This window comes from Bacteroidota bacterium, assembly GCA_023957335.1.
In the GTDB taxonomy this organism is placed as follows: domain Bacteria; phylum Bacteroidota; class Bacteroidia; order NS11-12g; family UBA955; genus JALOAG01.
Genome location: JAMLHC010000003.1, coordinates 115,343 through 173,013, shown reverse-complemented (window position 1 = coordinate 173,013; position 57,671 = coordinate 115,343). Strand labels below are relative to the sequence as shown.

At 38.8% G+C, this 57,671-nt stretch carries 53 protein-coding genes (2 of these 53 running past the window's edge); 27 read left to right on the top strand and 26 right to left on the bottom strand.

Translation table 11 applies throughout. The features are described 5' to 3' along the window. From infA to recO, 12 genes are all read left to right on the top strand, one after another. Window positions 1–4, top strand: the end of a protein-coding gene (infA, locus tag M9892_06735; GenBank protein ID MCO5254038.1) for a translation initiation factor IF-1. 215 nt of this gene lie to the left of the window's left edge; only the last 4 of its 219 coding nucleotides appear in the window; its start codon lies beyond the left edge, outside the window; its stop codon occupies window positions 2–4. A gap of 9 nt (window positions 5–13) precedes the next feature. Next, window positions 14–130 (top strand): 50S ribosomal protein L36, encoded by a 117-nt coding sequence (gene rpmJ / locus M9892_06730; GenBank protein MCO5254037.1) that lies wholly within the window; start codon window positions 14–16, stop codon window positions 128–130. Between the two features lie 9 nt (window positions 131–139). Next, entirely contained in the window at window positions 140–517 is a 378-nt protein-coding gene (gene rpsM / locus M9892_06725; GenBank protein ID MCO5254036.1) for a 30S ribosomal protein S13, read from the top strand. A gap of 19 nt (window positions 518–536) precedes the next feature. Next, window positions 537–923, top strand: a complete 387-nt coding sequence (rpsK, locus tag M9892_06720) for a 30S ribosomal protein S11 (protein ID MCO5254035.1) — start codon at window positions 537–539, stop codon at window positions 921–923. A gap of 21 nt (window positions 924–944) precedes the next feature. Then, window positions 945–1,550, top strand: coding sequence for a 30S ribosomal protein S4 (rpsD, locus tag M9892_06715; protein MCO5254034.1), 606 nt, complete (start codon window positions 945–947; stop codon window positions 1,548–1,550). A 31-nt stretch (window positions 1,551–1,581) separates the two neighbouring features. Beyond that, window positions 1,582–2,577 (top strand): DNA-directed RNA polymerase subunit alpha, encoded by a 996-nt coding sequence (locus M9892_06710; protein MCO5254033.1) that lies wholly within the window; start codon window positions 1,582–1,584, stop codon window positions 2,575–2,577. A 21-nt stretch (window positions 2,578–2,598) separates the two neighbouring features. After that, window positions 2,599–3,192, top strand: coding sequence for a 50S ribosomal protein L17 (rplQ, locus tag M9892_06705; protein ID MCO5254032.1), 594 nt, complete (start codon window positions 2,599–2,601; stop codon window positions 3,190–3,192). Window positions 3,193–3,323: 131 nt separating this feature from the next. Then, window positions 3,324–3,689, top strand: coding sequence for a hypothetical protein (locus M9892_06700; GenBank protein ID MCO5254031.1), 366 nt, complete (start codon window positions 3,324–3,326; stop codon window positions 3,687–3,689). Beyond that, a complete protein-coding gene (gene mutL / locus M9892_06695) occupies window positions 3,682–5,475 on the top strand; it encodes a DNA mismatch repair endonuclease MutL (protein ID MCO5254030.1) in 1,794 nt (597 codons plus the stop codon). The genes M9892_06700 and mutL overlap by 8 nt, the downstream gene beginning before the upstream one ends. A gap of 9 nt (window positions 5,476–5,484) precedes the next feature. Then, complete coding sequence (locus tag M9892_06690) at window positions 5,485–6,207, top strand: rhomboid family intramembrane serine protease (protein MCO5254029.1); 723 nt, start codon at window positions 5,485–5,487, stop codon at window positions 6,205–6,207. 21 nt (window positions 6,208–6,228) lie between these two features. Continuing rightward, window positions 6,229–8,526, top strand: coding sequence for a hypothetical protein (locus M9892_06685; GenBank protein MCO5254028.1), 2,298 nt, complete (start codon window positions 6,229–6,231; stop codon window positions 8,524–8,526). Between the two features lie 9 nt (window positions 8,527–8,535). Next, entirely contained in the window at window positions 8,536–9,237 is a 702-nt protein-coding gene (gene recO / locus M9892_06680) for a DNA repair protein RecO (protein MCO5254027.1), read from the top strand. Window positions 9,238–9,295: 58 nt separating this feature from the next. On the opposite strand, the gene M9892_06675 is transcribed toward recO, so the two are convergent. The 6 genes from M9892_06675 to ssb form a co-directional block, all read right to left on the bottom strand. Next, entirely contained in the window at window positions 9,296–13,942 is a 4,647-nt protein-coding gene (locus M9892_06675; protein MCO5254026.1) for a PKD domain-containing protein, read from the bottom strand. Window positions 13,943–14,102: 160 nt separating this feature from the next. Beyond that, window positions 14,103–14,855 carry a hypothetical protein gene (locus M9892_06670; protein ID MCO5254025.1) on the bottom strand — a complete coding sequence of 251 codons (753 nt, stop codon included), beginning with the start codon at window positions 14,853–14,855 and terminating at the stop codon, window positions 14,103–14,105. 21 nt (window positions 14,856–14,876) lie between these two features. Continuing rightward, complete coding sequence (locus M9892_06665) at window positions 14,877–15,800, bottom strand: aspartate carbamoyltransferase catalytic subunit (GenBank protein MCO5254024.1); 924 nt, start codon at window positions 15,798–15,800, stop codon at window positions 14,877–14,879. Further along, window positions 15,797–16,345 carry a bifunctional pyr operon transcriptional regulator/uracil phosphoribosyltransferase PyrR gene (gene pyrR, locus M9892_06660; protein ID MCO5254023.1) on the bottom strand — a complete coding sequence of 183 codons (549 nt, stop codon included), beginning with the start codon at window positions 16,343–16,345 and terminating at the stop codon, window positions 15,797–15,799. Before pyrR ends, M9892_06665 begins: the two co-directional genes overlap by 4 nt. After that, window positions 16,323–16,748 carry an EVE domain-containing protein gene (locus M9892_06655; GenBank protein MCO5254022.1) on the bottom strand — a complete coding sequence of 142 codons (426 nt, stop codon included), beginning with the start codon at window positions 16,746–16,748 and terminating at the stop codon, window positions 16,323–16,325. The genes pyrR and M9892_06655 overlap by 23 nt, the downstream gene beginning before the upstream one ends. A 147-nt stretch (window positions 16,749–16,895) precedes the next feature. After that, complete coding sequence (gene ssb / locus M9892_06650) at window positions 16,896–17,300, bottom strand: single-stranded DNA-binding protein (GenBank protein ID MCO5254021.1); 405 nt, start codon at window positions 17,298–17,300, stop codon at window positions 16,896–16,898. Between the two features lie 182 nt (window positions 17,301–17,482). Here ssb and M9892_06645 point away from each other — a divergent pair, with 182 nt between their 5' ends. Then, complete coding sequence (locus M9892_06645; GenBank protein MCO5254020.1) at window positions 17,483–17,842, top strand: hypothetical protein; 360 nt, start codon at window positions 17,483–17,485, stop codon at window positions 17,840–17,842. Window positions 17,843–17,921: 79 nt separating this feature from the next. Here the strand turns inward: M9892_06645 and M9892_06640 are convergent, their stop codons facing one another. Beyond that, window positions 17,922–19,019: a leucine dehydrogenase gene (locus tag M9892_06640; GenBank protein MCO5254019.1), complete on the bottom strand. Its 1,098-nt coding sequence runs from the start codon at window positions 19,017–19,019 to the stop codon at window positions 17,922–17,924. An 89-nt stretch (window positions 19,020–19,108) separates the two neighbouring features. Here M9892_06640 and M9892_06635 point away from each other — a divergent pair, with 89 nt between their 5' ends. Further along, a complete protein-coding gene (locus tag M9892_06635) occupies window positions 19,109–20,902 on the top strand; it encodes an ABC transporter ATP-binding protein/permease (GenBank protein ID MCO5254018.1) in 1,794 nt (597 codons plus the stop codon). Window positions 20,903–20,975: 73 nt separating this feature from the next. Here M9892_06635 and M9892_06630 read toward each other — a convergent pair whose 3' ends face one another. The 6 genes from M9892_06630 to M9892_06605 all read right to left on the bottom strand — a co-directional run bounded on the left by M9892_06630 (window position 20,976) and on the right by M9892_06605 (window position 25,750). Next, on the bottom strand, window positions 20,976–21,593 hold the full coding sequence (locus M9892_06630) for a hypothetical protein (GenBank protein ID MCO5254017.1): 618 nt from the start codon (window positions 21,591–21,593) through the stop codon (window positions 20,976–20,978). An 87-nt stretch (window positions 21,594–21,680) separates the two neighbouring features. After that, window positions 21,681–22,451, bottom strand: a complete 771-nt coding sequence (locus M9892_06625; GenBank protein MCO5254016.1) for an enoyl-CoA hydratase-related protein — start codon at window positions 22,449–22,451, stop codon at window positions 21,681–21,683. 13 nt (window positions 22,452–22,464) lie between these two features. Beyond that, window positions 22,465–23,259, bottom strand: a complete 795-nt coding sequence (locus M9892_06620; protein ID MCO5254015.1) for a thymidylate synthase — start codon at window positions 23,257–23,259, stop codon at window positions 22,465–22,467. A 139-nt stretch (window positions 23,260–23,398) separates the two neighbouring features. Then, window positions 23,399–23,950, bottom strand: coding sequence for a hypothetical protein (locus tag M9892_06615; protein MCO5254014.1), 552 nt, complete (start codon window positions 23,948–23,950; stop codon window positions 23,399–23,401). Continuing rightward, a complete protein-coding gene (gene gpmI, locus M9892_06610) occupies window positions 23,937–25,460 on the bottom strand; it encodes a 2,3-bisphosphoglycerate-independent phosphoglycerate mutase (protein MCO5254013.1) in 1,524 nt (507 codons plus the stop codon). Before gpmI ends, M9892_06615 begins: the two co-directional genes overlap by 14 nt. 92 nt (window positions 25,461–25,552) lie before the next feature. After that, window positions 25,553–25,750, bottom strand: a complete 198-nt coding sequence (locus M9892_06605) for a hypothetical protein (protein ID MCO5254012.1) — start codon at window positions 25,748–25,750, stop codon at window positions 25,553–25,555. A gap of 148 nt (window positions 25,751–25,898) precedes the next feature. Between M9892_06605 and rocD the strand changes: the two genes are divergently transcribed. Further along, the gene (gene rocD / locus M9892_06600) at window positions 25,899–27,125 is read left to right on the top strand and encodes an ornithine--oxo-acid transaminase (protein ID MCO5254011.1); all 1,227 of its coding nucleotides are present in this window, start codon (window positions 25,899–25,901) and stop codon (window positions 27,123–27,125) included. A 279-nt stretch (window positions 27,126–27,404) separates the two neighbouring features. Here the strand turns inward: rocD and M9892_06595 are convergent, their stop codons facing one another. After that, window positions 27,405–30,047, bottom strand: coding sequence for a BspA family leucine-rich repeat surface protein (locus tag M9892_06595; protein ID MCO5254010.1), 2,643 nt, complete (start codon window positions 30,045–30,047; stop codon window positions 27,405–27,407). Window positions 30,048–30,187: 140 nt separating this feature from the next. Between M9892_06595 and M9892_06590 the strand changes: the two genes are divergently transcribed. Beyond that, on the top strand, window positions 30,188–31,498 hold the full coding sequence (locus M9892_06590) for a serine hydrolase (GenBank protein MCO5254009.1): 1,311 nt from the start codon (window positions 30,188–30,190) through the stop codon (window positions 31,496–31,498). 93 nt (window positions 31,499–31,591) lie between these two features. Continuing rightward, window positions 31,592–32,344: an SDR family NAD(P)-dependent oxidoreductase gene (locus M9892_06585; protein MCO5254008.1), complete on the top strand. Its 753-nt coding sequence runs from the start codon at window positions 31,592–31,594 to the stop codon at window positions 32,342–32,344. A 273-nt stretch (window positions 32,345–32,617) separates the two neighbouring features. On the opposite strand, the gene M9892_06580 is transcribed toward M9892_06585, so the two are convergent. From M9892_06580 to M9892_06550, 7 genes are read right to left on the bottom strand one after another with little or no spacing between them, the layout of a single operon-like run. After that, entirely contained in the window at window positions 32,618–33,250 is a 633-nt protein-coding gene (locus M9892_06580; protein ID MCO5254007.1) for a hypothetical protein, read from the bottom strand. A gap of 40 nt (window positions 33,251–33,290) precedes the next feature. Next, window positions 33,291–33,878, bottom strand: coding sequence for a hypothetical protein (locus tag M9892_06575; GenBank protein MCO5254006.1), 588 nt, complete (start codon window positions 33,876–33,878; stop codon window positions 33,291–33,293). Window positions 33,879–33,890: 12 nt separating this feature from the next. Then, window positions 33,891–34,112: a hypothetical protein gene (locus tag M9892_06570; protein MCO5254005.1), complete on the bottom strand. Its 222-nt coding sequence runs from the start codon at window positions 34,110–34,112 to the stop codon at window positions 33,891–33,893. A gap of 47 nt (window positions 34,113–34,159) precedes the next feature. Further along, the gene (locus tag M9892_06565) at window positions 34,160–34,726 is read right to left on the bottom strand and encodes a hypothetical protein (protein MCO5254004.1); all 567 of its coding nucleotides are present in this window, start codon (window positions 34,724–34,726) and stop codon (window positions 34,160–34,162) included. Between the two features lie 12 nt (window positions 34,727–34,738). Next, window positions 34,739–36,076 carry a family 16 glycosylhydrolase gene (locus M9892_06560; protein ID MCO5254003.1) on the bottom strand — a complete coding sequence of 446 codons (1,338 nt, stop codon included), beginning with the start codon at window positions 36,074–36,076 and terminating at the stop codon, window positions 34,739–34,741. 10 nt (window positions 36,077–36,086) lie between these two features. Beyond that, on the bottom strand, window positions 36,087–36,497 hold the full coding sequence (locus tag M9892_06555; GenBank protein ID MCO5254002.1) for a T9SS type A sorting domain-containing protein: 411 nt from the start codon (window positions 36,495–36,497) through the stop codon (window positions 36,087–36,089). An 18-nt stretch (window positions 36,498–36,515) separates the two neighbouring features. After that, window positions 36,516–37,196 (bottom strand): tail fiber domain-containing protein, encoded by a 681-nt coding sequence (locus M9892_06550; protein ID MCO5254001.1) that lies wholly within the window; start codon window positions 37,194–37,196, stop codon window positions 36,516–36,518. 564 nt (window positions 37,197–37,760) lie between these two features. Here M9892_06550 and M9892_06545 point away from each other — a divergent pair. The 7 genes from M9892_06545 (at window position 37,761) to M9892_06515 (ending at window position 47,003) form a co-directional block, all read left to right on the top strand. Next, on the top strand, window positions 37,761–38,246 hold the full coding sequence (locus M9892_06545) for a hypothetical protein (GenBank protein MCO5254000.1): 486 nt from the start codon (window positions 37,761–37,763) through the stop codon (window positions 38,244–38,246). 12 nt (window positions 38,247–38,258) lie between these two features. Further along, window positions 38,259–39,494 carry a transcription termination factor NusA gene (gene nusA, locus M9892_06540; protein ID MCO5253999.1) on the top strand — a complete coding sequence of 412 codons (1,236 nt, stop codon included), beginning with the start codon at window positions 38,259–38,261 and terminating at the stop codon, window positions 39,492–39,494. 105 nt (window positions 39,495–39,599) lie between these two features. Continuing rightward, on the top strand, window positions 39,600–42,371 hold the full coding sequence (infB, locus tag M9892_06535) for a translation initiation factor IF-2 (GenBank protein MCO5253998.1): 2,772 nt from the start codon (window positions 39,600–39,602) through the stop codon (window positions 42,369–42,371). Beyond that, the gene (locus M9892_06530) at window positions 42,372–43,376 is read left to right on the top strand and encodes an NAD(P)H-dependent glycerol-3-phosphate dehydrogenase (protein ID MCO5253997.1); all 1,005 of its coding nucleotides are present in this window, start codon (window positions 42,372–42,374) and stop codon (window positions 43,374–43,376) included. Between the two features lie 2 nt (window positions 43,377–43,378). Then, the gene (locus M9892_06525; protein MCO5253996.1) at window positions 43,379–44,002 is read left to right on the top strand and encodes a rhomboid family intramembrane serine protease; all 624 of its coding nucleotides are present in this window, start codon (window positions 43,379–43,381) and stop codon (window positions 44,000–44,002) included. Next, window positions 43,999–45,330: an MATE family efflux transporter gene (locus tag M9892_06520; protein ID MCO5253995.1), complete on the top strand. Its 1,332-nt coding sequence runs from the start codon at window positions 43,999–44,001 to the stop codon at window positions 45,328–45,330. The genes M9892_06525 and M9892_06520 overlap by 4 nt, the downstream gene beginning before the upstream one ends. A 32-nt stretch (window positions 45,331–45,362) precedes the next feature. Next, the gene (locus M9892_06515) at window positions 45,363–47,003 is read left to right on the top strand and encodes a S41 family peptidase (protein ID MCO5253994.1); all 1,641 of its coding nucleotides are present in this window, start codon (window positions 45,363–45,365) and stop codon (window positions 47,001–47,003) included. 65 nt (window positions 47,004–47,068) lie between these two features. Here M9892_06515 and rpsT read toward each other — a convergent pair whose 3' ends face one another. Further along, window positions 47,069–47,323 (bottom strand): 30S ribosomal protein S20, encoded by a 255-nt coding sequence (rpsT, locus tag M9892_06510; protein MCO5253993.1) that lies wholly within the window; start codon window positions 47,321–47,323, stop codon window positions 47,069–47,071. A gap of 124 nt (window positions 47,324–47,447) precedes the next feature. On the opposite strand from rpsT, the gene M9892_06505 reads away from it, so the two are divergent. Next, window positions 47,448–48,995, top strand: a complete 1,548-nt coding sequence (locus M9892_06505; protein MCO5253992.1) for a glycine--tRNA ligase — start codon at window positions 47,448–47,450, stop codon at window positions 48,993–48,995. A 53-nt stretch (window positions 48,996–49,048) separates the two neighbouring features. On the opposite strand, the gene M9892_06500 is transcribed toward M9892_06505, so the two are convergent. After that, window positions 49,049–53,152 (bottom strand): Ig-like domain-containing protein, encoded by a 4,104-nt coding sequence (locus tag M9892_06500; protein MCO5253991.1) that lies wholly within the window; start codon window positions 53,150–53,152, stop codon window positions 49,049–49,051. Window positions 53,153–53,303: 151 nt separating this feature from the next. Beyond that, window positions 53,304–53,798 (bottom strand): DUF4293 domain-containing protein, encoded by a 495-nt coding sequence (locus M9892_06495; GenBank protein ID MCO5253990.1) that lies wholly within the window; start codon window positions 53,796–53,798, stop codon window positions 53,304–53,306. Between the two features lie 75 nt (window positions 53,799–53,873). On the opposite strand from M9892_06495, the gene M9892_06490 reads away from it, so the two are divergent. Both M9892_06490 and M9892_06485 read left to right on the top strand, forming a co-directional pair. Next, window positions 53,874–54,266 (top strand): hypothetical protein, encoded by a 393-nt coding sequence (locus tag M9892_06490; protein ID MCO5253989.1) that lies wholly within the window; start codon window positions 53,874–53,876, stop codon window positions 54,264–54,266. Further along, window positions 54,266–55,288: a glycosyltransferase family 2 protein gene (locus M9892_06485; GenBank protein MCO5253988.1), complete on the top strand. Its 1,023-nt coding sequence runs from the start codon at window positions 54,266–54,268 to the stop codon at window positions 55,286–55,288. Before M9892_06490 ends, M9892_06485 begins: the two co-directional genes overlap by 1 nt. Here M9892_06485 and M9892_06480 read toward each other — a convergent pair. Further along, complete coding sequence (locus M9892_06480; GenBank protein MCO5253987.1) at window positions 55,285–57,336, bottom strand: hypothetical protein; 2,052 nt, start codon at window positions 57,334–57,336, stop codon at window positions 55,285–55,287. The genes M9892_06485 and M9892_06480 overlap by 4 nt on opposite strands. Further along, window positions 57,333–57,671, bottom strand: the 3' portion of a protein-coding gene (locus tag M9892_06475; GenBank protein ID MCO5253986.1) for an RNA methyltransferase. 195 nt of this gene lie beyond the right edge of the window; only the last 339 of its 534 coding nucleotides appear in the window; its start codon lies beyond the right edge, outside the window; the stop codon is at window positions 57,333–57,335. Before M9892_06475 ends, M9892_06480 begins: the two co-directional genes overlap by 4 nt.

Below are 57,671 nucleotides of genomic sequence, written 5' to 3'. Positions count from 1 at the left end.
ATAAACTGAAAAAATGAAAGTAAAAACATCAGTAAAGAAACGCAGTGCAGACTGCATCATTGTTAAACGTAAAGGAAGAGTTTACGTGATTAGCAAAAAAAACCCGAAATTTAAACAAAGACAAGGATAATAAAATACTATGGCTAGAATCGCTGGAATAGATTTACCACGTAACAAAAGAGGTGTAATAGGACTTACTTACATCTACGGTATTGGCAGAAACGTATCTGCTACCATTTTAAAATCACTTAACATTTCAGAAGATAAAAAAGTTTCTGAATGGACAGATGATGAAATAACCGGTATTAGAAACTATATCTCCGAAAATATGAAAACTGAAGGTGAGCTCCGCTCTCAAACACAGTTGAATATCAAAAGACTTATGGATATTGGTTGTTACAGAGGAATCAGACATAGAAAAGGATTGCCCGTAAGAGGTCAAACCACTAAGAATAATGCTCGTACCCGAAAAGGTAAGAAGAAAACTGTTGCAAACAAAAAGAAAGTTACTAAATAATTAAGTTACAAGCTATAAAATGAATAGTCCAAAAAAAGTTTCTAAGAGGAAGGTAAAAATTGACGCGCAAGGTCAAGTTCATATCAAAGCCTCATTTAATAATGTTATTGTATCCATTACAAATTCAACAGGACAGGTTATTTCATGGTCTTCTTCCGGGAAAATGGGATTCAGAGGATCAAAGAAAAACACGCCCTATGCAGCTCAAACAGCATCTCAGGATTGTGCTAAAGTTGCATTTGATATGGGACTGAGAAAAGTGGAAGTATTTGTAAAAGGACCAGGTTCAGGAAGAGATTCTGCTATCAGAAGTCTAGCTGCATCCGGATTAGAAGTGATTTCAATTCAAGATGTAACTCCTATGCCTCACAATGGTTGCAGACCCCCTAAGAAAAGAAGAGTATAATAAATATAGAATAGAACAGATATGGCAAGATATACAGGACCGAAAACCAAAATAGCCCGTAAATTCAGAGAACCCATTTTTGGACCGGATAAGTCTTTTGAAAAAAAGAAGTACCCTCCCGGAATGCATGGTAATTCCAGAAAAAGAAAAAAACAATCCGAGTATGCAATTCAGCTTTCTGAAAAACAAAAAGCTAAATATACCTATGGTTTGTTAGAGAAACAGTTTCTTAATTTATTTAAAAAGGCAGCTTCAAAAAGAGGTATTACCGGTGAAACATTCCTTAAGTTTTTGGAAGCAAGATTAGATAATACGGTTTATAGATTGAATATAGCCCCTTCAAGAAGAGCTGCAAGACAATTGGTGTCTCATAAGCACATTCTTGTAAATGACGAAATTGTAAATATCCCTTCATACCAACTAAAACCGGGCGATGTTGTTACCGTGAGAGAGAGATCTAAATCTTTAGAGTTAGTGAGCGATTCTCTTTCAGTTGGAAAAATGAAACATTCATGGTTACAATGGGATGGCAATGCAATGTCAGGTACATTCATGAATTTCCCTGAACGTTCTGAAATTCCCGAAAACATTAACGAAACATTAATTGTTGAGTTATATTCTAAGTAATAATTTTTAAAAGTATAATCTTAAAAAAAAAATGGCAATATTAGATTTTCAAAAACCCGAGAGAGTTATCATGCAGAAAGATACAGACTTTTATGGTCTGTTTGAATTCAGCCCACTTGAAAAAGGGTACGGTACAACTATCGGTAATTCACTTAGAAGAGTGCTTTTATCTTCTCTTCAGGGATTTGCGATTACTTCTGTGAAAATTCACGGTGTTGAACATGAATTTTCAACTATTAAAGGTGTTGTTGAAGATGTTACCGACATTATATTAAACCTTAAACAAGTTAGATTTAAGAAGACGTCTCCAACTGCTGAAAATTCTGAAAAGATTTTTATTTCAATCAAAGGAAAAGAGCAATTCTTAGCCGGTGATATGAGCCGATACAGCAGCAATTTTGAGGTTTTAAACCCAGACTTTGTGATTTGTTCAATGGAACCTTTTGTTCAACTTGAAATAGAATTGAACATTGAAAAAGGACGCGGATATGTTCCTGCTGAAGAAAACAAAACAAAAGATACAACCCTCGGAGTGATTCCTATCGACTCTATTTTTACTCCTATTAAGAATGTAAAATACAATGTTGAAGATTTTAGGGTTGAACAAAGAACTGATTATGAGAAACTTGTTATGGAAGTTTCAACTGACGGATCTATTCATCCCGAAAACGCTCTGAAAGAAGCAGCGAAGATTCTTATTCAGCACTTTTTGTTGTTTTCTGATGACAATATGTTATTAGATACCCAGGTTAAAAAGCCTGTTCAAGAGGTTGACGAAAATATGCTGCAAATGAGAAAGATTCTTAAAACATCACTTGCTGACCTAGATTTGTCTGTTAGAGCTTATAACTGCCTCAAAGCAGCGGAAATTAAAACTTTAGGTGAATTGGTTAGCTATCATATTGATGACTTGCTTAAGTTTAGAAACTTTGGTAAAAAATCTCTATCTGAGTTGGAAGAGTTTGTTAAAGAGAAAGGATTGCACTTTGCAATGGATATTTCAAAGTATAATCTTGTAGAAGAATAATTTTTAGAATAAATAGAAGAGATGAGACACGGAGTAAAAGTAAATCATTTAGGAAGAACAGCACCACATAGAAAAGCTATGCTTTCAAACATGGCTTCTTCCCTTATTAAGCACAAGAAAATCACTACTACTGTTGCTAAAGCTAAAGCATTGAGAGTTTATGTTGAGCCTCTCATTACTAAAGCTAAATCAGATTCAGTTCACAGCAGAAGAACAGTATTTTCTTATCTTAGAGACAAAGAAGCTATTAAGGAACTTTTTGGAGTTGTTGCTTCTAAAGTTGGAGACAGACAAGGAGGATATACACGCATCCTCAAATTGGGCAACCGTATGGGTGATAATGCAGAGATGGCACTAATTGAACTTGTTGATTTTAATGAGTTTATCCAACCTAAACCTGCAAAAGAACAGAAGAAATCTACCAGAAGAAGTCGTTCAACTTCATCAACTACAAAAGCCACTCCTGTTGCTAAAGAAGCAGAAGAAGCAGTAGTAGAACCTGTGCAGGAAGACGTTGTTCAAGAAGTTAAATCAGAGGACGTTGCGGAGAATACCGATACTACCAATGATACACCTGATGCTGACGCTACAGAAGAACAGCCAAAGAAAGACTAAGAAAATAGTTTTTGAAAATACCATAAGCCGTAAAGAGACAATCTTTACGGCTTTTTTATTGATATTGTGTTTGCTCATAAATACAAAAAATATGCTATCTATTTTTTACACACAGATTCCTAACCCTGAGAATGACCCTGCAAAAACTCGTATCTTTGCGACTTATGTTTGGGTTGGGTGCAAAACACAAGAAGATACCATTCAGGTACATTCCACGCTTCTACGATGAAAATAGAGAAGAGTTGCGCAATAGAGTCAATGCAATTAAAGCAGCTATGGGAGAGGGTGGGGGTGATGGACCTAAACCGGGTTCCACCATTCGAGGTGCATTTACATCACATAAACCACGTAAAAGTGTGAAACAAATTAAACTTCGAAATCAGAACCTCAGACTCATTGTTATTCTACTTGTTCTTGCTTATCTCGCATGGCAACTGATGACCTCTGACTTTATTCAACATCTTTTTGACAAGTTTGATACACAGCCCTATGAATGACATCATTAACCTGCTACCGGAAACTATTGCTAATCAAATTGCTGCCGGTGAGGTTGTACAAAGACCTTCTTCCGTTGTTAAGGAGTTGCTTGAAAATGCGGTGGATGCAGGGGCAACTATGATTACGCTTTTGGTCAAAGAAGGTGGCTCGCTATTGATACAAGTAGTGGACAATGGCTCCGGTATGAGTCATACTGATGCCAGAATGTGCTGGGAAAGACACGCAACATCCAAAATAAGAAAAGCGGATGATTTGTATTGTATCAAAACATTTGGCTTTAGAGGAGAGGCATTAGCCTCTATCGCCTCTGTTGCCAGAGTGGAGATGGATACAAAAATTAAAGAAAATGATACCGGCACAAGGATTGTGATTGAAGGCGGGCATATCAAGAAACATGAGTTTACTGCAGCCCCCAATGGAACTAATATTTCTGTCAAAAACCTTTTTTTTAATATCCCTGCAAGACGAAATTTTCTCAAATCACAAACCGTAGAAACACGCCATATCATAGAGGAATTTACACGTCAAGTAGTCGCCCATCCTGATATTGCTTTCAAATTATTTAATAATGATAAGGAAGTTTTTGATTTACCCTCAGCTGACAACAAAAGTAGAATAGTGAGTGTTTTGGGCAAGATGAAGCACGCGGATTTGCTTAGTTTGAATGAAGACACTGATTTGCTCAAAGTATCCGGTTTCGTTGGCAAGCCTGAATTAGCTAAGAAAATCAGAGGGGAGCAGTACTTGTATGTAAACCATCGCTATATCAAGAGCGCTTATTTGCATCATGCCATTCGCTCGGCTTATGACAATTTGATTCCTTCGGATAGTCAACCTACTTATGTTATCTTTTTGCAAATTGACCCATCCAGAATTGATATTAACGTATCACCTTCTAAGACTGAGATTAAGTTTGAGGATGAAAGGGTGTTATATTCCATTGTTCACGCGGCAGTCAAAAAAGCTTTAGGTTCTTTTATGTTGGTTCCTACTCTTGAGTTACCAATTTCTCAAAGCCCGATTAACAATACATCGTTCACGAGTTATAACCCCGATCCGAAGATTAATCCTCGATACAATCCGTTTCAGGGCGAACAAGCTCCACCCAAGAAACAACCTTATGGCTGGGAAAAAATCTATCAGCCTTTGCAAAACGAGTTTGAAACACAAGTGAAACCGCTGCCTACACATGATTTGTTTAGGACTATCTCAACTGCATCTCTTATTGATTCGGTTTTTCAGTTTGAAGATACTTTGGTTGTAAAAGCGCATGGAGAACTATATATCATTAATATTTTGCTTGCCAGAGAAAGAATCTGGTATGAACGCTATTTAACCAGCATCAATCAGCATCAATCAACAACCCAGCAACTGCTTTTCCCAAAAACCCTTGAGTTCAGCACTGCGGATGCGGAACTACTGCTTAGCGTAATAGATGAAGTAAAGTTTATAGGTTTTGATATAGGAGAGTTTGGTAAGAATACATTTATTATCAATGGACTCCCTGCCGATTTACCTAAAGGAAATGAACAACAAATGATTGAAGGGTTGTTAGAAAATTTGAAAGAGAACAGAACAAAATACAAACTCACAGAAAAAGAGAATGTGGCGCGAAGTATGGCAAAAAATGCTGTTATGTTTGCAAACAAAATTCTCAACCCAAATGAACAAAGCCTACTTGCCTCCGAACTGTTTGCCTGTGAATTTCCCCGCTACTGCCCTTTTGGAAGGCAAGTGTATGTTAACCTGCCAAGAGAAGAACTAAACAAACTTTTTAAAATATAAATTACAAACATGGGACTGCTTTATCTGTTTCGCAATATGCCGCCAGCTGTTAAGAATATTTTCTTCATTAACTTGTTGTTCTTTCTCGGTGCCTGGGTTTCTATGGATGTGTTTCAATATAATCTGACCTATACAACTGGGATGAAATACTTTGGTTCTATACTATTCAAACCCTATCAGATTTTTACTCACATGTTTATGCATGGCTCCTTCTCGCATATCCTGTTCAATATGTTTGGATTACTCATGTTTGGGTCGATGATTGAAAGATATATAGGTACAAAACGGTTTTTAATTCTTTATTTGTTGTCAGGCTTAGGTGCTGCGTTCTTAGAGCAATCTTATTGGGCATATAGGGTTTATGAGTGCGTAGGAGAGGTTATTCCGGAGAAAGCATTGCAAAACATGGCACTAAGCGGACTTCAACTCAATAACGTTTGTCAATCATTTGTGAACTGGATTGCAACCCCGATGGTGGGCGCAAGCGGTGCTATTTATGGTTTGTTGGTGGCATACGGAATGTTTTTCCCCAATTCAGAATTAATGTTTATTTTTATTCCTTACCCTATCAAAGCGAAATACATGATTCCGGGTATTATTCTTTTAGATTTGTTTCTCGGATTGAGCAGTTTCAATTGGGATAACGTGGCTCACTTTGCACATTTGGGTGGAGCGTTGACCGGTTTTGTTTTGATTAAGATTTGGAATAGAAATAGGACAAGGTTGTATTGAGTTTTGACTATATTTGGAACAATGCAAATCACGCTTAAACATATATTACTCGTTTTGGGTTTGATGCCAATCATAGTTTCGGCACAAAACACAGGAATAGGAATGGGCGAGTGGCGTGTTCACCTGCCATACAACCGTTGTCATTATATAACAGAAAATAAAGACAAAATCTTTGCTGCTGCAGACAATGGTTTTTTTGCTTATGCTAAATCTGATGGAAGTTTGGAAAAACTCTCTACCATTAATGGCTTTTCCGATGGCGAGGTTAATGTACTGGATTATGACCCGGCAACAGACAAACTATGGATTTGCTATGCAAATTCCAAAATTGATGTGTTGAAGAATAACAAAATTACTGCCTTAGATGATATTTTCAGAAGCACTCTGGTGGGAGATAAGCGTATTCATAACATTATGTTCTTTAATCGCAAGGCTTATGTTTCAACCGGTTTAGGCATTGTGGTGTATAGTGAAGACCGGATGGAAGTAAGCGAAAACTATCTGAATTTGGGCAAAGATTTAAACAACACAACTTTGCCTATATATGGAACCGCAGTACTGGGAGATACTCTATTTGCAGTTACGGGAAACAGCATAATTTTCGGATTGATTAAACCCAATATTAATTTAGCCGACAATAACAACTGGACTGTGATGGATACCTCAATCGGCAGCCGGCATATAAATGCTTTCAACGGAAAATTATATGCTGAGAAGGATAGCGTTTTGCAGGTATGGGATGGAAGTTCATGGACAGTGCGATATGATCAAAGCTTTGGAACTGTGAACTCGCTCAAAGTGCACAATGGCAATCTGGTAATCACTATGGGAAAATTGATTGAGGTTATTCGCCCGGACGGAAATTCAAACAAAATGTCTAAGAATGCTACTGTGATGGGGCTGGTGGATAAGAATGATTTTTATTGGTATGTTACAATGGGATACGGACTTATTCGAGTGAATAAAGACAGCTCAGAAACCTTCTTTACCCCCAATGGACCCAATTCGCTGACATCTTTTCGTATGTTGAACTACAACAATGCATTTTGGGTTACTGCCGGCTCTTATTCGCTTGAATACACTCATACATACAATATGAATGGGTACAATATTATTAAAGATAATCAATGGACGCGCAACCCATACGCTAACAGCGATATTTTTAAAGGCTTGCACGACTTTACTTGTATGACCAAACACCCTTCTGAAAATCGAATGTTTATGGGCACCCAAGGGAAAGGAGTGATAGAGTTTGAAGGGAACACTCCGGTTAGGGTTTATAATGCCAAGAATAGCACTTTAAAGTATTTTACATGGACATCTGGAGGTATGGACAAGGTGGACAGTTTCTACTATACATCCGGAGTGTGTTATGACAAAAACGGAAATCTGTGGGTGAGTAACTATGATGTGGACAGTGCGCTGAGTGTTTATACCGCAGACAAAACATGGAAAGCATTTAAACTGCCGACTCGTTATTTAGGTGAAATGATTCTTGACAACAACGGATACAAATGGTTGATGACTCCGCGACCAAATTTGTCCGGCAATGGTATTTGTGTGTTTGATGACAATGGTACACCCTTGGATGAAAACGATGACCGCAGTGTGTTGCTTAACACCCAGAATGCAGAGTTGCCAACTAACCTGGTTCGCTGCCTTGCCATTATGCCTAACGGTGAAATTTGGGCGGGAACAGATGCCGGATTGGTTGTGTTTAGAAACGCGCAAAATGCTTTTTCAGAGGGGTTCAAAACCGATAGGGTTATTATAGAACAAGGTGGTGTGGGTGGTTATTTATTAGGCTCAGAGGTGGTATATTTTATTGCGGTAGATGGCTCCGGTCGTAGATGGGTTGGCACAAACAAAGGTGCATGGCTGATTGATCGAAACGGAATGGATATTCTCAAGCACTACAATACTGAAAATAGCCCGCTCCCGTCCGATAATGTGTTGAGTGTGGGCATTGACGAAATCACAGGAGAGGTGTTTTTTAATACCGACAAGGGGCTTTTTTCTGTCAAAGAGAATGCAACCAAACCTCAAGAGGAGATGAGCAAGTTGAAAATTTATCCAAACCCTGTCAGAAGTGATTTTGATGGAGAGGTTGCTATCGAAGGACTGGCTTTGGATGCAAGGGTTAAAATCACAGATATTAATGGTAATATTATTTTCGAAACCGTGAGCAACGGAGGTCGTGCCGTTTGGAATTGCCGAACTTTTTCGGGCGAAAGACCTGCAACAGGCGTATATCTTGTTTTTGCCATTGATAGTAAAGGAGAACAAAAAGCGATGGGGAAAGTATTGTTTGTGCGATAATTCAAAACCATGTTAGTCAAGACAGAAGGTGTTATTTTGCATAGATTCAAATACGGAGATTCATCTGTCATTTGCAAAATATTTACCCGTGACTATGGCTTGCAGAGTTTTCTGTTTCAGGGCATATCATCCAATCGCGGCAAAGTTAAAAGTGCACACCTAACCCCACTCAATCTGTTGCAGCTTGACTTCTATCACCACCCGGTAAAAAATCTCAAAAGAGCCAAAGAATTAGTGTGTAGTCCTATTCTGCACAGCTTGCATACAAATCCTGCCAAGCGTGCTTTAGGTGGATTTATTCAAGAAATACTGAGTCGCTGCATCTCTGAAGAAGAAATTAATGCTCCACTTTATGACCTTGTGAATGAAACTATTCTGAAGATTGAAAACAGTGATAATACTCAAGATTGGTTGCCGCATTTATTTATGATTCGCCTATGTCGCTTGCTGGGTCACGGAATTTATGCAGATGATTACAGTGTAGGTAAAGTCTTTAATATTGCTGAAGGCGATTTTAGCTCAGTTTATGATGTAACATACTGCATGTCACCCGATTCGTCCGAACAGTTTGCCTTACTTCTGAGTAACAAACAAGCCAATTTTGATTATAGAAAAGAACTGTTGCACAACCTTGTCCGATTTATGCAATACCATGTCATTGGTGCAAAACCCATACAGTCATTGGATATTTTTGGGGTTGTGATGCGATAAACCCAATAAATGTTGGGGTGCAAGCCTAACAGTGTCAAGTTTTGTTTTGCCAAATAGACTATCTGCGTTTTTCGCGAATGAGCGTGATGACTCCGCTTGTAAATTCAGTCTCTTTGTCTTTTTCAAAACGGTATCGAAACTGATAAATATACGTGCCGTCAGGACATTCGGTATTGCCGTTCTCAACATTCCCATTCCATTGATAATCCTTGTTTTCTGATTGGAAAACAATGTCTCCCCAGCGATTATATATTCTCAATTCGTAGTAATCCTGACCTTCTATGTCAATATAATAAAAATCGTTGTAGGAGTCGCTTCCGGGTGTGAACACGTTAGGGATGAATAACTTTTTCTTTGAATAGTAGCGTATGCGTTTGCAGATGGTGTCTAAGCAACCTACCGGACTTTCTGCCACCAAGCACGCCCAATAATATCCCACAGAGTCTGGATAGTCTAAACAAAATTCAGCCTCATTGATTTCTTTGTTCAAGCGGAAAGCATTGCCGCTTTGGGTAATATCAGATTGATGATAAAATCCCCAATAATTTTTAGCAGAGTTGACAGATGTATTCTTAAAGCAAACACTGGGGATATTGGTGCTATCTACTTCAAAATCAGCTAAAATAGAATCAACATAAACCACCGTTGCAAAGTTGTAACTGCATTGAACCCCCAACAAAGCCGAATCCAACACAGGGTACACAGAAATCGAAAATTGCCCACTTTTCAGGAATGTATAGGTGAACACCGAGTCAAGTGTTATCATTTCAAACGAATCCTCCGCTACTTGCCATCTGTAACCTAATGCAGATTGGAGGTTGCGAGCAGTAAAGGTAACTGAGTCGCCTATGCAAATGGAGTGTTTGTCTTGTGTTAATTCTGCATTGTAAAAGTCTAAGACCAACACCTTGATTTCTTGTTGCATCGGGGTGTCGGGATAGGTGTGGGAACAATAGTGAATAGTACCGCTCAACGAGTCTGACTCTAACAGAAAAACAGAATAGACTCCTGATTTTTTGTATGTATGTGTAACGGTGTCGCTTCCACTGCTGGTAATAAAAGTGCTGTCGCCCATGTTCCAGATAAATTGGGCATATTTTGTTGGGTTGTAACTCTTGTTAACAAAACGAACAGAATCGCCTAAACAGATTACCAGTGTGTCCAAAGGTTCGAAATAAGGTTGAGGTCCCGGAATGTTTAGGTTTAATTCAAAACTATCGGTACACATTGGCTTTCTCCCATTGAGTTCTCCTTTGGTGGCAGCAATCATGGTTACTAAATAATTGCCAAATCCCTTGTATTGATGCCCGATTTGGGGCGGCAGAGTGGGCGAAAACCAGTTTTCGCTTCCATCTCCCCATTGAATAGTCCAACTGTATTTTGAATGACTTGGAGAACCTAATAGCGAATCATATACATCTGTCAAACTACTGGAATCAAAGAGTTCAATAATAGTACGGCAGTTCAGGTCTTGTATGTTGAGTGAAAATTTAGCAGTATTGTCTATTACGTAAACGTTTTGAGTGAGCGTATCTGCACATCCGCTGTTGTCTGTGGTGGTAATACGCATGGTGTATTTGCCGGGTGTCCGGTAATATATTTTTCCTCCATCCTCGCCTCCCATCACATAAGCTGTGTCATAACCTGTGTGACCATAAGGGCCTGTCCCGAAAATAGTGGTAGGATTGGAAATGTCATCATCTTCCAAACTCCAATCAATTTTAGTTTCGCCTTCAAAACCGGGTTTGCCTGCGTTATTCTTGTGTAGCTCCCAATAATCCGTACTGTCTAATGCACCTGCGCTTCCGCCTGATTTGTAGTACCTGAACTGCGGCTTCAAGTAGATGGTTTCGTCCGCACAATTGATAGAATCGGTAGATGAAATCTTGCTCGAAAATCCTACCACAAAAGATTGTAGTGAAGTTGCCGAACAATTCTTGGAATTGCTCACAGTGAGCGCAATGTCATAAGTGCCATTGCGTTTGGGTACAAAGGAGTATGTGTTATTGTAGGTTTTGTTGTTCAGTTGATGATTGAGTAAGGGCAGTATTGAGGTATCGCGGAAATTCAGCGTGCGTTTCCCATTGGGTTTGGGAATTATCTTTATGTCAATGAATTGTGATAAACCTGTGGTATCAATACAACCGATTGCCCCTGTCATTGCATTTCCCATAACTCCAACTCCGTTCCAAAACATTCTGACCACTCGTTCTTTGCTGTATTCTATGGATGGAAGTCCTAAATCAGTCCATTGTTGAAACAACATTCCGTTGGCTGCATCGGTGATTTCCATGCTCAAATCATAATCAAATATTTCGTTCAACATGATGGTGTCGTAAGGTTTGGATGCCATGCTGTTGTATATGTAAAGCATGTCCACAAAAAGATGCGAACTGTCGGGATTGGGATGTTTGAGCCCGTTTTTACGCTGTTCAGAAATAAATCCGAGATTTCCCCTGACGTTCGGGTCGCTTGGCAATGGACCTGAAATACTCCATTCGATGGATTGAGAAGATTCAGCAAAAAGCCGATGGACATTGTTTTCTCCAAATAGAATGGTGTCGCCAACACACACTTTGGTAGGTTTTGTTTGGGGAGCAATAATATTGAAGAAGCTTTGAACACGTTCAACCTTAAAAGGATTTTTGATGTACAGAGTGTCCAAACATACATTGTTACCAATGCCGTTTGCTACAATAAAACCCACAGTCAGTGTGTCGTCTTTTATGTTGTAAACACTGGAGTCGTAAGTGTAAAAAACATTGGGTGTAAAAAATCCGGTGTATTCATAGCCGTTGTTGGGTGGTTCGCTTATAAAAGGTTTCCAATTGGAGGAGTCGCGCGTTACATTCGGATTAAATAAAATCATGTTAAAAGAACATCCGGGTTTGGTTTTGCCAAAAAATGCCCTCAAATTTATGCTTGTGTTTTCCGGAGTAACACATCCCGACCCTTGAACCTCCAAATTAGATATATCGGTGCGTTGAATGGCTAATCGAACCTTGTCTGTGCCCGGACAGACGTAGTCTTGTGAAGTATCTGTCTCGGTGAGTTTGGCTTCATAACATTCGGGAATACGTCTAAAAAATAATTTTCGATGAAGTTCGAGTTCGTTGGTGTCCACTTGCCTGATGTTGCAATCCCCATTTGGCAAAAAGTCTAAATAGGTAAAGGAAACATTGGGGTTGTAATAAAACTGTTTATAGACGCTGTCCCAAGGGGTGTAGAAGTGCGTGGGATAACGGTCTTTGGAATAATTACAATTTTTGTTGACGTTAATATTCAGTGCCGTGATAGTGGTACACTGAGGAGCAAATGCATCGCCAAAATTCCATAAACGGTCTATGTTGTCGTCTTTGCGTTCTTGTTTTTTAGAAATAAGAGGGTTGAGATTGTTGTCAAAAACCCAATGTTTTACACCGGAAGGGAGTAAGACAGTGCTGTCGTCATTGCCGGGATTCTTGTCGTTCAGGTAATAGCGGGTGCGATTTGGGAAATGAACAGTGTCACTACTTACACACTGATAACGTTCATTTTGCGCTATGAGATATCCGCTGTCAATCTCTTCTATTTTAACCTTTGGACCTACTACAAAGAATGTATCCGAAAACTCTTTTTTGGGACAAGTAGGGTGGTTTGTTTCCAATACCAAACGGTAAGCCCCGAGATTGGAGAGAACAATCACCGGACTTTCTTCATTTGGATAAATCCAAGGTGTATTTCCTGTCCCGGTAAGTTTCCATGTGAAAGTCATGCCGGGCGGTTTATTTCCCTTGGGACTCGGTTCGAGCAAATCATTGGGACAGTAGTATTTTATCACATTGTCAATACCAGTGGGCGACAATGTGTTGATAGCCGCATTGTTCATTACAAATTCTTCCACACAACCGCCTTTCTGCCATACTTTCAGCTTCACAGTAAAGGCATCGTTTGCAGGTCCTCGTTTATTGTATAAATGAGACAGACCTCCATCGCCCCAATGCGTTGAGTCATAACTGCCATCACCAAAATCCCAAAGAAATTTCTGAACATCGGATAGATTTATTTGCGATGTGTTCACAAAATAGGCAGTAACCGTGTCGCACCCGTTGGGCATGCTGGATGTAAATGAAATGGTTCGCGGTTTGCGTATGGTGAGTGCCTTTGACGGACGAAACGTTTTTACACAGTTGTTACAGTTAACTACTTCAATTGTATAGTTCATGCTCATATCGTTTGCCCCATTAAAAACTTTGCAAAATCTAACTTCTCCGCTTGGGTTAGTGCGGGTTATTAATTCTCCGTCATCGAATAAATATCGGATACTTTTGATACAGCCGCCAAAAGCGGTGCTATCCACAAAGCAAAATTCATTATTGGTCAGGCATTGCGAATCTGCTGAAATTAAAAAACTCTTGATTTCAGGAAGGTCAAAAACTTCTATTTCTAATGTGTCATAACAGTTTGTGCTGTTGGGCAAAGTAACTTTGAGGTATATTTTCTTTATGCCGGGAGTGTTAAATACATAAGCGGCAGTTGCTTGTATCGAAGTTCCTTGATGGTCGAAATCCCATTGGGTGTTGGTGGCATTGGTGGCACTATGGTCAAAGGTCAAGGAATTGCCAACGCAGGGAATTCCGGTCAGCGAAATGCTACATTGCGCGTGTACTTTTTGTGTTACAAAGAGCAATAGGCAGAATATAAATGCTGTAAACCTGAGTAACATTTTAGTGCGAAGATAAGTTATATTGGCTAAAAAGAGTTTCGCATGAAATAGGGCGTCTATTTTTTTGGGTTTAATTAAATTGCAGATGAAAGTCCATTGCCCAATGAACTCTCTAACGCAACCTTTCACCCTCTCAATCTATGATTATGTAGTGAGCCGATTAAATCCGAAAACCTAAGCCAATACTCATATTCACAGTACTAAACTTTTGTTTGAAGTTATATTGGTCTATTTCAGTAGTCTTTGTGATATGTCCAATGCTAATTATTCGTACATCGTCCCATTCAGCATTGGCGGAATAAAAATCCAAATTAAATAATAAATATGTTTTCTTTGATATATCAAGAGTTGCTCCGGCTCCAATGATATAAGAAAAAGTTGTTGTTTCGGCTCTGTCTTGGAACCATGTTACAAGCTTTGTTTTTGAATCATCGTATGCAATAGTTGTCATAGCGGGTAGGACAGCGACAGAAAAACCGGCTAAGGTTCGAGCTTGAATACTCAGTTTATTTGTAATAGGGTGCGATCCATAAATCCCTGCCATTACTCCACCAAGAGTAAAAGCACTTGATTCTACACTAACAGATCCGGAGCCAAAAAAATTGGCTAAGCTTTGTGCATAGGTGCCAAGATTTTTTCCATTTGCTTGTCCACGGTAAACTACAGTAACACCAAAATCAGGTGCGATTTCATAGCCGTATGCTATGTCAAATACTGCTCCATTAGTTGCAAAACCGGCCTCGTTATTATTAAAGTTATCACTTTTAAAGTTGCCGGTTGGTATGCTAACGCCCATGTTAATTGACGTAAACCCTTTGCGCACACAATCTTTTGAATTTTTCTCATTACCCTGAGAAAAGCAGTTTGTTGTAATTGCTAAAGGAAGTAAAAAAAGTAAAATTTTCTGTTTCATAATATGTATCAAACAGTTTCTCTATTTCTCACCTGCCAACAGATATAGCACCGCCATTCTGATTGCTACACCGTTCTCAACTTGGTTGAGGATAATTGCGTTTTTGCTGTCTGCTACCTCGGATGTGATTTCTACTCCTCGGTTGATGGGTCCCGGGTGCATAATCACAAGTTCTTTCCCACTTTTTTCTATCCTTTCTGCCGTCAGTCCGTATTGAATGGAATATTCTCTCAAACTTGGGAAATAGGCAATGTCTTGTCGTTCCATTTGGATGCGCAGCATATTGACAACGTCAGCCCATTTGATTACGTTGTCTAAATTGTAATCCACTTCAACACCAAGGCTTTCAATGTGTTTTGGAATCAGGGTGGGAGGACCGCATAGCTTGACCTTTGCACCTAATTTTTTCAAACAATAAATATTGGATATAGCAACCCTTGAGTGGGTGATATCTCCTACAATCGCTACTTTTTTGCCTTTTACATCTCCAAATTTTTCCTTGATAGAAAATGCATCCAACAAAGCTTGAGTAGGGTGTTCGTGGGTTCCGTCTCCGGCATTGACAATGCTTGCATCAATGTGTTTTGACAAAAAGACACATGCGCCCGGGCTTGGGTGTCGCATCACAACCATATCTACTTTCATGGAAAGTATGTTTTTTACTGTATCAACCAATGTTTCACCTTTGGAAACTGAGGAGGAGGAGGAGGAAAAATTAACTACATCGGCACTCAATCTTTTTTCGGCAAGTTCAAATGAAATTCTTGTGCGGGTTGAGTTTTCAAAGAAAATATTGGCTATCGTTGTGTCTCTGAGTGAGGGTACCTTTTTGATAGGACGGTTAATGACTTCTTTGAAGTTGTCGGCAGTTTCAAATACAAGCCGAATGTCATCCGCAGTCAAATCTTTGATACCAATCAGGTGTTTATGGTTGAATGTTTTCATTCTTCTTCAGTTGTATTTAAAAGCCACACATTTATTTTTTTCGAGTTCCAGTCCACAAGTACTTTCTGACTGTTGCCTCGGGTGTCTATCACTTTGCCGCAATAGTCTGACATAATCGGAGTTTCTCGGTTAAATCTGCGGTCGAGCAATGCCAGCAATTCAATTTTAGAAGGTCTTCCATAAGAGCTTAATGCATCCATGGCTGAACGAACGGAACGACCGGTATAAACCACATCGTCCACTAAGATGATGTTTTTTCCTTCAATATCAAAATCAATCTTGATGGGATGAGGTGTTAAGATTTCTTGTCCTCTGCGAAAATCATCGCGAAAGAATGTGTGGTCTAATTCTCCGTATAACACATTTGGGTTGTTAGTGAATTCCTTTACGTACTCTACCAACGATCTTGCAGGAAATACACCGCGAGGTTGCAGTCCTATTATGGCAGACTTGGAAAAGTCATTGTGATTTTCTATCAGCTCCATGGCAAGGCGCTTGAGGATGATTTCAATTTCCTTATGATTAAGAATGAGCTTTTTTTTCATTTTCAGATAGTTCTAAAATAGTGTCAAACTCCTCTCTGGTCAATGCAACTACACTTAATCGTTGCTGTTTAACCAATCCGATTCTTTCCAATCTTGGTTCGTTTTTAATCTGCTCTAAAGTAACCGTATTTTTAAGTTTTTCGTGAGGTGCCACGTCCACACAAACCCAATTTGTGTCTTTGGTGCTGGGGTCTTGATATGCGGTTTTGATCACTTTTGCCACACCCACTACTTCTTTCCCCTCATTGCTGTGATAGAAAAGACATAAGTCACCGACAGCCATATTGCGCATATTATTGCGTGCCTGATAGTTGCGAACACCGTCCCAAAAAGTGCGACCGTCTTTCTCAAATTGATGCCATGAATATTTAAATGGTTCAGATTTGATTAGCCAAAACTTCATGTGGCAAATTTTGATTTTTTTTGGGAGTATGCCAAAAATATTTATTGGTGTAAGAATCAGCATTTGGAGAAGGAATTATATTAACAAAAAAGGCGACAGAAATGTCGCCTTTTATTAATAAATAGTAGCTTAGTTCAGGAACGAGCCTCAGAACGGCAATACATCCTCTTGTGCAGCAGATGAATCTGATTGCGCAGGCATATTCTCTGCAGCCGGATTCTTTTTGTCCAATAATAAGAAGTTGCTGGCTTGCACTTCATAGACATACCTTTTCTCACCTTTGCTGTCCACATAATTACGACTTGTTAACTTGCCTTCGAGCAAGATGTAGGAGCCTTTGGACAGGTGCTTTTCTGCACGTTCTGCCAAGGGTCCCCATGCTGTAATAGAGTGCCAAGTAGTTTCTTCTTGCCATTCACCGTTTTTGTTTTTGAAAGATTCGGAGGTTGCCACTCTGAGACGCGCTACTTTGCTGCCGCCTTCAAGGGTTTTAATTTCAGGATTTGCGCCTAAATGTCCGATTAGCTGTACGTTGTTTTTTAAATTACTCATGATGTTAAATTTTAAATTGGTTAATAATTTTGTTTAGTTTCTTTTGATTTCGTTATTTCGTTTCGATTTCGACTGCAAAGGTGTGATGGCTCAAAATACTGATTCGGTTTTTAGTCGTTTAACTCCCGAACTAATTGTTTGTAAGCGTTTGTTGTCGGATAATTTTGTAAAAAAATCACGCTATGGAAAAAACTTGTTTGCATTGTCACAAGCCACTTAAGGGCAGAATAGATAAAAAATTCTGTGATGATTATTGCAGAAATAATTACAATAACCGTTTGCATAGTGGAAAGAGTGTTTTTGTTAAAAAAATCAACAACTACTTATTTAAAAATCGGAATATTTTGGCTGAATTACTTCCGGAAAATGAGGATTTTGTCAAAGCAAAAAAGGAAAAACTCTTGGACAAAGGATTCAAATTTGATTATCATACACATACTTATTTAACCCAAAAACAACAAACCTATATATTTTGCTATGAATACGGCTATCTCCCCCTCGAACAGGATATGTTTCTGATTGTGAAACGAAAAGAGGAATAAAATTTTGGATTTGTTATAACGAAAAAAGGCTGTTCGCAAGAACAGCCTTTTTGTTTTCATTTATTTTACAACAAATTGCTTAATAAGTGGATTTCACTAACATCATGTTGTGAATTCTTTCTTCGGCAATCTTTGTTGCTGCAACCTGTGTATTGATTTTCTCTTCCTCTGATTTGTGGTAAATGTCCAAAGTCAAATCATAAATATGCTCTGTTTGTGACATAGCACGCTCTCTCACATATCCTGTATATTCTGAATAAACATTGATTAATCCACCTGCATTTACAAGGAAGTCCGGAGCATAGAGTATGCCTCTGTCTCTAAGCATGTTGCCGTGTTGAACATCCTCTTTCAACTGATTGTTGGCAGATCCGCACACGATAGCGCAATTTAGTTGAGGAATGGTGTCTGAATTGAGGATAGCGCCCATCGCACAAGGAGCAAAAATATCTATCTTTTTGGAGTAAACATCGTTAGGGCTGATTACTTCTCCACCTAATGCAGATGTGTGTTTCAGATTTGTTTCGTTGATGTCACTGATAAACACTTTGGCGCCTTCTTTCACCAATAGTTCAACCAAATAGTAGCCCACTTTGCCCACTCCTTGAACAGTAACAGACTTGCCAGCCAAGCTATCATTGCCAAAAGTTTTTTTGGCAGAGGCTTTCATCCCCATATAAACACCATAAGCTGTAACAGGTGAAGGGTCTCCGCCTCCGCCCATAATCTCGGGTAGTCCTACCACATGGTCGGTTTCCATGGCAATATATTCCATGTCTTTGGTTGTGGTGCCCACATCCTCGGCTGTGATGTATTTGCCATTCAAATTTTCAACAAAGCGACCAAATTTACGCATGAATGCTTCTGTCTTTTTTGTGTTCTTATCAGCTACAATAACTGCTTTTGCACCTCCAAGATTAAGCCCTGAAATAGATGCTTTATAAGTCATCCCGCGTGAAAGACGAAGTGCGTCATTCATGGCTTCTTGTTCGTTGTTATATACCCAAAATCGGGTTCCGCCCAGCCCGGGACCCAAAACAGTGTTGTGAACTGCGATGATGGCTTTTAAGCCGGTATTGTTGTCGTTACATACAACAACTTGTTCGTGGTTAAATTCTGCCAAGTTGTTAAACAGAGGGAAATTGGAGTCTTGTGATTGTGATGATGTTCCGCTCATTTCTTGCTATGATTAAGTGATTACGTTTTTGATGGTGCGAAAATAGCTTTTTTTGTTATTACTAAATAATAAACAAAATTTGCAGCCTCTTGAAATCACTCAAATACCTCAATAAATATTTATGGAAATACCGCAAAACACTTGCTGCCGGTATTCTTTTCATCATCCTAACGAATATTCTCAACATTCTTTCGCCTTATTTGGTGAGGATAGCCTTTGATAATTCTTTGGAGCAAGTAAGTCTGTTTCATTTTTATGAAGGTACAGAATTAGAGGCTTTTTTCAGAAATAAAATTATCAAGATTGCGGCAGCGTTTGGAGGATTAATTCTGCTGGCAACCATTGTTCGCGGTGTGTTTATGTTCCTGATGAGACAAACTGTTATAATTGCTTCGCGTAAAATTGAATATGACCTGAAGAATGAGATCTATAGCCAATATCAAAAGATGAATCTGTCTTTTTTTAGAGCTAATTTTACAGGGGATTTGATGAACCGACTGTCTGAAGATGTGAGCAAAGTTCGACAGTATTTGGGACCGGCAATCATGTATTTTGTGAATTTGGTTTTTACTTTCATAACTGTGATTGTGATGATGGTTTCTGTCAATCCTAAATTGACTTTGTATGTGCTTTTACCTTTGCCTTTTCTGTCTGCATCTATTTATTATGTGAGTAATATCATCAATCGTAAGAGTGATTTGATTCAGGCTAAACTCTCTGATTTGACAACATTTGTGCAGGAAAGCATGTCGGGGGTTAGAGTTTTAAAAGCATTTTCAGTTCAAGCTGTCTTTGCCAATATTTTCTCAAGAGAAAACGATCATTACAAAGACCTAAGCATGTCGCTCACAACGGTGAATTCTTTTTTCTCTCCTTTGATGATGTCATTGGTGGGATTGAGTACCATTCTAACTATTTATTTGGGTGGTTTGGAAGTGATTGACGGTAATTTTACTTATGGCAATATTGCCGAATTTGTAATTTATGTGAATCTTTTGACTTGGCCTGTGTCTTCATTGGGATGGGTTACTGCAATTATTCAAAGTGCCGCAGCGTCACAAGCAAGAATTAACAAATTCTTGGAAGTGGAACCTAAAATCAAGGCTAATCAAGGTGCTCATTGCAGATTCGAAAATGAAATTAGATTTGACAAGGTGTCTTTTCAATATAATGAACAAAAGAAGGTTTTGCATGGCATTAGCTTTAAAATTCCTAAAGGACAAACTATTGGATTGGTGGGTCATACGGGTTCCGGTAAGACTACACTACTGAACCTGCTTGCGCGATTTTATGACACAACGACCGGGCAAATACTGATAGATAATATAAATCTCAAGGAACTTAATCTCAAAGAGTATAGAGACCTTGTGAGCTATGTTCCGCAGGATGTGTTCTTGTTTTCTGAATCTATTTACGACAATATTCTATTTGGTTCAAGTAAACTCACACAACTGAGCAAAGAAGACGTAGAAAGAGTGGCCAAAATTGCAGCAGTCCACGATAGTATTAGAGAATTTCCACAAGGTTATGACACCCCCTTGGGAGAAAGGGGGATTACACTTTCAGGAGGACAAAAACAAAGGATTGCATTAGCGCGTGCACTGATTCGCGACCCTGAAATAATCTTACTTGATGATTGTTTAAGTGCGGTGGATCACACCACCGAAAAAATAATATTGGCTAATCTCAGAAATGAACTCAAAAACAGAACTGCTGTTATTGTCAGCCATCGACTGTCTGTGATTGCCAACACTCATATAATAATTGTTTTAAATCAGGGAAGAATTGATGCAATCGGAACACATGAAGAACTCTTGAAGTCCAATGCCTATTATAAGAAATTGTATGAAAAGCAAATGGAAGAAGGAGAGCCGCAACAATAAACGCAGATTGAGCGAAATATTATTGCATAAAAAAAGCGGGTTTTAACCCGCTTTTTTTGTTGATGAATGATTATTATTCTTTACCAAAATAGTAATTGATACCTATTGTTGGAGTAGTGCCTGCACCTATATCAAATGTATTGGTATTTGTGCCTCCGACTGAATTTGAATTAAATGAAATAATATTGTTTAAGCTAAAATCTATTCCCCAATTAGGAGATGGAAAAAATGCGAATCCGGGGAATATGGAAACATTAAGGTTGCTCATATCTACTCTGCCGTTATCTTTGATTTCTGATGGTTTTAATAATTCCGGTACCATGTCTTTATACCCGTTTGAGCCGTATCCAAAGGTAGCAGCACCATATACAAAAAAGTTGTTTGCAAGGGCTTTATAATATCTCCCGAATAAACCTGCATTCCAGCCAAAGTTATTTACAATAGCTTCCTTAGTTCCATCAAGAGACTTAACGGTCTTAATATAACCTCCGTTTGCTCCTGCCATAATGCCTACTGCGATATTATCTTTGATAAAATAACCAAACTGAGGATTCACACCCCATGCTACATGTTTTGTAATATTAACATTGAAATTACCTCCCAACATCATACTTCCTTCCCCTGTTGATTGAGCATTCGCCATCATACCTGTGGCACAAATAGCCGCCATTAATAAAAATGATTTTTTCATGATTTTATATTGATTAAGTGAAGTGCAAAAATGCATGCGCTAACGTGCTTTCATTCATGCACTTATAAACAGAAAAACGAGATTGACTTAAAAAGTAGCTTTGCGTTTTTCTAAAAATGCATTCGTGCCTTCTTTGAAGTCAGGTGTGCCAAAGGCTTCGCCAAATTCGCGAATTTCTGTTTCGAAACCGTTTTGTTGGCTATTATAGTGGGCATTAACACATTCTATTACCTGTTTGATGGCATTAGGAGATTTGGAAATAATTTTGCCTAATCTCTGTCTGGTTTCTGTCATGAGTGCCTCTGAGCTGAAAATATCATTTGCTAATCCCATTTGTAATGCTTTTTGTGCATCCACAGGAATGGTAGTAAGTAAAATCTCGAGTGCTCTGCCTTTGCCGATGATTTGAATTAACCTTTGAGTGCCTCCATAACCGGGAGGAACGCCCAAGTTAATTTCCGGTTGTCCAAATTTTGCATTTTCAGATACATATCTAATGTGGCAAGCAAGAGTGAGTTCGCACCCACCACCCAATGCAAAGCCATTCACAGCGGCTATAACGGGTTTTGCACTTTTCTCAATGGCATTAAACACTTCGTGTCCTGCTCTGCTCATGGCAGTTCCTTCAGCTACCGAAAAATTGGCAAATTCAGCAATGTCCGCACCTGCCGCAAATGCCTTAGTACCCGCTCCGGTGATAATAATGCCTTTGACTTGGGGATTGCTTTGAGCTTCGGTTACAGCGTGTTTGATTTCTTGTAATAACAGAATGTTCAGCGCATTCATTTTGTCCTCACGGTTGATGGTGATGGTCAGGATATACTCTTGGATATCGGTTAAAATATTTTGATATTGCATAAATGATTTTTTTTTAAACTGCTACTGGTGCTTTAATACCCGGATGACACTGATAATTTTCCAATGTAAAGTCTTCAAATTTAAATTCAAAAATATCTTTCACATCAGGGTTAAGCTTCATGGTGGGATAAGGAAATGGAGTTCTTGACAATTGGGTTTGAACTTGTTCAAAATGGTTGGAATAGATATGGGCATCACCAAATGTGTGCACATATTCACCCGGTTTCAGTCCGGTCACTTGTGCTATCATCATGGTAAGCAGGACATAAGATGCAATATTGAATGGAACTCCCAAAAATAAGTCTGCACTCCTTTGATACAACTGACAACTCAACTTTCCATCTGCCACATAGAACTGAAACAAACAGTGACAGGGTGATAGTGCCATTTTGGGCAAGTCTGCCGGATTCCATGCAGTTACAATATGCCTCCGACTATCAGGGTTGTTTTTCAATCCTTTGATAAGCTCCGAAATTTGGTCTATAACATGTCCGTCAGGAGTTTCCCAACTTCTCCATTGTTTGCCGTAAACAGGACCTAAGTTTCCTTTATCATCTGCCCATTCATCCCAGATTCCTACTCCGTGTTCTTTTAAGTAAGCAATATTGGTGTCACCTCTCAAAAACCATAGCAATTCGTATATAATAGATTTAAGATGAACTTTTTTAGTGGTAACAAGCGGAAAACCTTTGTTCAAATCAAACCTGAGTTGACCGCCAAAGACGCTTCTTGTGCCTGTACCGGTGCGGTCGCTTTTGAAAGTGCCGGTTTTATAAACATGGTTCAGAAAATCTTCATACTGATTCATAATCCCTGCAAAGTTGGACTAATTGAAATGAATAATAAAACAGAAGCCTATGAATTTATATACAGGTTTTGTACGAATAAATACGGTAGATTGTGGGTTAGCTCAGTACTGTTGAATATAGGGCGCAAACACAGTTCTATTACTTGCCGACAAGTTCTGACAATACCTCAAAATCCATTGTCTTAGACCATAGACTTTTGCGCGTGCCTATAATACCAATGGCTAATGCGGGCTGGTAACTATATGTTAGCTCTTCCTTGTTGAAATATGTATCTTCAGCGGTTTTGACTTCAATCAGAACCGGGCGGTTGGCTTTGTTCAAGATGATATGGATTGTGCGTACCTTGCCTTTGTCAGATATGTTTTCGTAAAGCAAGTGCTTGTTGTTCTCATTGATGACAGAGTCGGACTGAAAATTACCCGCCTTATAGGGGCTGCTAATGTCTAAGCTTTTGAAAATGGCAAACTCGTTCTGCCAATCCGGGGCTGTGTCTGTAACTGTGCTGACTTTGCCGTCAATACTCACCGTGCGTTCAACCTTAATGGATTGTTTTTGCAATGCTGCCGCTTCTTGCTCAAAATAATTTTTGAGATTGAAAATATAAGTGTCACTATGCCTTTTATCTCCATTGTGGTTACATGAAATCAAAAGCAATCCAAATATGAGTAAAGTGATTTTAAAATAACGCATTGCCGGTCATTTCTTTGGGTTGTTCCAATCCCATGATTTTCAAAATAGTGGGTGCAATATCAGCCAAAACACCATCTTGCAATTGCACATTCATTACCGGTTCGGAAACCAACCAGATTGGAACGGGGTTCATGGAGTGTGCGGTATTGGGTGTGCCGTCAGGGTTTATGGCATTATCTGCGTTGCCGTGGTCGGCTGTAATCAGAAGGGTGTAGTTTTGTTTGAAAGCTTCGGTCACTATTTCTGCAACGCAGGAGTCAACGGTTTCAACAGCTTTGGTAATGGCAGTAAAGACACCCGTATGTCCTACCATGTCAGGGTTTGCAAAGTTTACACAAAAGAAATCTGTTGTTCCTTTTCTGATTGCTACTATAACTTCTTTTTTGAGTTGTGGTGCGCTCATCTCGGGTTGTAAGTCATAAGTGGCTACTTTGGGGGAGTTGACGAGGATTCGACTTTCGTTCTCAAATGCTGCTTCGCGTCCTCCACTAAAAAAGAAGGTAACATGAGGGTATTTTTCGGTTTCGGCTGCTCTGATTTGGCTCAAACCTTTGTTGGATATATATTCTCCGAGTGTGTTTGGGATGTCTTGATTTTCAAAGATGATGGAAATGTTTTTAAAATCTTTTTCATACTCAGTCATGGTGGCGTAGTGCAGACGTAATGTCTTCATTCCTAAATCAGTAAAATCTTCTTGGGTTAAAACCCTGCTTAACTGTCTGCCTCTGTCGGTTCTGAAATTGAAAAACAAAACTGCGTCTCCGTCCTTAATAGTTGCTAAGGGTTGATTGTCCGGGTTACATATAACAATTGGTTTCAAAAATTCATCTGTGATGCCCTCATTGTATTGCGCTTGTATAACAGGAATTGCAGCTTGTGATTGAATACCGTTACCGTGCACAAGTAAGTCATAAGCTAATTTAATTCTTTCCCAACGTTTGTCGCGATCCATTGCGTAATAACGACCGACAATGCTTGCGATTTTAACACCGGGTTTGTCAGCAATGAAGTCAAGCAGTTTTTGCAAATATATAACACCGCTCTTGGGGTCGGTATCTCTGCCGTCTGTGAATGCATGTATGTAAACTTCTTTAATGCCTTGCTTACATGCAGCTTCAATCAAACCAAAGAGATGCTCTATAGATGAATGTACACCGCCTTCGGAGACCAATCCCAACAGATGGAGAGGTTTGTGCTCTGTGCTGCAAAAATCAAACAATTTGTTCAGTTCCTTGTTTTGCGCGACTTCTCCGTTTCTAAAAGCCCTGTTAATGCGTTCCAACATTTGCCAAACAACCCTGCCTGCACCAATATTCATGTGTCCTACTTCGGAATTTCCCATCTGTCCTTCTGGTAAACCAACTGCATTGCCAAAAGTAGTTAACCGTGCGTGAGGGTATTGAACGGATAAATTATCTGTATATGGAGTATGTGCACAAGCTATTGCATCGGTTTTGTCGCCTTTGCCTATGCCCCAGCCATCAAGAATGAGCAAAATTGCTTTTTTCATGCTGCAAAAGTAATGATTGAGAAGACTCTGCTTTGATAAAGTTTACAAAGCCATTGTTTTATAGGATTGACACCCATACCCACTCTGAGAAGTTATTTCTGCTGTGTGGTTTTGTTTTGAAGAAACTGTTGTGATTGTGTAGGATTCATGTCTTTGGAAGTCAGTCTCTCAAAGTGAAATCCGCGATTGTAAACCCTTTTTTTCATATAGCAAGAAGAAACTGAAATTGCAATCAGGAACAGGATAATGATACGTTTGCCTGAGTCCCAAGCGTTGTATTTGTTTATCATTGTTATGTAAAATTTGATGGGCAAATGTAAAAAGAAATTGATTTAAAAATCAAGCACCCATACAAAGACAGTTCGCCCAACGACTTATGTATTCATGTTGTCAATACTGTACCGTAATTTTTATTTTAACCCTACTTTTGCAAGCATTATGTCAAGCCAAAGAGATGCTCAATACTATATTAACCTTGAAAAACAATATGGAGCCTTTAACTATGAACCCATCCCGGTTGTTTTAGCAAAAGGGCGCGGAGTGTATGTGGAAGATGTAGAAGGAAAGCAATACATAGACTGTCTCAGTGCTTATAGTGCTGTTAATCAAGGACATTGCCACCCCCGAATTGTAAAGGTGATGCAGGAACAGGCGGCAACACTAACACTTACCTCGCGTGCATTTTACAATGATAAATTAGGAATTTTTGAAGAATACATTACTAATCTGCTGGGTTATGAGCGTGTACTCCCTATGAATAGTGGAGTTGAAGCATGCGAAACCGCAATCAAGCTATGTCGCAAATGGGCGTATCTTGTCAAAGGTATTCCCGCTAACAAAGCAAGAATAATCTTTGCCCAAGGCAATTTTTGGGGACGTTCAATAGCAGCCGTCAGTAGCAGCACCGACCCTTCGAGCTACAAGGATTTCGGTCCTTTTGTGCCAAATTTTGATTTGATTCCCTACAACGACATAGATGCGTTGGAGCAAAAAATCAAGGAAGAACATATTGCAGGATTTATGGCAGAACCTATTCAGGGAGAAGCAGGTGTTATAGTGCCTGATGAAGGTTACATAAAAAAAGTAGCAGCATTGTGCAAAAAACACAATGTTCTCTTTATCGCAGACGAGGTACAGTCAGGCATAGGACGCACCGGAGCTATGTTGTGCTGCGACCATGATGGGGTGAAACCCGATATTCTCGTTCTGGGAAAAGCATTGTCAGGAGGCATGATGCCTGTTTCTGCTGTATTGAGCCGTGATGAAATTATGCTTACCTTAAAGCCCGGTGAACATGGTTCTACTTTTGGCGGTAATCCGCTTGCTTCTGTTATTGCTGTGGAAGCTCTCAAAGTAATAGTGGAAGAAAAATTGGCGGAAAATGCACGAGACATGGGAGAAATATTTCGTGAAGAACTTAATAAACTACCCAAATCAAGAGTGAGCGCGGTGAGAGGCAAGGGTTTGCTTAATGCTATTGATATTATTCCTTTTGAAGACGGAAAAACTGCCAAACACGTTTGCCTCAAACTCAAAGAAAACGGACTGCTTGCCAAACAAACTCATGAACACACCATTCGCTTTGCTCCTCCGCTTGTGATTACGAAGGAACAAGTATATGAAGCTACGAATATCATTCGTAACACATTGAATGAGATGATGTAAAATGTGTCCAATAGCACTATTTACTTTTTAGTTATAGTAGTATTTTTGACTTTGTATTTGCATGGAACAGGAAATCTTAGCTCTTATGCATTGACTGACCGGTAAGTCGTTGGCGCTACAACAGTATAGATAGTTGTACAGGCTAAATATTTCCGTCACAAATTCAATCTACTATGTGTTTACAACTGCCAACCATAGTGCTTACACCGTTCATTGTTAAATGGAGCAAACAATAAAACAGTTAGAAAACAAGCAAACAATAACAAGGCGTTTAATGCCTTAGTGCAACACAATCCTTTGGGTTATTTCTCCTACTTTGACAAAATACATTCCTTTGTTCAAATCAGCAAGATTGATTTCTACAATGTCGGAAGCCAAAACGCCTTGTGCAACAACACGTCCGTAGAGGTCTGTAATCACATACTCATCACCTTGTAAGGCATTGATAGTAAGTTTGCCTTGTGTAGGATTTGGGTATATTGTTGTTGGGTGTGCTGAAGTTGATTGGAAGTGTACAAAACGGATATCACTTAGGGTTGCTGTGCTGTTGTAATCAATTTGATTAAGGCGGTAATAGTTTGCATCAGCTGGGTTGTGGTCAATGAACGTGTATGAGGTTTGTTGGTAACTTGTTCCTTGTCCGGCTACTGTGCCAATGTTTTCCCAATTTCGTCCGTCTGTGCTGCGAAGGATTTCAAATCTGTCATTATTCACTTCTTGGGCTGTTATCCATGACAGTTTCACAATACGTTTGTTGTGGTCCGGAATGGCGTTAAATGCTGCAAGTTCCACAGGCAAAGGGATAGCACTTGACCACCCGATTGCAAAAGGCGAAAAAGAACCGGTGTATCCAGTAAGGGTTACGGTATTGACTCCGGCACTACTTGTGCCTGAGGCTATCTCCCAAAGCGACATAATACTATTGTAGTGATTTAATGTTGGTGTCGCTAAAGGACCTGTTTCCTGAGCAGGGTCCCATGTAAAGACGAAATTGACACCGCTGCCTCCATTTGGACTTGCTTTGCTTATATCCCAAGTAGCTTTTACGTGCGGTGTTTTACCGGCATTCAAGGCACTTCCTGATAACCCATTTTCATACGCTTCATCTAACACTCTTGTTGAGAAAATGTCTGCCGAACCTGTTCTGTTACGAATAGATACCGGATTGTAGTATGTGTTGCCGACAGGGAAAATAAATGTTGTATTATTAGCAATAGAACGGAACGTATGTCCGGTACCATTAGTCTCAATATAATTATTCGCATCTGCACCGTTTACGGTTGTTACAGTCAAATTATAATCTCCTAATACAACATTGAGATTAGCCCCGTTAAAATTCAGCGTGGCTACAACTCTATCTTGGTCTAACTTGAGTAGATTGGCAGCCGAAGCATCAATATTGATGATAGCTCCGTTTCCTGGCACAAATCCCAGATTCCAACTTGTACCATCTGCCCAGTCTGTACTATTCGTACCTAACCATGTCTGAGTGCAAATGCCTCTATCAGTTCCGGAGAATGTCCAACCTTTGTTATTGATGAGCCAGTCCTTGTCAACTGTGTTGGGTAGATAACGGTTGCCGGCACCCAATGTGATGGAGCTTGGCGTTGTTATATTTGCTGCCCATCCTTTTAGCGTGAGTCCAAAGTTCTTGCAGCTTAAGCCGCCTCCATTAGAGGAATTTAACATAGCAGTCATTGTGGTAACATTCTGCAAATCCCAACTACCCAAATTTTGGTCAAAAGCATTAGCATTATTAAACATAGTAGTCATTGAGGTAACATTACTTACAACCCAACCGCTGATATCTCTATTGAATATACTGGCACCACTAAACATATTTGACATGTTTGTTACATTGCTCACATCCCAATTGCTAATATCACCGTTAAAAGCCACAGCTCCGGAAAACATGTATGACATATTGGTTACATTGCTTACATCCCAATCACTTCCGGAAGTATTTAAATTTCTGTTAAATACACCTGCATTTCTGAACATAGAATTCATTGCGAGAACATTTCCTGTGTTCCAACTACTAATATCGATGTTGAACGAGCTTGCCCCAAAGAACATACTTGTCATATTAGTAACGTTACTTACATCCCAAGCACTAATATCACCATTAAAATTCATAGCATCCCTAAACATAGAATTCATATCGACAATTGAATGAGTCTTCCAGCCGCTTATGTCCTGATTAAAATCTGTAGCGCCTCTTAACATACTTGACATATCTGTAACACTACTTACATCCCATGCCCCCGTTCCTGAATTGTAGTTTATATCTTGATTAAATGCGCTTGCCCCTCTGAACATACTTGCCATATTAGTAACGTTACTGACATCCCAGCCTCCAATCTTATTGTTAAAATTTGTTGCGTCATAAAACAATTCGCTCATGTTGTTGATGGTAACGGTATGCCAATCCCAATTAGCCGAAGAACCGTTGAGGGATGTACATGCTCTGAACATTCTGTACAAGGATTTTACATTTGTTAATACGGGGGTATCTGTGGCAGTTATATCCATGTTGGAACAGCCATAGAAAGAATAAGCGAAATTTTTCCATGCAAAATCGCCCCATTGCGTAATGTCAATGATGTCCAATTTGCTGCCACTATCATTAAAGTACATTCTGGGGAAACTGCCTAAAATCTCCACGCGGTACGTAGTTCCTGCTGTCAATCCGCTCGCAGTATATCCACCCGTTACGCTTGTTGCTGATGAAACAATTGTGTTAGAAGGGTCATATACATAAATGTCATAATTATATCCGGCACCTGATGTAGGAATAACAAATGATGTTCCCGCGGGTTTCCATTTTGTGATAAAAGGAGTTGCTGTCACCCCAAAATAATCAATAGACAAGAGCATCAACAAGGATGTGATTTTGAAAAATGTTGTAAGGTGGTCTTGCATAAGTTTTATTGTTTGATATGGATACGAAAATAAATAAAAAAAATGGATGTTACAAATTCATATGCCGATAAGTAAAAGTAATAAATTTGCAGTATTACATACTCCACTATCAAATCAATATTTTAATTCAAACAATAATTATGAATAAAATTTTTGCCTCAATCATCGTCTTTATGATGGCATTTCAAGTGCATGCTCAATCCTTGTATTTTCCTCCTGTTGTGGGAACTACATGGGACACACTTTCTCCCAAATCATTGGGCTATTGTCAGTCTAATATAGACAGTTTGTATGCTTTTTTGGATACGAATAACACCAAAGCCTTTATTCTGTTGAAAGACGGAAAGATTGTGTTAGAGAAATATTTCGGTTCGCATACGCAATCCACTCCTTGGCAATGGGCATCAGCAGGCAAGTCATTGACAGCATTTATGGTGGGTGTTGCCCAACAAGAAGGTTTTCTTTCTATTAATGATACCACCTCAAAGTATCTGGGACAAGGTTGGACTATATGTACACAGGCGCAGGAAGATAAAATAACGATTCGCCATCAACTCACCATGACCACCGGACTGGACGATGGTGTTCCGGATCATTATTGCACATTGGACAGTTGTTTGGTTTACAAAGCAGATGCAGGAACACGCTGGGCATATCACAACGGACCTTATACATTATTGGATAGTGTAATAGAAAGTGCAACCGGACTATCTTTAAACAGCTACACTACACAGAAATTGAAAAACCCAATAGGAATGTCCGGAGTGTTTATACCGGTGGATTACAACAATGTTTTTTTTAGCAACGCTAGAAGTATGGCGCGCTTTGGACTTCTGATGCTGAACAAAGGAAATTGGAACGGCAACCAAATCATGACCGACACCGCCTACTTTAATCAAATGACAAACACCTCGCAAACACTCAATAAATCTTATGGATACTTGTGGTGGTTGAACGGCAAGCCAAGTTTCATGGTGCCTTCATCGCAAATTGTTTTTCCAAGAACTTTAATTCCAAATGCTCCTGCTGATATGATTTCGGCAATGGGCAAGGGCGGGCAATTTCTCAATGTCATTCCAAGTCTGAATATGGTTTGGGTGAGGATGGGAGACGAACCGGCAAATTCCTTAGTACCCTTTTTGCTTAACGATGATATTTGGAGATATGTCAACGAATTAGATTGTAATTCGACAGAAGTTGATAACCAACTACATAGCAGTCCCGTTGTGCAGCTATTTCCAAACCCTGCTCAAGGAATGATTCATCTAAAATCCAATCAGCCCATTACAAAGGTAGAAATTTGTAATCTGCAAGGACATGTAATCCAATCTATCCTTGCCCAAGACACGGACTTGAGTATGTCAATCAATTTATTGCACAGCGGTTTTTATTTTGTGAAGGCTACCTTGGCGGATGGCACAATTTGGACAGAAAAACTGTTGGTAGAATAAGTGATGCCAAGGTAGAAAAAAGCCTTAATTTGCGTCTGTTCCGTGTTGCGATATTTGTAATTCACATACTTTCGCGGCACCAAATATTTGACTATGAAAACCGTATTGATTACAGGCGCAACCTCAGGAATAGGGCAGGCAACGGCTCGCAAGTTAGCACAGAATTTTAAACTGATTCTATGTGGACGAAGGCAAAGCAGATTGGACTCGCTCAAAGCAGAACTTTCGGCAATTACCAAAGTACACACCCTCAATTTTGATGTGTGTAACAAACAACAAGTTTTTGAACAGATAAACTCCTTACCCGCAGATTTCAGAGCAGTTCATATTCTGATTAACAATGCCGGAAATGCACATGGGCTGGCAGCTTTTCAGGATGCAGACATGGAAGATTTGGAAAAGATGATAGACGGCAATGTCAAAGGTATTATTTACGTGTCAAAAGCAGTGCTTCCGCTGATGATTGCGCAGGGGAGCGGTCATATAGTAAATATCTCGTCCACGGCAGGTAAGGAGGTGTATGCCAATGGTGCAACCTATTGTGCTTCTAAATTTGCGGTGGAAGCATTGAGCAAAGGGATGCGAATTGACTTATTGCCTTTAGGAATCAAAGTTAGCAATGTGGCACCCGGCATGGTAGAAACCGAATTTTCCTTAGTTCGTTTTAAAGGAGATGAACAGCGAGCGGGCAAAGTTTACGCAGGTTTTACACCGCTATCAGCACAAGATATTGCAGAAACAATCTTTTTTGCCATCATGCAACCGGAGCATGTACAGTTGGCTGATATTACAATCATGCCTAAGGCACAAGCTGCTGCAGGACATGTTTTAAAAAACAATGCTTAGTGCCTTCGCATTGTGAGTGCCCAAATCTAAATTAATTAAACGAGAAGCGAGAGTAGTAACAAGGACACGTTACTCATGTGCACAACCAACTGGACTTACCACTCCTGCACGGACTTCTTCTGGATTTTTATCTTTCTTACACGATAGGATTAGGGAAACGCTCACTAATACAATAGTTGTTTTTTTCATAATAGTTTGATTTTAAAATGCAGAAAATGTCGCGCCCAACTCAAGTTTGATTGCTCCCTATTAACATCCTGAATAGCAGAGTATTTATTTTCTTTGGAAGGCACAATCATATAAAATCAGTTTTTCATTAACTCCAGAAAGAGAAACTTGCAACCATCCGTATAATGTATCATTATCTTCTATAAAACGGATTCCAATATATTTATTCATAGAATTTTCCCATTCACCTGTAACAGACCCTAGATTTGCCATATGAAGCTGTCCAAAAAGCAATCGCACGTTATTAAAAGTCGAATCCATTGGAGACCACACCCCTGTTCTTTCATTTATAATTTCTTTATATTCAAGTCGTTTAACTAGTCCCGTGTAATAAATATAGGCAGGAATATTTGGATAATTTCTTAAAGAGTAATTCGTATCCGTAAGACAAATACTAAATTTATTGGAAGGATGATTATCTAATCTTGCAATCGTATTTATACCTGAACTTGTATTTGAGATTGAAAATGATAAATCAACTGTGCCATCCATATTACAATCTACTTGGCAAGTGCTAAACTTATCATCTAAAGTATAATACGCAAGAATCTGCGGCTCAAATTCTTTATGCACCATCCCTTTACTTACCACCCCTGCACGGACTTCTTCTGGATTTTTATCTTTCTTACACGATAGGATTAGGAAAACGCTTAAGAATAGAATAGTTGTTTTTTTCATAATAGTATGATTTTAAACAGGTTACAATAATGTAAAAATTCTATTTTTTCTGATAAGCATAAGAATGAACAGTAATTTTATCTAGACCACTAACAGACACATGGATCCATCCATAAAATATATCATTGCCTTCTGTAAAACGTATTCCTATATATTTATCTTTTCCATGACGCCACCAATAATCTCCATATTGACAACATAAGCAATAATAATAACGGGATATATCCACCCCTTTATATTGTAGAACATGCGAAGACCATTGACCTGCTTCATTATTTATAATATCTTTATATTCAAAACCTTTAGCCGTTGCGTTAGCTATATAAAAACTATCGCCATAATCTTCTATATTTAAATCATAAATATTAAGGCTTACATTCATAGGGTTAATATACGAATTATATCCTCCACTACTACCCGCAACACCAAGCACAATATCTACAATACCATCCTGATTAAAATCCAAATTAATTAAACGAGAAGCGAGAGTGGTAACGAGAGCTGGATTCAACTCATGATACTCCATCCCTTGACTTACAACTCCTGCAAGGACTTCCTCCTGATTTTTATCTTTCTTACACGATAGGATTAGGAAAACGCTTAAGAATAGAATAGTTGTTTTTTTCATAATAGTTTGATTTTAAAATGCCGAAAATGTTGCGCCCAACTCAACTTCAAAACCGGGGTTAAGAGCAACCCCGTTTTCTCCAATAAATATCACTTCTTTACCTGACGGAATCACTGTGGAGGAATAACCCGATTGAGGTGCATTAATAAAGGGTGCAAAAAAGAGTGTAGGAGTATTGCCCAACGAATCCAATGTGCAAAAATTACCGTCAGTGCTTTTTATAAATTTAACCATATTGATTCACTATTTTCCATATTACTATAATTAAAACTAAATCCTCCTTACTTTCGCTCACATGCCGATTCTATTGGGTTTAACTTATCGCTTATATTTATCCAACCGTATAGTGTATCCTTGCCTTGCACAACACGCACTCCAATATAACCCCCCTCGTTTACCCGAAAAGCATCCTCTAGTTCAAAATAATTAAACCTTAAAGGCAAACTATTATAAGTACCCTCTAAAGGAGACCAGAATCCGCTACCACTACCTATTTTCTCTTTGTAGCCTAATCGTTTGATAAATCCTCTATAATAATAAGAACCATCATCGCTTATAACTAAATCTTGCACATAAACACTAATTTTATTAGACTGCAACTTTAACGGATTAAATAAGCTAACAGGATGTGAGGGCAGCCAATCTATAAAAATAAAATCATTTTCCCCATCCTCATTAAAATCGATAAAATACTCTCCATAATCCAAAGTATCTCGTTTAAATTTAATATCTTCTACATACACCATCCCTTTACTTACAACTCCTGTAAGGACTTCTTCCTGATTTTTATCTTTCTTACACGATAGGATTAGGAAAACGCTTAAGAATAAAAAAGTTATTTTTTTCATAATAGTTTGATTTTAAAATGCAGAAAATGTCGCGCCCAACTCAACTTCAAAACCGGGGTTAAGAGCAACCCCGTTTTCTCCAACAAAAATCACTTCTTTTCCTGATGGAATGACAGTGGAGGAACAACCCGATTGAGGTGCATTAATAAAGGGTGCAAAAAAGAGTGTAGAAGTATTGCCCAAAGAATCCGGTGTGCAAAAATTGCCGTCAGTGCTTTTGATAATCGAATACACAGATGTTGCACTTGTATTTGGGACTCCGCCCGTTGCACTTACTGACACCACGGAAGAAATATATCCTGAAGGAATCCTGAAAGTCGCTGTACCCGAATCATGACTAACAAGAGACAAGTTTCCTGAATCCACAGACCACAAATAGCTTTCACCTCTAACGATGGTGGAGGAAGACAATATCAATGTGTCGTTATTGCATTGCACTCTTTTTAGTACCGGCTTAGGCTTATAATAATGAAAATAATCAACCTCTAAGGAAGCAGTTCCATTGGGTTGTGGGTCGTTAACCCTATCTTTGTTTTCTCTAGTTGTATCAATTGCTTTAGCCCAAAACATAAAACTTGCAGGGGTGGTCAACCTATTCATATAAACATACTCTCCGAAAGGTTTTTGTTCTTTATCCTCTTTATTGCTCTCCAAGATACTTATCTTCTGTAATAGGTTACCATCAAAATAAACATTCACTATGTCGGGAGTCCATTCCAAACCAAAAGTATGGAAAGCAGTTGTCAGGTTATCCGTTACTGGCTGATCTTCTATCGGATTTCGCACTCTAGAGGTATAATTAGTTCCATAACTACACCCTGCATCATTCCCTGAGACACATCCATTTTTATCTGTACCATAGAGAACCGTTATATTCGCTTTGTTTGTGTCTCCCGTTTCAAAAACATCAATCTCATTATAGAGTGCAGCCGGTCTGACATTGTAAAGACATCCGCCTGCATTCCACCATGAAGAGATAACATTCAGCGGTTGGGTAGGCATTTTTACACGTGCTTCATAATAGCCATACAGAAATTCATTTTGGGAGGTTAAACAACCGGACTTATAATTGCCACAATTGCTTATGTAAGCCCCTATCCATGGTGTGATTTTTAATTTTCCGTTTTCAAATGTAACACAACTATCCGTAAACCATGTCTTTTCTTGACACCATTCTCCCATTTGTTGGGTTTCCGGATTCCAGCCGTTGGTGCGCCACAAGCTGCTGTTAAAAGAGTTAAAATCATCAGAATATGCCGGCTTATACTCATATAATTCGTGTGCATGTGTCTGACAATCTGCACTATTGCCAAAAGCAAAAACAATAGAAATTAAAACATATTTTTTCATAACTACATCATTATTTAACCAATATCATTTTCTTTGTGCTGATTTCCTTGCCATTCACCAATAATGTATAGTAGTAAGAACCAGCACTCAAGGAGCTTCCCTCTACAATTAAGGAATGATGACCATTCGTATATTCAAGATTCTTAAACGCTTTAATCTGTTCTCCATTCAGGTTTGAGATAATCACGGTAACAGTAGATACGGTTTCCGGTAAGTAATATCTTATTTCAGTTTTACTGTCAAAAGGATTGGGATTATTTTGATGTAAAAATATCGAAGTGGTTGTCTCCGTATTGTCTTGTTTATATTTCCAAGATAGAGAGTTGTTATTGTCATTATTATTAATAGAACTTTTGAAAGACGAGTCATTGCTGCAACAGATACTAAGTTGGACATTAATATTTGAAATACTTGTTTGCAACTCGTTAATCTGGGTGGTTTAGTAAGTTATTTGATTTTGCAACTGGGTTATTGTGTACTGCTGTGTTAAGACAAGTCCATTTAGATTAGAAATGATAAGTTGCTGTTCATTTATACCTGCTGTCAATATAGGAATTACCTCCGTATAATTAACAAAATACCTATCTGTTGCAGTATCGTGTTTTACAATTTCAGGTAATACAGTTATGACCTCTCTTGCCATAAAACCAAAATGTTTCCGAGTAAACTCATCTCTTATATCAATTTCACATGATGGAATATTTTCAATAAAACTTTCTGTGAAGTAATACTCTTTACCTTGTAAATTTTGTATAATTGACAATGCATTTGAGATGCTGTTTACATTTGTTTTGATACTGTCATCACTATCCTTCCAGTCTTGTGTAGAATGAATAGTGTAAGCATAGAATGTGCCTACTCTTTGTTTATTCTTGCCTAATTGCAGATACCAGTCTGTGGTGGGGTATAATACGGGGGAGCCACACAAGCCATTCCATTCCAACATAATATTAGTCCAATTTTGGAGTCTAAGTGTAGAAATATTTGCATCAATGTCAAAAGTGGGATTACTGTTTCTAATTCCCACATTCCCGTTACTTAATACTTTCAGTTGTGCTGTTACTTGATTTGAAATTATCAAAGTAACCACTAATAAAATCAACATTCTTTTCCTTTTCATTTGTTTGTTATTTTAAATTAATAATATTGAGAAATACCGTTTCTCATTGCGGGTAATAAATTTTCTATTTGGCTGATACTGTGTTTTCTTAATTCGACTTTTTAATTTTTTCTATTTCAGTTTGAGATATAGATATTGTTTTGAATATATGCGCATTGTTTCCGTATGATTGTAAAGAGCTTTATAACTACCTTTTCATCCTGATAGAGATAGGGGTGTTATACGCTTTGTCTCATTCCCTGTCTGCCTGCAATCACTCCTAATATATCAAGCAATAGGGTAAATTTACACAAAAAAATTTTTGGCAATGCTTTTTTTTAAATTTATTCATAGGGTTGAATAATAGAATCTAAGAAAAGATCTGTGTAATTAATTCATGGACTGAACAATGTCTAAGTAACAGCACTTTGAACTAACTTGAAGGTAATTTCCTTGTCCTTTAAGCATATTAAGGAATACGATACTAATTAAAAATCATTTTTTTCAAAATAAAAATTAGCATATATTTGCAGCGCACTTGAAAGAGGGGACGGTTGTCCCCTTTTTATTTGGCTAAATAAATACATGGATATTAAAGCATTTTTGAACGAGAGTTTACAGAAGGTGCTCAACACTTACCCCGAATTGTTTGTGGTAGGCACTGAACACCAAGAAAACAAAGGCTTGTATGTATTTGTGTTGGATGGAGACACAGGGTTAAATATTGCGCAATGCGGAGAAATCAGTCGCAAACTGATGAACCTGATTGAACAAAATCCCGAAGCAGAGGCAGAGCGCGAAAGATTTAGCTTTGGCATTACCTCTCCGGGCGCAGACGCTCCGCTTGTGTTGCCGAGACAATATCAAAAACACAGCGGCAGAGAACTCATGCTGACATTGCAAGATGATGCCAAGTTGAGTGCAAAACTTAAAGAAATTACAACGGAAAGCATTACTGTCGTTACACTCATCAAATCCAAAGTGAAAGGGCGCAGCGACAAAGAAGGAGAAGAGAAAGTGATACCGTTCAATCAAATCAAAGAAAGTAAAATAATATTGTCATTTAAATAATAAAAACAGATTATGTCAACAATTGCAGGATTAGTAGATTCCTTTTCAGAATTTAAGGAGTTCAAAAACATCGACAGAGTAACCCTGATGAGGGTTTTGGAAGATGTCTTTCGCAATGTATTAAGAAAAAAGTACGGCACAGACGAGAACTTTGACATCATCATTAATACCGAAAAAGGGGATTTTGAGATTTACCGAAACCGCTTGATTGTTGATGATTGCGAGGTTGAAGATTCAAATCTGCAAATCGGCATTACCGAAGCCAAAAAACTCGAAGACGACTATGAGTTGGGTGAAGAAGCAACAGAGATTCTTTCTATCGAAGATTTTGGCAGGAGAACTATACTGGCAGCGCGTCAGACCCTTATGACACGTGTACTCGAGCTTGAGAAAGGCGAGATTTACAAGAAATACCAAAATAGAATCGGTGAAATTGTATCCGGTGAAGTATATCAAATCTGGAAAAAGGAAATGATGCTGCTGGATGATGAAGGCAATGAATTGATTTTGCCTCGCGTAGAGATGATTCCCACTGATTTCTTTAAAAAGGGTGAGGTAACCAGAGCCGTAGTGATTGATGTGCGCATTGATGACGGAACACCCAAAATTATATTATCGCGCACTTCGCCCGTTTTCCTCGAAAGATTATTTGAGCTTGAAGTCCCTGAAATCTTGGACGGATTAATTACTATCAAAAAAGTAGTGAGAGAGCCCGGAGAGAGAGCCAAAGTTGCAGTAGAAAGCTACGATGAAAGAATTGACCCCGTGGGTGCTTGTGTAGGAATGAAAGGTGCCAGAATTCACGGTATTGTAAGAGAGTTAAGAAATGAAAATATTGATGTAATCAACTTTACAACCAATACTTTACTTTTCATCCAACGCTCATTAAGCCCTGCCAAAATTTCTAACATCAAATTAGATGGAAACAAAGCAGTTGTTACCATGCCGGCTGACCAAGTGAGTTTAGCAATAGGCAAAGGTGGTTTCAACATAAAATTAGCCGGCAGGCTTACCGGATTTGAAATTGAAATATACAGAGAAGCCGGCTCAAACGAAGATGTGGATGTGGATCTGGATGAATTTCTGGATGAAATTGATGAGTGGATTATTGATGAATTCAAATCAATTGGTCTGGACAGCGCCAAAGCTGTTCTGGACACAGATACAGAAGACTTGATTAAGAGAACAGACCTCGAAGAAGAAACCATCATTGAGGTAAAGAAAATATTGGCAGCCGAATTTGAATAATCAAATGATGTCAGCACAATAACAACCTTGACTTTTCATTGGGTTCACTCCTCTTCCCGTGAAAAAGCAAGTTAAAAAATAAGAGGGTAAAAAATTTAAGAAACAATGTCAGAGAACACATACAGAATAAATAAAGTAGCAACAGAGCTCAATGTGAGTTTTCAAACACTCATCGAGAAATTGGTAAACAAAGGGTTTGAGGTAGATGCTAAACCCAGTGCCAAAATTTCAGCAGAGATGTATGATTTTCTACGTTCTGAATTTAAGTCTGACAAAGCCGCCAAGGATGAGTCCAAATCACTGAAGTTGGCGATTCAGCCAGCTAAAATCAAGGCTCCGGCAGTTTCTGATATAAACATTAAACCGGCAGTTAAATCCACTGTTAAAGAAGAGGAAAAAGAAGAAGAAGAACAAGTAGTAATTAAAAATAAACTACTGAATGATGAACAGGAGGTTGATGCCACAACTAAGGAAGAAACCGTTCAAGAAAAGGTAATTACTCCTGCTGACAATGAGCAACCGGAGCCTGAATCTACAGTTCATTTGAAAGGAACTAAGGTGTTAGGTAAAATCAATTTGGATGAGATTAATCACAAAACCAAGCCATCTTCAAAAACTACTAAAAAAACCACTGAACAAAAGAAAGAGGTAAAACCCAAAACGGAAGAAAAGCCTATTCAGGAAGAAACCAAAAAGGAAGCTATTACTCCTGTAGAACCTGAAGAAGAAGTGGAGTTAATCAAAACTCAATATGAAAAGCTGAAAGGCTTGAGTGTGAAAGGGAAGATTGAACTCAAAGCCGAGCCTGTAATTACTAAAAAACCACATCCAAAAGCCAAAGAAGGAGACAAACCGTTTGACAAAAAGAAGAGGGCAAGAAAAATAGTAGAAAAGGTAAAGATTGAAGACGCTATTAAAGATAAACCTCAATTTGGCAAAAAGAAAAGAAATGACAGACCCGCTGAAATAAGCCAAAAGGAGATACAAGATAAACTCAAAGCGACCCTTTCAAGAATTGAAACTACTGGACGAGGCAAAACTGCAAAATCTAAAAACAAACGCCAGAGACGTGAGTTAAACGCAGAAGAAAGACTCAGAAATCAGGAACAATTAGAGCGCGATGAAAAAGTATTGAAAGTAACTGAGTTTGTGTCTGCAAATGAATTGGCAACATTGATGAATGTGAGTGTTAATGAAATTATAACAGCCTGCTTTAGTTTAGGACTGATGGTATCCATCAATCAACGCTTGGATGCAGAAACGATTTCAATTGTGGCAGATGAGTTCGGCTATGAAGTTGACTTTGTCGATGCTGATGCCCAGGTAACCGTAGAGGAAGAAGCAGACAAGCCTGAAGACTTACTACCCAGAGCGCCTATTGTAACAGTCATGGGACACGTTGACCATGGTAAAACTTCTTTACTCGATTATATTCGTTCTGCCAATGTAATTGCGGGAGAGGCAGGTGGTATTACACAGCACATTGGAGCTTATGAAGTTGAGTTGGAAGGCAAACAAAAAATTACTTTCCTCGATACTCCCGGTCACGAAGCGTTCACTGCAATGCGTGCCAGAGGAGCTAAATTAACTGACATTGCCGTCATTGTAATTGCTGCTGATGATAGCATCATGCCTCAAACACGCGAAGCAATCAGCCATGCGCAAGCGGCAGGTGTGCCCATGATTTTTGCCATTAATAAAATTGATAAGCCTTCTGCTAATCCGGATAAAATACGCGAAGAACTTGCGCAAATGAATATTCTTGTTGAAGAATGGGGCGGTAAATATCAATGTCAAGAGATAGCTGCCAAGTTTGGTAAAAACGTAGATAAACTGCTTGAGAAAATATTGCTCGAAGCCGAATTACTTGACCTTAAAGCAAATCCAAACAAACGCGCTAATGGAACTGTGATAGAAGCTAAAATGGACAAAGGACGTGGTATCATTGCCAATCTTTTGGTTCAAGGTGGAACATTGCGAGTGGGAGACCACATGGTGGCCGGTGCTTGGTACGGTAAAGTTAAAGCACTTTTCAACGCAAGATTTCAAAGAATCGAATCAGCAGGACCTTCTTCACCTGTTAGTGTATTGGGTTTCAGTGGTGCACCTACAGCCGGTGATCCATTTCAGGTGTTTCAGGATGAAGCCTCTGCAAAAGTGCTTGCTAATAAACGCACTCAGCTACTTAGAGAACAAGGTATCCGGTCAACCAAACATATCACATTGGACGAAATCGGAAGAAGATTGGCTGTGGGGAATTTTAAAGAACTTAATTTAATTGTAAGGGGAGACGTGGATGGTTCGGTGGAAGCCCTGTCCGACTCTCTATTAAAACTTTCAACAGATGAAATTCAGATTAATATTATCCATAAAGGGGTAGGTCAAATTACAGAATCAGACGTATTGCTTGCTTCTGCTTCAGATGCAATTATTATCGGATTCCAAGTTAGACCTGCACAAGGTGCTAAAAAATTAGCAGAGAATGAGCAGATTGATATCAGACATTATTCCGTTATCTATAAAGCCATAGAAGAGATAAAAGCTGCTATGGAAGGTATGTTGTCGCCTGAATTGGTTGAAAAAATTATCGGAGAGGTGGAAGTTCGAGAGGTGTTTAATATCTCTAAGGTGGGAACCATTGCAGGATGTATGGTGTTGGATGGCAAGATAACCCGAAACTCAGATATACGCATTATCAGAGACGGTGTGGTGGTGCATACAGGAAGATTAGCCTCATTAAAACGCTTCAAAGACGATGTAAAAGAAGTTACCAAAGGTTTTGAGTGCGGCTTGCATATCGAGAAATTTAACGACTTGCAAATTGGCGACAACATTGAGGTATTTACCGAAGAGGAAGTTAAAAGAAAATTAAAATAATTGTCAATGCTCAAGAAGATTGCGGTCATTGGCTCAGGAAGCTGGGCTACTGCTATTGTTAAGATTTTGGGTGAGAGTTCTCAAGTGAGCCTTATTAATTGGTGGATGAGGAATCCTGAGTATGTTGAGCATTTTTCCAAATACGGGCATAATCCCAATTATCTCAGCAGCGTTTTCTTAGATAAGAGCAGAATCAAGGCAAATAACAACCTTGCAGACAGCATCAAGCAATCTGATATTGTGATTATTGCTACCCCATCTGCATTTGTACATCAAGTTTTGGGTGAACTTACTCCGGAAATTTTTTCCCATAAGATTATTATTTCGGCAGTAAAAGGGCTCATACCGGAAACGCATCAGATTGTGTCAGATTATTTTCATACACAGTTAAAAGTATCACCAAATCAAATTGCGTGTGTGAGCGGTCCTTGTCATGCAGAGGAGGTTGAACGCGAAAGGCTTTCATACCTTACAATCGCTTCGGAAAATAAGGATTTGGCAGAACAACTTGTGCCCTTGTTCAGTTGTCGTTATATTAATTGTATCAGTTCAGATGATATTACAGGAATAGAATATGCAGCTGTTTTGAAAAATATCTATGCGATTGCAGCAGGAATCGCCAATGGATTGGGCTATGGTGATAATTTCAAGGCAGTTTTGATTTCTTGTGCCATTCGCGAAATGGAACTGTTTCTGCAAAAACTCGGTATAGAATCTACCAATGTGAATAATAGTGCTTATTTGGGTGATTTGCTCGTAACAGCTTATAGTCAGTTGAGCCGCAACCGGAATTTTGGCAATATGTTAGGACGTGAGTATTCGGTAGCTTCTGCTCAAATGGAAATGAAAATGATAGCCGAGGGATATTATTCAACTAAACAAATTTATATCCTCAACCAAAAGGTGGACGCCAATATGCCAATTATGACAACAGTGTATCAAATTATTTATGAAGGTGCTAATTGTAAAAATGCCTTTATAAACTTATCAAAGCTTCTCAATTAGTCATGATTACCTATATACTGATTGCCTTGTCTGTTTTGATTTCTCTCTTAGCCTTGTCTAATAGAGATTTATTTGACAAGCTTACATATAATCCTTTTAGGGTAAAACACAACAAAGAGTATTATCGAATTATTACACATGGTTTTGTCCATGCAGATTATGGACATTTGTTTATCAATATGTTTGTTTTATGGTCTTTCGGTACGGCTGTTGAATCTATTTTCAGGGATTGTTTCGGACTTTATTCAATCCCATTTTATCTTTTGATGTATGTAGGCGCGCTGTTAGTGTCTGCCTTACCTGCTCTCAAAGAATATGGCAATTCTCCATACTACAATGCGGTGGGAGCTTCCGGAGCTGTGTCTGCAGTATTGTTTAGTTATATTTTGATGCGACCGGTCAATTTGCTTGGAGTAATGCTTGTGATTCCCGTACCTGCTTTTATCTTTGGTATTATTTATCTTTGGTATGAAACCAAAATGCAGAGTAAAAAAGACGGAATCGCACATGATGCACATATTTCAGGGGCGCTCTTTGGGGTTACAATTACCATTCTTTACAATCCAAAATTTGTCATTAATTTCTTTTTGCAAATAGGAGAGAAGCTTCAAGATATTATTCAATGAGCCGGATAGAAGAAGCTAAACGTACTACTTTGCTTGCAATTCCCATCATCTTAGGAGAATTAGTACAGATGGCATTGCATATTATTGATGCAGCAATGGTTGGGGCAGTCGGTTACAAACAGTTGGCGGCTTCGTCTTTGGTGTTCAGTATTATTAATATCCCTTTTGTATTTGGTATAGGTTTGACTATTTCTATTGCTCAAATGGTTTCTATGTTCAAAGGGCAATTTGATTCTCAAAAGGTTTCTCACTTCTTTTTTAACGGAATGGTGATAAGTGTGATCGCTGCTGTAATCATTAGTGTAGGACTATATTTTGGAAGTAACATTGTGTTTCACCTCAAACAAGACCCGGAAGTGGCTGCACTTGCCCAACCTTTTTTGAAAATTATGTCCATTTCCATGATTCCGATGATATTGTTTATTGCCTGCAAACAGTTTGCTGACGGACTGGAGTACACAAAAGTAGCGATGGTAATATCACTGGCGGGTATCCCCATTAATATTTTCATCAACTGGCTGCTGATTTTTGGCAACTGGGGCTTTCCGCGTTTGGAACTCATGGGAGCAGGATGGGGTACTTTAATCACAAGGTTTTTGATGTTGGCAGCAATAGTCATTGATATTTTCAATTCGCGACTATTCAAAAAATACATAAAGGTAATCAAACGCCAATGGTATGTTTCGTTTCATGCAATGAGGCAATTATTGCACTTGGGAATTCCTATTGCCTTGCAAATTGTTCTGGAAGCAAGTGCTTTCGCAATTTCTAGTATTTTGGTGGGCATGATTAGTGCAGAATCGCAAGCGGCACATCAGATTGCGTTGAGTGTGGCTTCTTTTACTTATATGGGAACAGTGGGTTTGGCGCAAGCTTGTTCTATTCGTATCAGCAATGCCTTTGGACAGTCAAATTGGCGCAAAATAAGAATAATAGGAAAATCTACTTTGATAATCACGGTGCTTACCGGTTTTGTGTGCGCTCTGGCTTTTATTCTTTTTCGTAATCAAATCCCTTTGTTCTTTAACAATAGCCCGGAAGTGGTGCAAATTGCATCTTGGTTATTGGTATTAGCCGCCTTGTTCCAAATCCCTGATGCTACACAGGTGGTGGCAGCAGGCGCATTGCGTGGCATAAGGGATGTGAAAATGCCGACTCTCTTGATTGGAGGTTCGTATTGGTTGCTGGGAATGCCTTTGGGCATATATCTGGCCTTCAAACATGGCATGGACGCTTCAGGTATTTGGATTGGTTTTATTGTAGCACTGTCATTGGTTTCGGCTAATTTAGTCAGTAGATTTTTGAAGAAAACCAGAGTGGATGATTAAGATTCTTTTGGCAATCTGCTACCTTTGTCCGCATGTTTTCAAAATTCTTTACTAAGAGATGGCAAAGATTTACCGCACTTACATTAGTTTTGGTTCTTGGCTTGTCTGCAATCAAAGATTCGGGGCTGTTTGAAGTAACCAAAAATCTTGAAATATTTACTTCGGTTTACAAAGAAGTACATCTGAATTATGTGGAAGATGTGAACCCCGGTGAGTTAATGAAAACAGGGATTAACGCCATGTTGGCTTCGCTTGACCCTTATACTAACTACTACACAGAAGCCGAAGTAGAAGATGCGTTGATTAAAAGAAAAGGAGATTTTGGCACACCCGGCATTGAGATTACGCTCATGCAAAATAAATTGGTGATTTCTGCCGTCAAATCAGGTTCCTCGGCTGATTTGCAAGGGGTGAAGCTCGGAGATGTGATACAAGAAATTAACGGACGTGATTTTTCAAGCAAATCTGTTTCAGAAACTTATGAGTCTTTTGAAGGTGCGGTGGGTAGTTTCCTTAAAATCAAAGTCAAACGTGGCGCAGATGTGTTGGAGTTTAATTTGGAGCGTAAAAAACCTGATTTTAGCAATGTTCCTTACTATGGTATGGTTAACAAATATTACGGCTATATCAAACTCGACCAGTTTATGGATGGGTCTGCTGACGAAGTAAAGCAAGCTTTTTTGGAATTGCGAACCCATGAAAACTTCAAAGGATTGATTCTTGACTTGCGTAACAATGGTGGGGGGCTGTTGATAGATGCTATCAGGATTCTCAATCTGTTTATTGACAAGGATCAACTCTTGGTGATAACGCGCGGAAAAACAGAAGAATATTATCAAGAATACAAGACATTTGAGCTGCCTCTGGACGCTAAAATACCTTTGGTAGTGCTCATCAACGAAAACTCTGCATCTGCCTCAGAGATTGTTGCCGGCACTATTCAGGATTTAGATAGAGGAGTGGTGATTGGACACAACTCTTATGGCAAAGGACTTGTGCAAAATGTAATACCATTACCCTATCGCAACCAAGTGAAGGTTACTATTGCAAAGTATTTTATCCCCTCCGGCAGGTGTATTCAGGAAATAGAATACAGCAAACACAAACACAAGGATTCTGCCGGTTTGACCAAACCATTTTACACTAAAAACAGAAGGGTAGTGTATGAAGGTGCAGGCATCAAGCCGGATGTTGTCATGGAAAAACCTATTGCCAATGAATTTATGAAAGCTTTGCGCAACGGCAGTTATATATTTGAATTTGCAAGTGAATATTACAAGCAACATCCTGATTCTGTTGATATTGGAGACTTTAAACTCAGTCCGAATGTGTTTGAAGATTTTAGAAAATTTTGTCAAAACAAGGGCTTTATGTATAAATCACAAACCGAGTTAGAGATTGATAAAATGCAAAATTGCTCGGTTGATGAACAATTCAACACAGATATTGAAGGGATTGTTAGTAGTCTCAATGTACAAATCAACAAGAGTAAAGAAAAAGATTGGGAGCGATACAAGGAAGTGATTATGCCATTATTGAACATCGAAATTGCCAAAAGATATTATGGCGAAAAAAGTCTTTATCCGATCATGTTTCACTTTGACAAGGATGTCAAAAGAGCGCTTGGTATTTTAGATAATCCGAGTGAATACAGTCGAATTTTAAAACCATAAAAAAATCCCGTTCTCAAGAGAACAGGATTTAATTTCAATTAAAAACACTCAATATATGAAAACACTTAAGACAAGCTATTAACATGCTTGTTTAAGCCACTTTTAAGATTTGCAGCTTTGTTTTTATGAATGATATTTCTCTTTGCTAACTTGTCTAACATACCAAAAACTGTTGGCATTAATTCCAAAGCTTCTGTTTTGTTTTCAGTTTTGTAAACTCTCTTCATAAAGGTACGTGCTGTTTTGTGCTGATACTTATTAAGATCTCTTTTTGCCTCGTTAGATCTAATTCTTTTTATTGCGGACTTAATATTTGCCATGTTCTTCTGTTCAAAAAAGGACTGCAAATTTGCACTTAATAAAATAGAATTCCAAATCTATTTTAAAAAGTTTTTAAGCAGGTCAAAAAAACTAACTTTGCGTCCTCATTTTCAGAATATTGATATGTCGCTTTCTAACGAAGAATTTTTCAAAAAGGTTGTTGCACATTGCAAAGAGTATGGTTTTGTATTCCCGTCAAGTGAGATTTATGACGGTTTGAGTGCTGTATATGATTATGGTTCAAGAGGTGTTGTTCTCAAAAATAATTTGCGTCAGTATTGGTGGCAAAGCATGACCCGTTTACATAAAAATATTGTGGGTGTTGATGCCGCTATTTTTATGCATCCCAAAGTGTGGAAAGCAAGTGGGCACGTGGACGGATTCAGCGACCCGATGATTGATAACAAGGATTCTAAAAAAAGATATAGGGCAGACCAATTGATTGAAGAGTTTATAGATAAACAGGATGCCAAAATCAGCAAAGAGATTGAGAAAGCAGCAACTCGTTTTGGAGACTCGTTTAGTGAACAGCAATACCGCGAAACAAATCCCAGAGTATTGGAATATCAGGCAAAAATAAACCATGCAGCTACTGTTTTGAAGACAGGATTGGAAAGTAATAACCTGAAAATGATTAAGGACTTTATCGAAGAACAAAATATCGTGTGTCCTATTTCCGGAACCTGCAATTGGACTGACATCAGACAATTTAACCTGATGTATTCCACCCAAATGAATGCAACTGATGGCGGTGAAGAAGCCCTTTATCTACGTCCCGAAACAGCTCAGGGAATTTTTGTGAATTTTCTGAATGTACAAAAATCTGCCCGAATGAAAATTCCTTTTGGTATTGCACAAACCGGCAAAGCTTTTAGAAATGAAATTGTTGCCCGGCAGTTTATCATGCGCATGAAAGAGTTTGAGCAAATGGAAATGCAATTTTTTGTAAGACCCGGTTCCGAAATCGAATGGTACAACAAATGGAAAGAAACCCGTATGCAATGGCACTTGGCAATGGGAATCAAACCCGAACACTACCGTTTTCATGACCATGACAAATTAGCCCATTATGCCAATGCGGCTGTGGATATTGAATATAAATTTCCGTTCGGATTCAAAGAATTAGAAGGAATTCACTCTCGTACCGATTTTGATTTGAGCAAGCATCAAGAATTTTCAGGTAAAAAAATAAAATACCATGATGCAGAATTGAATGAAAGCTATACTCCTTATGTTATTGAAACTTCAATAGGTTTAGACCGATTGTTTTTGATGACCATTTGCGAAAATCTAAATGAAGAAACCTTAGAAAATGGAGAAACACGTACAGTACTTAGCTTGCCCCCTGCATTAGCACCAATCAAAGCAGCGATTATGCCTTTGGTTAACAAGGATGGTCTGCCCGAATTAGCAGAAAAAATATACAATGATTTGCACTTGAATTTTGATTGCTTCATTGAAGAGAAAGACTCTATCGGCAAGCGTTACCGCAGACAGGACGCAATAGGAACACCCTATTGTATTACCATTGACCATGATTCTTTGACAGACGGAATGGTAACAGTCCGAGAAAGAGACAGTATGGAACAAAAACGAATGTCTGTTGAACAATTGCCTGCAATGCTTGCTGAACATACATCCATGCACGCTTTATTAAGAAAGTTGAAATAAAAAAAAGCTGTCTCCAATGAGACAGCTTTTTTTATTTATTCTTTGATAGTTGATTATTCTACCACAATTTTATAAGACTGCACTCTGTTTCCAATCTGTAATCGGATAAAGTAAAGTCCTCTACTTAAGTTTTCTATGGTTGATTTGTCGCTGAACTCGCCTCTGGCAATTGTTCTGCCTTGTACATCTGTGATGATATAAGAAAAATCAACTCCTGCTCCTTCAATATGGATAACACCATTGGAAGGATTGGGATAAACTTTGATTAGTTCATTAAACACAGGGTTTAGAATAATGGTTCTCATACCTAATTCTGCAACTGTTCCATCTAAATCAGTTTGAGACAAAGTGTAATAGTTAATTCCTTCGCTTGGAAGTGGGTCTATCATGTTGTAGTGATTGTTATGGTTGCTGTTTCCGGCACCATTCACATTGCCCAAAACTACCCAGTTGATTCCATCATTGGATTTTTTGATAGTATAGAAATCATTGTTTGTTTCTTGTGCACTTGTCCAATCTAATTGTACTTGGAGTGAATTAGTGAGTTTAGCAGAAAAGTTAATCAAGCTGATAGGCAACATGCTCGGGCTGAAAACTTGAATATACAATGTAGCATCGGTGCACACAGTACCGTCACACATCGTATAGGGAAATATCGTAGTTCCAATGAAAGACACATCCGGTGTAAAAGTATAACTGCCATCAGTACTTAGCGAAAGTGTGCCCACACCAGCAGGGCTTGCGCTTACTCCGGTTTTTAGACTCACAGTTTTTGTTCCGGCTGTTTGCGTAGAAAAGTCGTTTTGTATCAAACCGTTTGCTGCTGTAGCAGTTATGGAATTTCCTGATGTGGTAAAGCTATAATCATCACTTGCTTGTACTGCATTGGGCGTAGAAGGCTCATTTACAGTAATAATAACATATTCTTGTATGCATAGTGTACCTGCGGGGGCTTCACATATTTCATACATGAAGGTATCTTTTCCATAGAAACCTGCTTTGGGTGTATATTCAACATTGCCTGCCATATTTACATTAATTGTTGCGCCATTTTTATTGCTTGCAGAAACAATGGTTGGTTGGGCAAGGGCGGGTGTTAAGTTGATAGTATTGACTGTCTTGTCGTTGTTGCTAACATTCACCACTAAAGTAGCAGGAGTTGTAGGATGTCCTTGCATCAAACCGTAATCTATGGTTGTTGTGGGTTTGTTGTTTGCGGAATAAACATCTTTTACTACAGTAATAGTTAGTATTTCGGTTATGCAGATGCTGCCGGGTGCGGGTGTGCAAGCATCCACCTTAAATTTATATACACCGGGTACGCTTGTTTTGAATGTATATGTGCCGTCTGTGCTTAATGTGGGGACAGAAGCTGATGGATTACCTACTACCGAACTTACATTGCCATAAGTGTAACCTAAAGGTAAGTTGTCGTTTGTGCTGACATCGCCTGCTATTTGTACGTTTGTTACTGTGCTATGAAAGTCATCATAAGTTTCTTCTTTATTTACTGTAATGTATAATGTAGCTTTGGTACATACCGGGTCAGTTGCATTGTCATCGCATGTTTCATATTCAAAGTTGGTGCTGCCATAAAATCCATAAGCAGGAGTAAATGTGTATGCCCCAAATTTGTCTAAGACTAATTTTCCAACTCCGGGTTTGGTGGTTGTTTGTGGAGTGATTTCTTGATTGTCACCTTCTGCGTCTGCATCATTGGTTTTTACATTTCCTGAAACAGGCGTGTTGAAATTGGTGTTGGCATAATCATCTGCGCCATAGGTAGCATTTTGTGAGCTGCTCCCTGATATGTGAATAATTTGTTTAGCTTGAGAGCAAAGAGGGGTTGGACTTGTGTTATCGCAAACCTCGTATGAGTAGCTTACTATGCCTGTAAATGTGCTTACGGGAGTAAATGTTATCTCTCCGGTGGAGCTGTTTATAGATAAGCTGCCTTCGGTAGATGTATTTGGCGCTGTTCCGGAAACAATCGTAACACTGCTTGGAACTAATGATTTCCCTTTGGAGCCGACTTGGTCGTTTGACAAAGTAGGAATAGTTACGGCTGTATTCTTTTTGGTGCTTGTTACATCGGTAGATGCCATGGGAGGATTGCTAAGCGTAGAGTCGTTTTTTATCCAAATTGTGAGTTCCTCTGTCAAGCAATTTGAAATTTGTCCTATGTCGCAAATGGATACTTCATAAACATACTTGCCGGGTTTGTCGGCAGTAAACGTATATTTACCATCACTGCCCATGCTGATTACAGGAGTGCTGCCGGATGGTGAAGATTTGAGATTTGGAGACATGCCATATTTTACCGGTGCTGCATTTACATCATTTGTTGAAACATTGCCACTGATTTCATTATTTACAAAACCATGATTGTTGTCCGGTAAGGCTAATTTGCATTGTAACATGGTTACTGTAATGATGGTGTCAATTGGGATAACAGGATTGCAAATGTCTTTCATTGATGCTTTAATCTCAACTGTCCCGGGTTGGCTAAACTTGAGTGTGTCATTGTTGGCATTGTCTTTATCGGGTACTAAGGTTACAATCCCAAGAGGGTCTTTGTTAATGGAAAATGTAACGCTGGTTCCCTCTTCACTCAACTGCAGTATGTAGTCTGTGCCAAAACAAAAGGTTGTACTAGATGAAATAAAAATAGGAATAGGATTGACATTAATAGATGCATTGCTGGGTACCCCGCATATATTTACGGGAATTGTGCCAAAATCATAAGAAGTTATATCTGCTTCTGCGCATCCTCCGCACGCCATACTGCCACCTGTTCTGTGTCCGGTATAACCAAAGTTCTTTTCACATTGTTTGATAATCATGGAAGTGTGCCCCCCGGTTTCAACTGCTAAAATAGAGTCAGTGCTCGCAGTTGTGTTGCCGGGACGTCCGGGATCAACCCCCGTAGAAGATGCACCCATGCCAATCATACCATTGTGATTGCTGCCCCATGCCCAAAGTTGCTTGTCATTATTGATTGCATTGATTGCAGGAACTCGGTAGGATGCATTTGCAAATCCATCATGTTCGTTTGGACTAATCCAAACTATATCATCCATGTAGTCGGGGGTGGCGTTGTTATTATATTTAACTCTTACCCAAGAGGTGCTTGTAGTCGTTGTGAAATCACCTAATTGTCGGTTCGTATTGTTTCCAAGTGCATATAGTTTGCCTGATTTGGCAAGTACATAATAGGTAATTCTATTTGTTGTATTTGCATCACAAGTCATCCCTATCATTTTTACGTCAATATCAACACCTCCGTCTTGGGGTAAGGTCATCTGAGTAGCTCTCTGAATATTTGATTTTATACTGGTACTGTTACCTAAATATACTCTTACTCCCCAAGTCCACAATTTATTGTCGGAGCTTAAGGCAAACATTGTGTTGTAGCAGCCTCGCGCTACTACGATATCAGTCAGCGGATCTGAAGAGGTATTGATTGTTACTTGTCTCCATCTTCTTTGGCTGGCAGCATTAGTTCCGCTTGCACCTCTGCCTCGCATATCTGTTTGCGTGGAAAGCACCCAAACGTCCCCGCTACAAGTAGTAATCGCCAAAGTAGAACGAGTTCCAAACATCATTTTTACATCACCGGGTTTTACGTTTGTGGGTAAACCCGTTGTGTCTGCACCGGTGAGTTGAGAAACATCTATTTTTTGAAAAGTTGTGCTTGTGGTTGCGTCTGTTTCCAATAAAATGCCTCTTTCACCCCAAACAAACAATCCATGGGTGGTTAGGACAATATATTGGTGTTTGCCGGTGCCACCTGCATTTGAGCCATTTGAACCTCCGGCAATTTTTAAGATATCGCCTCTGAGTGCAGGAAAGTTAGTCTTGTTGATTTCACTTGGAGTTGTTAAGTTGCCAGTTCCATTGTTTGCGGCACCTTGTCCCCATCCTGAGTATGTCCCGTCCCCGTTGCGGGTTAAAGTTCCATGGTAAAGTGAAACAAGGTTGTCATACTCAATGGTTGAAGCATTGGTGTTGGAATTAATTCCGTAGTTTGACAAATCTGTGCTTGCGCATCCGACAGCAGGCTGCGAACAATACATCTTGCTCTGGGCAAAAGTACTTTGATTTGTTAAGTGTAATAAGACACTTAGTGCGCTGATAATAAAAGATTTAAATTTCATGAAGGGTTAAAAAAATGCGGGTGCAAAAGTAGTGATCATTTTACAAAAAAACAAGCACGCAATCGATGAGATATGTTGATAATGTAGCTAACAACTGTAAGTTTACAATTTTGAAAAAATGATTTCCTAATTAAACTTCGGTTTATATCTACTATCTTAGCCTGTCAACAGACTTAAGCAATTTGATATCATGCACAATGCCTCGCAATGCAAAGAAGTGCAGGAAGGGAAGGATAATGGGCATAAAAGCAGCAATTTTCCAATGAGTGTCGGCAGTGTCAAACACCTTTACCCCCAAGGAAGTTTGATAATAAATCATAAAGAAAAGAAGCAAATCAAACATCAATAAATAGGAAGCAAAGCGTAACTGTAATTTATGTTTGTGGAAAAGAAATATAGATGCTAAGCCAAAAATGCCAATAATAGTTAGTGTGAAAATTATATAACTGTTGTTGCTGTTGACTATCTGCGCAGTATTAGCAGCATTGATAAATTCGGTGGTTCTAAAACCAATTCTTAATGTTTCAATATTGTCGCTCCCTTGCAGATTGCCAACAACTTCTGATATTGTAGGGTTAGTTAAAAGGTAAACAAATGCAAAAAGACTTGCTATCAAAAGGTAGAGAGTTTGTTTTCTTTGAATCATGCCGCAAAAATATGAACTTGTTTGATATGTCGAAATGCAGTTGTAACGCATTTTTAGCCTAAATTTGCCCCTTGTATGTCACATACCGATGAAGTAAAATTATATCTTGAAACTTTGAACAAGGATTTACCCTTGTACAAGGACTCAATCATCGAAGTTTCAAATGATATCCGTAAGGAAGGGTATTCTGAATATCCTATTTTTGTTGCCACTCAAATGTCCTTAGACTTAGGAGAGCAAATTATAGACCGCAATGACCTCGGTACATCATGGAGCATATATGCATCAACACTTGAAGAGTTTGTTGAAAAAGGTGTAGTTGTGGAAGATAAGATGGCAGAATTCAAAAAAGCATGGAAAAACCCTGCCTCACACGCTTGCATATTTCTGATTACTCCCTTGGGTGCAAGTTTTTTGTTTATTCCCTTCAAAAAGAATACTGTAGATTATAATTTCAACCTGAATTGATGGAGAAAAATCCAAAAGTAGCTGTTGTAATTCTGAACTACAGTACAAGGAATTGGTTAGAGAAATTTTTGCCATCTGTACTTAAAACCAACTGGTCTAACCTCGAAATTGTAGTTGCTGACAACGCTTCTACTGATGATAGTGTTGAATTTGTCAAAACTCATTTTTCGCAGATTACACTTTTGCAGTTTCACAAAAATTTTGGTTTTACAGGTGGATACAATAAGGCACTTTCATTGATTCAAGCAGATTATTACGTGTTGCTGAATTCAGATATTGAAGTTGATGAGAATTGGTTGCAACCATTGGTGCAACTTGCAAAGAGCGATAATAGCATTGCGGCAGTTCAGCCTTTGATAATTGACTGGAAGGATAAAAGCAAATATGAATATGCGGGAGCAGCAGGTGGTTTTATAGATAAATACGGATATCCATTTTGTAGGGGGCGGATTTTTGATTCTGTAGAAAAGATTAGAGAAGATTATAATCAGAACAGAGAAGTGTTCTGGGCGAGCGGAGCGAGCCTTTTTATCAGGGCAAGCAAGTTTCATGAAGTGGGAGGATTGGATAATAATTTTTTTGCACACATGGAAGAAATTGACCTGTGCTGGAGGCTAAAAAACAAAGGTTATAAGATTATGCTTTGCGCAGAGTCAAGAGTTTATCACGTTGGTGGTGCAACGCTTGCGATGGGTCATCCGCGCAAGACATTTTTGAATTTTCACAACGGGTTGGCAATGATGGCGAAAAATCTTCCACGTCAAGAATTGTTTTCAAAAATACTGATACGTCTGCTTTTAGATCACCTGGCGGCTTATCGTTTCTTGTTTTCAGGCAAAATCCGCCATTTTGGAGCAGTTGCAAAAGCACATTTTCGCTTTTTGACTCGTATCCGGTATTGGACAAAACAAAATCTAAATCATTATCAACTTACGGAACGTCAGGGAATTTATAACCGTAGTATTGTGCTTGATTATTATTTGAGAGGAAAAAAGAAGTTTGAAGATTTAGTAAACTTCTAATTATCTTTTACAGTAAGATTGTTGTATGCCTTGATAAATCTTGCACCCAGATTTTGGTTTGGTGGGATATAATCATTGAATCTCGGGTTGCCTCCAACTTTGGCTCTCACTCTTTTCCATAGGTCATTCCACACGATGTCATTGCCTTTGCGAATGGTTTCAATGGTTTCAAAAATCAATGCATTGTTCACCGCTAATGTACCTACTTGTTTGGTTGAAACTATCTGTACATCCATCGCGTTTTCCATTGCTTGAGCGATGTTTTGATATCCTCCACAAGAGCCAAGAATGGCTACTTTGGTTTGGTTGGTCATGGCTGCAATGGTGTTTTCTATATAATAAGAATGTCCTCTGTGTACAATCAAATCAGGGTAACGTCTATTGCTGTCAAAGTATTTACGCAATTCTTCACGTGCTTCAATTTCATGAGAAGGTTTGATGGCATATATTTCAATTACCTTGCTTGTCCCGGTTGTTATCAGCATATAATTGCCCTTGTCTGTTTTTTTCCAGTCTGTACCAAAGTAGGACATGAAATTATTGAAGGCTGCTTCACCATCTTCGTCATCAAAAAAGAAATGTTCTTGGATGTGTTTTCCCTTGGTAAACAATTCTGCCTGAGTTACTCTATCAAGAGCCGGAAGCGCAAAATCAAATTGCCAAATATAGGTTTCGGGATTTCCACCCATCACTTTGTATAGTAACCCATAGAGTTTCATTCCGTTCATGTCTTCGCGGGTGGCACGGTCAATCATGATTTTTTCGATGATTGATTTTAGTTGATTTTTTAAATCTGCCCGTTGAAGTGAGCCGTAAAAATCTGCTACATCCACTGCCGGACCCAAATCTCCTCCCATTTTGTCCAAATCAGTGCAAAGCATTGTAAACAGCTCTTGTTTCTCATCCGCAGTCATTGTAGCCAAAAATTCATCTATCTTGTTATAGTTGGCACATTCTTTCAAGAATACTCTGAACCTATTAAAACCTACTGATTTGAGAAATTGGAAACCCGATTTTTGCTCTCTTTTGCTCATCATTCTGTCATACATGCCCAAGAAGGACGAAGTGAATACTTCTTCCGGTGTATAAACCAGATATGCGTAAATGTCACTTGCAGGGCTATTATTGATGGGCTCAAATCGGTATTCATTCGATTCGTCATGTCGCAGATTGATTTCCACTACAGTTTCCATGCAATGCGCCTTCAACTCTCTTTCTACACTATAATTTCCAAAAATATTTTGTTGCTTTCTGATTTCTAATAATTTATGAAACAATTTGTCTTCATCTTGTCCGATTTCGTTTGCTTGTGCTATACTAAGTCTGCCGGCAATAATTTCGTTGATGAGCACATACGCCTTGGACGAAGAACCATACTGTCTGTAAATGTCAAGCATTGTTTGTACATTTTTATTTTTGGTTTCTTTCAACACACGGTAGTTCAAATGGTTGGAACCAAAATATTCTTTTATTACAGTTGGGGCGTCCAATGCAATAGCCTCCAACACTTCCATTGCATAAGGTTCATTATAAATGGAAATAAATTGTGTCAGCGCATCGGTCGGGTAGAATTTGATTGTGTATAGCCAATAGTCGCGTGCAAAAGTTCTGTTCTTGATGAATTCAGATAAAAAAATAGAAATTTTTGCTTCTGCAATTAATCTGTTATAGAGAATTTCATCATTCTTTTCTGTTACCAATTCATACGCCAATGTCATCAATTTTTCGTAATGTGTGAGATGGTAATAGTCGTTTTCGCTCACTTTGGATAAAATGTCGTAAAGCCCCTTTAACACTCTGCGCGAATAGGTTATGCCTTTATTTTCAGTATTTAAATATTCTAAGATTGAGTTTGGGATGGCAACAAATACTTTGCTTGCTCTTTGGGTCTGAATCTGGGTGCTGAGCGTAATCGTACTGTCTTCTGTCCCATCAAACCTATCAATACGTTTCATTTCGGTGCGTATATCCTGTTCGGAATAAACCTGCGCTCTCAAAGGGTTGAAGAGAAACAGAATAAATATAATAAATAAAAATATTTTTTTCATTTCTTAATAGCTCTGATCATGTCCCAGATGAGCATGCCGGCTGCCACTGCAACATTAAATGAATGTTTGGTACCAAACTGAGGTATTTCAATATAAGCATCACACAAAGGCATTGCACTGTCTGATATTCCGTCCACTTCGTTGCCCAATACGAGGGCAAACTTTGTGCCTTTCTTCCATATCCAGTCTTGTAACAAAGTGCTGTCTGAGGTTTGTTCTAATGCAACTATGAAATATCCTTGCTGTTTAAGTGTTACGATTGCTTTTGCAACGTCTTGATGATATTCCCATTGCATGCTGTTTTCCGCGCCAATGGCTGTTTTGTATATTTCTTT

Excerpts from the sequence above, each read along its gene's own strand:
- rpmJ (MCO5254037.1), top strand. The coding sequence starts at position 14 with ATGAAAGTAAAAACATCAGTAAAGAAACGCAGTGCAGACTGCATCATT.
- rpsM (MCO5254036.1), top strand. The coding sequence starts at position 140 with ATGGCTAGAATCGCTGGAATAGATTTACCACGTAACAAAAGAGGTGTA.
- rpsK (MCO5254035.1), top strand. The coding sequence starts at position 537 with ATGAATAGTCCAAAAAAAGTTTCTAAGAGGAAGGTAAAAATTGACGCG.
- rpsD (MCO5254034.1), top strand. The coding sequence starts at position 945 with ATGGCAAGATATACAGGACCGAAAACCAAAATAGCCCGTAAATTCAGA.
- M9892_06710 (MCO5254033.1), top strand. The coding sequence starts at position 1,582 with ATGGCAATATTAGATTTTCAAAAACCCGAGAGAGTTATCATGCAGAAA.
- rplQ (MCO5254032.1), top strand. The coding sequence starts at position 2,599 with ATGAGACACGGAGTAAAAGTAAATCATTTAGGAAGAACAGCACCACAT.
- M9892_06700 (MCO5254031.1), top strand. The coding sequence starts at position 3,324 with ATGACCCTGCAAAAACTCGTATCTTTGCGACTTATGTTTGGGTTGGGT.
- mutL (MCO5254030.1), top strand. The coding sequence starts at position 3,682 with ATGAATGACATCATTAACCTGCTACCGGAAACTATTGCTAATCAAATT.
- M9892_06690 (MCO5254029.1), top strand. The coding sequence starts at position 5,485 with ATGGGACTGCTTTATCTGTTTCGCAATATGCCGCCAGCTGTTAAGAAT.
- M9892_06685 (MCO5254028.1), top strand. The coding sequence starts at position 6,229 with ATGCAAATCACGCTTAAACATATATTACTCGTTTTGGGTTTGATGCCA.
- recO (MCO5254027.1), top strand. The coding sequence starts at position 8,536 with ATGTTAGTCAAGACAGAAGGTGTTATTTTGCATAGATTCAAATACGGA.
- M9892_06675 (MCO5254026.1), bottom strand. The coding sequence starts at position 13,942 with ATGTTACTCAGGTTTACAGCATTTATATTCTGCCTATTGCTCTTTGTA.
- M9892_06670 (MCO5254025.1), bottom strand. The coding sequence starts at position 14,855 with ATGAAACAGAAAATTTTACTTTTTTTACTTCCTTTAGCAATTACAACA.
- M9892_06665 (MCO5254024.1), bottom strand. The coding sequence starts at position 15,800 with ATGAAAACATTCAACCATAAACACCTGATTGGTATCAAAGATTTGACT.
- pyrR (MCO5254023.1), bottom strand. The coding sequence starts at position 16,345 with ATGAAAAAAAAGCTCATTCTTAATCATAAGGAAATTGAAATCATCCTC.
- M9892_06655 (MCO5254022.1), bottom strand. The coding sequence starts at position 16,748 with ATGAAGTTTTGGCTAATCAAATCTGAACCATTTAAATATTCATGGCAT.
- ssb (MCO5254021.1), bottom strand. The coding sequence starts at position 17,300 with ATGAGTAATTTAAAAAACAACGTACAGCTAATCGGACATTTAGGCGCA.
- M9892_06645 (MCO5254020.1), top strand. The coding sequence starts at position 17,483 with ATGGAAAAAACTTGTTTGCATTGTCACAAGCCACTTAAGGGCAGAATA.
- M9892_06640 (MCO5254019.1), bottom strand. The coding sequence starts at position 19,019 with ATGAGCGGAACATCATCACAATCACAAGACTCCAATTTCCCTCTGTTT.
- M9892_06630 (MCO5254017.1), bottom strand. The coding sequence starts at position 21,593 with ATGAAAAAATCATTTTTATTAATGGCGGCTATTTGTGCCACAGGTATG.
- M9892_06625 (MCO5254016.1), bottom strand. The coding sequence starts at position 22,451 with ATGCAATATCAAAATATTTTAACCGATATCCAAGAGTATATCCTGACC.
- M9892_06620 (MCO5254015.1), bottom strand. The coding sequence starts at position 23,259 with ATGAATCAGTATGAAGATTTTCTGAACCATGTTTATAAAACCGGCACT.
- M9892_06615 (MCO5254014.1), bottom strand. The coding sequence starts at position 23,950 with ATGCGTTATTTTAAAATCACTTTACTCATATTTGGATTGCTTTTGATT.
- gpmI (MCO5254013.1), bottom strand. The coding sequence starts at position 25,460 with ATGAAAAAAGCAATTTTGCTCATTCTTGATGGCTGGGGCATAGGCAAA.
- M9892_06605 (MCO5254012.1), bottom strand. The coding sequence starts at position 25,750 with ATGATAAACAAATACAACGCTTGGGACTCAGGCAAACGTATCATTATC.
- rocD (MCO5254011.1), top strand. The coding sequence starts at position 25,899 with ATGTCAAGCCAAAGAGATGCTCAATACTATATTAACCTTGAAAAACAA.
- M9892_06595 (MCO5254010.1), bottom strand. The coding sequence starts at position 30,047 with ATGCAAGACCACCTTACAACATTTTTCAAAATCACATCCTTGTTGATG.
- M9892_06590 (MCO5254009.1), top strand. The coding sequence starts at position 30,188 with ATGAATAAAATTTTTGCCTCAATCATCGTCTTTATGATGGCATTTCAA.
- M9892_06585 (MCO5254008.1), top strand. The coding sequence starts at position 31,592 with ATGAAAACCGTATTGATTACAGGCGCAACCTCAGGAATAGGGCAGGCA.
- M9892_06580 (MCO5254007.1), bottom strand. The coding sequence starts at position 33,250 with ATGAAAAAAACAACTATTCTATTCTTAAGCGTTTTCCTAATCCTATCG.
- M9892_06575 (MCO5254006.1), bottom strand. The coding sequence starts at position 33,878 with ATGAAAAAAACAACTATTCTATTCTTAAGCGTTTTCCTAATCCTATCG.
- M9892_06570 (MCO5254005.1), bottom strand. The coding sequence starts at position 34,112 with ATGGTTAAATTTATAAAAAGCACTGACGGTAATTTTTGCACATTGGAT.
- M9892_06565 (MCO5254004.1), bottom strand. The coding sequence starts at position 34,726 with ATGAAAAAAATAACTTTTTTATTCTTAAGCGTTTTCCTAATCCTATCG.
- M9892_06560 (MCO5254003.1), bottom strand. The coding sequence starts at position 36,076 with ATGAAAAAATATGTTTTAATTTCTATTGTTTTTGCTTTTGGCAATAGT.
- M9892_06550 (MCO5254001.1), bottom strand. The coding sequence starts at position 37,196 with ATGAAAAGGAAAAGAATGTTGATTTTATTAGTGGTTACTTTGATAATT.
- M9892_06545 (MCO5254000.1), top strand. The coding sequence starts at position 37,761 with ATGGATATTAAAGCATTTTTGAACGAGAGTTTACAGAAGGTGCTCAAC.
- nusA (MCO5253999.1), top strand. The coding sequence starts at position 38,259 with ATGTCAACAATTGCAGGATTAGTAGATTCCTTTTCAGAATTTAAGGAG.
- infB (MCO5253998.1), top strand. The coding sequence starts at position 39,600 with ATGTCAGAGAACACATACAGAATAAATAAAGTAGCAACAGAGCTCAAT.
- M9892_06525 (MCO5253996.1), top strand. The coding sequence starts at position 43,379 with ATGATTACCTATATACTGATTGCCTTGTCTGTTTTGATTTCTCTCTTA.
- M9892_06520 (MCO5253995.1), top strand. The coding sequence starts at position 43,999 with ATGAGCCGGATAGAAGAAGCTAAACGTACTACTTTGCTTGCAATTCCC.
- M9892_06515 (MCO5253994.1), top strand. The coding sequence starts at position 45,363 with ATGTTTTCAAAATTCTTTACTAAGAGATGGCAAAGATTTACCGCACTT.
- rpsT (MCO5253993.1), bottom strand. The coding sequence starts at position 47,323 with ATGGCAAATATTAAGTCCGCAATAAAAAGAATTAGATCTAACGAGGCA.
- M9892_06505 (MCO5253992.1), top strand. The coding sequence starts at position 47,448 with ATGTCGCTTTCTAACGAAGAATTTTTCAAAAAGGTTGTTGCACATTGC.
- M9892_06500 (MCO5253991.1), bottom strand. The coding sequence starts at position 53,152 with ATGAAATTTAAATCTTTTATTATCAGCGCACTAAGTGTCTTATTACAC.
- M9892_06495 (MCO5253990.1), bottom strand. The coding sequence starts at position 53,798 with ATGATTCAAAGAAAACAAACTCTCTACCTTTTGATAGCAAGTCTTTTT.
- M9892_06490 (MCO5253989.1), top strand. The coding sequence starts at position 53,874 with ATGTCACATACCGATGAAGTAAAATTATATCTTGAAACTTTGAACAAG.
- M9892_06485 (MCO5253988.1), top strand. The coding sequence starts at position 54,266 with ATGGAGAAAAATCCAAAAGTAGCTGTTGTAATTCTGAACTACAGTACA.
- M9892_06480 (MCO5253987.1), bottom strand. The coding sequence starts at position 57,336 with ATGAAAAAAATATTTTTATTTATTATATTTATTCTGTTTCTCTTCAAC.